We start from the raw sequence: 45,290 nt of genomic DNA on the forward strand, positions 1-45,290 counted from the left end.
GTTCGAAGCGCTGCTTGCCGGGCATGAAAAGTTCCTCGCCGGCCGGGGAGTGGAGCGCACGACTTTGCAGGCGGTCGATCCCGATTCGGTCCGTGTGTGCGTCGAGCGCGACATGGAATCCCAGATGCAGCACAACCTCCGCGAGGGGCTTCTCCAGCGGGAAGGGGAAGAGCACGGACGCTATTCCTGGCGCGGAATGCTTTTCTTGTGGTTCCAAGTGCTGCGCGATATCTTCCGGTTCTCGTGAGCGCCCTGTTCCCCATGACGCGCCAATCACCGTCCTTCGGGCGGGTCGACCAGATTATGGTCGAAGAACGCGCGGCCACTTTCACCAAACGCAGCATCAAGACCGAATCGAAGCTGCAAGGTCTGCGCATGGTTTTCTCCATGCTCGACCTCACCACGCTGGAGGGGCGCGACACGCCGGGGAAGGTGATGACCATTTGCCACAAAGCCATGCATCCCGCGCCCGACCGCTACAAAGTCGGCCCCGTCGCCGCGGTCTGCGTTTATCCGAACCTCGTTCCGGCGGCCAAAGCTTTCCTCCGCGGCTCGAATGTCAAAGTCGCCGCGGTGGCCACTTATTTTCCGAGCGGACAGTCCTCGATGAAAACCAAACTTGAGGATACGCGCGTCGCGCTCAATGCCGGCGCCGACGAAATCGACATGGTCATCGATCGCGCCGCTTTCCTCCGTGGCGAATATGCCAAGGTCCATGATGAGATCGCCGCAGTGAAACAGCTCTGCGGTGACGTCCACCTCAAGGTCATCCTCGAGACGGGCGAACTCGTCACCTACGACAATGTGCGCGCCGCGAGCATGATTGCCATGCAAGCGGGCGGGGATTTCATCAAGACGTCGACCGGCAAGGTCAGTCCGGCGGCCACGTTGCCTGTCACACTGGTCATGCTTGATGCCATCCGCGAATTTTTCTTCGCCACCGGCGTGCGCATCGGCATGAAGCCGGCCGGCGGAATCCGCACGGCCAAGCAGGCCCTGCAATATCTGGTCATGGTCAACGAAACCCTCGGTGACGACTGGCTCACGCCCGATCTCTTCCGCCTCGGCGCCAGCACGCTGGCCAATGACATCCTTCTCCAGATCGCCAAGTCCGTCGACGGACGCTACCAAAGCGGCGACTACTTCTCCCTGCCATGAGCAAAAAAACGAAGAAACTCGTCACCCGCACGGCGTCCATCACAGCGCCCGCCCACGCCGCACCCGTTCCGGTTCGCGACCGCCATCTGCGCTTCAACGAGCGCTGGAACTACTCGCCCGCGCCCGAAGTTCACACCGACATCACGATCAAGCCGCGTTACGAACTCTTCATTGGCGGCAAATTCGTCAAACCGTCCTCGGGCAAATATTTCCCGTCGATCAATCCGGCCACGGAAAAGCAGCATGCAGAGATCGCCCAAGGCACCGCGGCCGACGTGGACAAGGCGGTCAAGGCCGCGCGCCGGGCGTACGAAAAAACGTGGGGCAAGATGCCCGGACGCGAACGCGGCAAATATCTCTTTCGCATCGCGCGCCTCCTGCAGGAAAAAATCCGCGATCTCGCCGTCCTCGAATCGCTCGACGGCGGCAAAACCATCCGCGAGAGCCGCAACATCGACTTGCCGCTTGTCGCCGCGCACTTCTTCTACCATGCGGGCTGGGCCGACAAGCTCGACTATGCGTTCCCCGGTCGCAAGCCGCGCCCGCTCGGAGTGGCCGGCCAGATCATCCCGTGGAATTTCCCGCTGCTCATGGCCGCATGGAAGCTCGCGCCCGCTCTGGCTTGCGGCAACACCTGTGTGCTCAAACCGGCCGAAACGACATCGGTCACCGCCATGCATCTTGCGGAGATCCTCGCAGAAGCCGATTTGCCCGGGGGCGTGGTGAATATCGTCACCGGTTTCGGCGACACCGGCGCGGCCATCGTCAATCATCCGGACATCGACAAGCTCGCCTTCACAGGCTCGACCGAAGTCGGGAAAATCATCGCCAAGTCCGTGGCCGGAACGCGCAAGAAGCTGACGCTCGAGTTGGGCGGCAAGGCGGCGAACATCATTTGCGAGGACGCGCCCATCGACCAGGCCGTCGAGGGTGTCATTCAGGGGATCTATTTCAACCAAGGCCACGTTTGCTGCGCGGGTTCGCGCTTGTTCGTGCAGGAAAGCATCGTCGAGCCGGTCATCCGCCGCCTGCGCAACCGTCTCGCAACGTTGCGTGTCGGCGATCCGCTCGACAAAAACACCGACATCGGCGCGATCAACAGCCGCGAGCAACTCGGCAGGATCCGCGAGTTGGTCGAGAGCGGACAAAAGGAAGGTGCCGAACTTTACCAGCCGCCGTGCAAACTCCCGTCGAAAGGTTTTTTCTGCGCGCCGGGCTTTTTCACCGGCGTGACCGATTCTCATCGCATCGCGCAGGAAGAGATTTTCGGACCCGTCCTCAGCGTGATGACCTTCCGCACACCGGAAGAAGCGCTGGAGCGTGCGAACAACACATCTTACGGCTTGAGCGCGGGAGTTTGGACCGACAAGGGCAGCAAAGCTTTCAAACTCGCCACGCAGCTGCGTGCCGGGGTGGTTTGGGCCGAGACCTACAACAAGTTCGATCCAGCCAGCCCTTTCGGCGGCTACAAGGAAAGCGGTTTCGGGCGAGAAGGCGGGAAGCAGGGACTTCTTGCCTACCTCAGGACCTGACTCTGCGCCACCACGCGAGGTTTTGCGATAGGTTCTAATCCGTCCGGCGCTTGCGTTCCGGATCCTCCTTTTTGGGAAACAACTCGCGCAAACGGTCAATGAGACCCTTCGGAGCGGGGGCGGTGTTTGTTCCCGCGGCGATCCCGCCCACACACCGGTCCCCGCCGTTGTTGCGCGCAGCTTGGAGGGCGCTTTCCGCCCTGCGCATCAAGTCTGCCGCGGCGCGATGCTCGTCCGGAACAGCCACAGCCAAGCCGACCGAGACGCGGTGCGTGTGATTGTCGTCCGCCGCCCGCATGGCCTCCACGATCTGCTCCCCGACACGCCTTGCGCCGGGCGGGGGCGTATCGGGCAGAATGGCGACGAATTCATCGCTCGAACGGCGCAGCACGATGTCTCTGGACCGCGCGCAGTGGACTTGCAGCGCTCGCTGCAGGATCTGCACTCCGACCTGGGTTTCCGGCGTGTCAAAAGAAACGACGGCCACGGTCAAAGGGCTGCTTTCCGCCGACCCGCGCACCCATGCTTTTTCCAGCGCCTCCGTGATGCGTGCTTTCGCCTCAAGTGCGGATGCAGGCTGCGAGGCGTGATTCATTTGTCCGGTAAGATCGGCCCGATTCGGCGCCTCCGCAAGTTTCCGATTCGGTAATCACGTCTTTTGCAGTTTGCCGGGGCAAGGCACCGCGGCTAGCGTTCACGGATGAAGTCTGCCCCGTTGCCGTCCGATGAATTGGCCCGACAGCGTGCGCTCCAGGATCTGCACCTGCTTGATACGCCTGCGGAGCAGGAATTCGACGACATCACGCTGCTTGCTTCTTTCATCTGCGAGACGCCCATTGCGCTCATTTCGCTCGTGGACAAGGACCGCCAGTGGTTCAAGAGCCGGGTCGGCCTTGATATTCCGGAGACGCCCCGCGACATCGCCCTCTGCGCCCATGCCATTCTCGGCGACGAAATTTTCGAGGTGGTAGACGCCGCGGCCGACGAGCGCTTCAAAGACAATCCAGTTGTCACCGGCGATCTGCACCTGCGTTTCTACGCCGGGGTGCCGCTCAAGACCTTGGACAACCACAACGTGGGCACGCTCTGCGTGATCGACCGCAAGCCGCGCCAACTCACGGATGCGCAGCGCGCCGCCCTCAAGGCCTTGGGGCGGCAGATCATGAGGTTGGTCGAGCTGCGCAAATCGACGCGCTTGCAAGACGAACTCCGCCGCAAGCTCTCGGCCGAGACAGCCCTCACCCGGGCGATCATCGAGAACGCCGGCGCTGCCATCATTTCCACGGATCTCGATTCGACCATCCTCACTTTCAATCCGGCGGCGGAACAAATGCTCGGCTACAGCGCCGACGAGGTTATCGGGAAAGTTTCGCCCGTTTCGTTCCACGACCCTGGTGAAGTTGCTGAACGAGCCGCCGAGCTTTCCGCGCACTACGGCGAGAAGGTCAGCGGCCTCGATGTCTTTCTACGTCCGCTGCGCGACCAAGCGGCGGACACGGTGGAGTGGACGTATATTGCCAAGGACGGACGGCGCATCCCCATACTTCTGACCATGTCGGTGTTGCGGGACGAGGCCGGCCAGCCGTTCGGTTACCTCGGGATCATCCGAGATCTGGGCGAAGCGAAAGCGCGGACCCACAGGTTGGAAGCCGCCGCGCGGTTGGGAGACATTGTCCGTCGCAGCCAGGAATCTTTCATCACGGGCGGGCCCACCAATCAAATGTTCGACCGTCTGCTCACCGACATTCTCGAATACACGCGCAGCGAATACGGGTTCATCGGCGAAGTGCTCTACGACGAGAACGGTGCGCCTTTCCTGAAGACGCATGCCATCACAAACATTGCTTGGAACGAGGCTACGAGAAAGTTGTATGAGGAAAGCAAGGCGACAGGTTTCATTTTCCGCAACCTGCACACGCTTTTCGGCGCGGCCCTGACCACGGGCGAGCCGGTGATCGCGAACCGTCCCGCGACCGACCCGCGGCGCGGCGGCCTTCCCCAAGGCCACCCGGCAATGCACGCCTTTCTCGGTCTGCCCATCCACTACGGCGGCAACCTCGTCGGCTTGGTCGGTGTGGCGAACAGGCCCGGGGGTTACGACGACGAGTTTGTGCGCGAGCTGGCGCCTATGGCGGCTTCCTGCGCGGCGCTCATTCACGCGATGCGGCTCGATGTCGAACGCTCCGCGACGCGTCAGTCGCTGGTCCGCGAACAAGACCGCTTCCGCCTCATTGTCGACACGGCGACCGAGGCCTTCATCGAGGTTGCAGAGGATGGAACGGTCACCGAGTGGAATCAGCACGCGGCGGAAGCGTTTCGCGCCCCGGTCGCCGATGCGGTCGGGCGGCAAATCGACGACCTTGTCATGCTCCGCGGCGAGGACGGGCACGACTCCGGTTTGCGTGACCACGTTCCGACCGAACTCGAGCGGCCCGGCCAGCCGCGCGAGTTCACTTTCCGCTGCGCCGATGGCACGCAATTCCAGGGGGAGCTTGTCATGTGGGCCATGCCCGAGGGCTCGGAACGCCGCTATTGCGCATTCATCCGCGACGTGACCGAGCGCCGGGAACTCGAGAAGCAGCAGCGCTTGCGTTTCGAGTCCGAGACTCTCCTCAAGGAAATCCACCACCGCGTTAAGAACAACATGCAGGTCATTTCGAGTCTGCTCAGCATCCAATCCTCGCAGCTTAAAGATGACCAGCGCGACGTTTTCCTCGAGTGCCGCGAGCGCATAAGAGCCATGTCCCTCATCCATGACCGCCTTTACTCCACGGGCAAGTATGCCGGGATCGACTTCGCCGATTATTTGCGAGAAATGGTCGCGTTGATCACGTCCTCCAACCGTCCGGCCGGTGCCGAGGTGCATGTGGACCTTCAACTGCAGCCGGTGGAGGTTGAATTGGACAAAGCTGTGCCGCTGTCGCTCATCGCAAGCGAGCTTGTCCTCAACTCGTTGAAGCACGCCTTCCGCGACCGTAGCGAGGGCACGTTGACCGTGCGGCTCGGCAACAAGGACGGGACTTGCCGGCTGTTTGTCGGTGACGACGGCCCCGGAATGCAACCGGCGAGCACCGAACGTGCCGGCGTCGGGCTGCAGCTCATCGAGGGTTTGGCCAGGCAGATCAAGGCGCGCCGCGAGGTGTCCGCCGGTCCCGGTCTGGGCACGACGATTCTTTGGGAACAATGAGCACCGGATGCCAGCCCCCATGCCCGCGCATCCTCGTCGTGGAAGACGAGGCCATCACGGCCATGGATCTGGCTGCCGAGCTTCGCAACTTGGGTTACGAGGTGTGCGGCATTGTCGATACGGCGGATGCTGCGGTCGAAGTCGCGGCACGCGAGAAACCGCAGCTCGTGCTCATGGATATCCGCCTCGGGGACGGTGGTGATGGGGTGGACGCGGCACGCCGCATTTACGAAACCAACGACACGGCGCTCATTTTTCTCACCGCGCACTCGGACGATGCCACGCTCGCTCGCGCACTTTCCGTTTCCCCATACGGCTACATCGTCAAGCCTTTCCACGCTCGCGAACTTAAAGTCGCAGTCGAAGTCGCCCTTTCGAAACACGCCCAAGAGCGGGCCGAAACGGAGAAGATATCGGAGCTGGTCCTTACGGATCCGCTGACCGGACTGGCTAATCGCCGGCGTTTCGACCAGGCGCTGGCCTCCGAGTGGGACCGCGCAATGCGCGAGCAACATGCGCTCGCCGTTCTGATGATCGACATCGATCACTTCAAAAAATTCAACGACAGCCGCGGTCACGCTGCCGGCGACGAATGTCTCAAGTCCGTGGCGCGCGCTCTTCGCGAACGCTGCGTTCGTGCCGGGGATCTCGTTTGCCGGTGGGGAGGGGAGGAGTTTGCGGTCATTCTGCCCGGGACCGACCAGGCTGGCGCCATCCATGTTGCGCGCGAATTGGTTGCAGCCGTCCGGTCGCTTGGCATCGAACACGGCAGTCCCGGCGCTGCATCGCACGTCACCATCTCGGCGGGTGCGTGCTCCGCTTTGGCCTCGGGCGGCGATACCGCGGAGAGATTGGTGGAGCGGGCCGATGCCGCGCTTTATGCGGCCAAACAAGCCGGACGCGATCGCGCGCTCGAAGCGGCCTGATCCGCGCCGCTGTGCCTCTGCGCGGTTTGGGCCCTGCTCAAGGACTTGCGGGAGCGCCCGATACCGGTTCGATGCAAATCCAATCCACAAGCATCGTCTGGGAGTCGTCCCAATCCGCCTGTCCGGCCCACGGCATCTGGCGCATGCCGAAGATCACTTCCGCAGGGTGGTCGGGAACGACGTCGTCGATTGTCTGCTGCAGCACCCCGTCGACGTAGAAACGCACGGCCTCGGGCTTCCATTCGATGGTGTAAATATGGAAGCGCCCGTCGCGGTGGGAAACGCGGCGCCCGTCGGCGTCGGTGACCGGCATGCGTATGGTGTGCTTCGGGTTCAGGTCGGTCCCGCTCGCGTTGGCCCACGTGTTGAGGCGGATATCGGTCCATCCTCCCACGGTGCCGGTGGGATGCCCGGCTTCCGCGCCTTCGGTGTCATCGGCCACCATCTCGATGTCGATCTCGTCCACTTCGGGTTCTTCGCGGTAGGTGAAAAGAATGCACGCCACCCCGGGAATCGCCGTGTTTTTTGCGCGCATGCTGATGCGGTGGTTGCTGCGGACCGGTCCGAACGAAAGCGTCTGGAAGGGCCATGCGGTGAAGTTGCACGGGCGTTTTTTGAGAAATTCCCTCTCGGCGGTCAGGTAAGCGAAGCCGTCGCCGGGGATGAGATCATTCCATCCGGAAACCGGCGACAGGTCCGCTTGGTATCGCCATGTCATCGCCGGGGTTCCATCCGGCTTTCCGTGCTCGTCGAAGTCCTCGAAGTATTCCTCCGCGCGAGAATGTGCGGGCATGGAAAGGCATAGCGCGAATGCAGCGCGGACGACCAGCGTTTCAAGCCGCGACCACGCGCGCCTTCTTGTCCTTGGGCACGACATTGCATGCATCGACGATGAGGGGGACGGTTCCCGCAAGTTTGGCGTAATCGACATCGCGATGTGCGGTGCAGACGACGGCGGCGTCGAATCCGCGCAGTTCGTGTTCGCTCCATGGTATCGAATGGCGTCCCGCCCAATGGTTGTGACCGGGAGCGATGCGCGGCACATGGGGATCGTAATATTGCACATCGGCGCCTTTGCCGCGGAGGAGGTCCATGATCGCGTAGGCCGGCGATTCGCGGTCGTCGGAAACGCCCGGCTTGTAGGCCACCCCGAGCACCAGGACACGGGTGCCGCGGAGCGAGCGGCCCGCCGCGTTCATCGCTTCGAGCAGATGGTTGACGACGTAGTAGGGCATCGAGCGGTTGATTTGCCCCGCCAGTTCGATGAAGCGTGTGTCGGTGTTGTATTCGCGCACCTTCCACGTGAGGTAATAAGGGTCGATAGGGATGCAATGTCCGCCGACGCCCGGCCCGGGGTAGAAAGGCATGTAGCCGAAGGGTTTGGTCTTGGCGGCTTCAATCACCTCCCAAATGTCGATGCCCATGAGGCCGAAGATGCGCTTGAGTTCGTTGACAAGTGCGATGTTGGCGAAGCGGAAAATATTCTCCGTGAGCTTGACCGCCTCGGCCGTATCGCAGTTGCTCACCGGGATCATTTGCTTCACGACGCGACCGTAAAGCTCGAGACCGCGTTCGAGGCAGGCCGGGGTCAGGCCGCCGATCACTTTGGGCATGTCGCCCAGCACGCTTTTGCTGTTGCCCGGATCTTCCCGCTCGGGGGAAAACACGAGGGCAAAATCCCGTCCGGCTTCGAGGCCGGAGGCCTTCTCCAAAACGGCGCGGAGTTCCTCGCGCGTGGTGCCGGGGTAGGTGCTGGATTCGAGCGAAACGAGCATGCCTTTGCGCAAGTGCGGGCCGATCTCGCCGCCGGCGGCAAGGATATGCGAAAGGTCCGGGTCCTGATGTTTCCGCAGGGGCGTCGGGACGCAGATGATGACGGCCTGCGATTCGCTCAAGCGCGTGTTGTCTCCGGTGAACTCGAGGTGTCCGTCCGCCGCGGCCCTGGCGATTCTTTCCGAGGCGAGGTGCGTCAGGGGGGAGTGGCCCTGCTGAAGTTCAAGGACGCGCCCCGCATCCGAGTCGAGTCCCAGTGTGCGGCAACCCGCGCGGGCAAAAGCGAGCGCGAGGGGGATTCCCACGTAGCCGAGTCCCACCACGGCGACTTCGTAGCGGGCGTTTTCCGGCTTGGGGATCATGCGGGTCTCGTCTGCGGTGTGATGCGTTTCATCTGCGCGCCAAGGTCCCGGCGGCGCAGGAAAATGTATTCGATCGTTCCGAGCACGGAGTTCACCAGTCGGAATTGGTGGAAGCCGAGATTGTCGAGGAAGATCGCGGCGATCATCTTCCAGAAATCCTTCCACGAAGCCGCGCGCAGGCGCGTGGTTTCGGTGATGAGCACCGCGAGCAGCGTGAGGAAAATGCCGGTGATGTAGGCGAGGAAAAAGAAGATGGCGACTTCCTTCAACGTGGCCAGACCGGCGACAAGAAGAGTGATCGCCAGGATGTAAGCGGCGATTTCCACGACGGGGGCGAGCGCCTCGAAAACGATGAAGAAAGGCATGCCGAAGAGGCCGGTCATCCCGTAGCGGGGGTTCAGGATCATCCTCCAGTTGCGGAAGAGCGCCTGCAATGTGCCGCGCTGCCAGCGGTTGCGCTGCGACGCGTAGAGCAGATATTGCTCAGGCACCTCCGTGTAGGAAACCGCATCCGGGGCGTAGGCCAAACGTTGCTGCTGCTTGTTGCGCCGGTCGTAAATGTGGCGGTTTATCCGGATGGCAAACTCGATGTCATCGGTGATCGCCTTGGGCCAAGGGCCTCCGACCGCCTCGTAAACCTGCCTTTTGATGAGAAGCAGCGCACCGGAAATGCACAGCATGCTCTGCAGCCGGCTCAAGCCCGTGCGCGCCCACTGGAAGCTGCGCGCGTATTCGACTTCCTGGTTCAATCCGAGGAGCGTCTGCGGCAGCCCGCGCCCGACGATGACGCCGTTTTCCAGGGTGAGACCGTTGGACGGACGGACGACTCCGGCCGAAGCGGAAAGGCGCGAATCGACAAGGAACGGTCGCGCCATGTGCAGCAAGCCGTCCGGTTCTATGACGCAGTCCGCGTCGATGATGCACAGCAGCGGGTAGCGCGTCATGGGAACGGCCGCGTTGATGGCGTCGGCGCGCCGGCCGTTCTCCTTGGCGACCACAACCAGATTGGGATGTTCGGCCGACTCGTAAACGCCGAGAATCCGCTCGGTCGGGATCCGCTTCGATCCGTATTTGTCCACGCGGTGCATCGTAAAGCGGCGCACCAGCGCCTCCACCGTCCCGTCGGTCGATCCGTCGTCCACCACGACCACCTCGTGTTGCGGATAGTTGAGCTTGAGGGCGTTTTCCACCGTGTTGACGATGATCGACTCCTCGTTGTGCGCGGGTATGACAATGGAGACCGGCATCGACAGCTCCGATTTCGCGATGCGTTCGAATTCCGCGAAGGTGATCGCGCGTCCGTAGCGACGTATCTGCGCGGCCCCGAGCAGCACGAGCACTAGGTAGATCGCGTGCAGCGCGATGAAGTAGATGAAAATGATCCAGATCAGGGTATGGATGAAGCACATCATGGCCGGGCCTCCTTGGTTTCAAGAACGCGCTGCTCCTCGAGCATTTGACGGCTGATGTCGCGGGCGTAGCGGTCGGTTGATTTGTTCATGGCGTCGCGCAGGGCGTCGAGTCCGTGGTCGCCGAGCGAATGGAGGGCCGAGGCCGCGGAGTAACGGACCCACCACGCCCCGTCGGCCAGAGCCGCGGTGAGCGCGGGGATGCATTGCGAGGCCCGCAGTTTGCCGAGTGCCTGCACCACCATGTTGCGGACTTCCCAGGACGGGTCGTTGGCAAGGGCGGCGATGTCCGGGATGACTGTGCGGTCGCCGAGCAGTCCCAGTGTCCTCACCGCATTGAGGCGCACGCGGAATTCCGGACTCTTGAGTAGCGAGGCCACGGGGCCGACGGCCTCGCGGGCGCGCAGCATCCCGAGGACCCGCACCGCGGTATTGAGGACACTGTCGGAATATTTTTCCCCGTTGCCGCGCAAAATTTCGAGCAAGGCGCCCGCTGTCTCCGGACCGAAGTCGCGCACGATCTCGGCGACGCGCCGCTGGTTCATTTCGCCCGGCACATCGAAGGCCAGAAGCACCGGTTCGACGTGTGCGGGGTCACCGAGGCCGGCGAGGGAGCGCGCGGCGGCGAACCGCACGGCAAGAACATCGTCGTGCAGGGCGTCCAGCAGCGCGGGTGCCACGCTCTTGTCCCCGAAGTATCCGAGGCGTTCGGCGGCCCGCAGGCGGATCTCCCAGCGGCGGTGCGTGAGTGCGGCTTTCTCCGATTCCAGCTGCGGCAGTCCCGCGAACAACGGGTGAAGACGCGTGCGATCCCTGGGTTCGAGGCGGTCGGAGAGTTCCATCAGAAGCGCGAGAGCTTCCTCCGGATCCTTGCGCATTTGTGCCGCGGCCTCGTCCTTGGCCGTGCGGCCTGCGAGGTAACTGGTGACCACGGGTTCCGAAATGTGGCGGAAGCGGGACGCGTGTTTGATTTTTCTGCCCGCCCCGAGCCTGACGGCGACGATGGCAAGCAGGGCGGCAATGCTCAGTGCGGCGAGCACGAGCGCGACGCGCAGGGCGATTTCGAGGAATGTTGGACCTAGAATTTCCATACGGCTCCTATCGTCGGGACCCATTGCTGGTAGAGCTGGCCCGTGTTGTTTTCCTTCAGGCGGTAGATGTATTGCGTGCCGGCGATGATGCTGAAGTCCTTGGTGATCGGCTGCTGGTAAAAGAGCGTGCCTATGTAGGCGTTCGAAAGGCTCGGGTCGGCCGTTCCGAAATCGATGTCGGGGTCGGTGCCGTAGGCGAAGCCGACCGTGAGTTTTCCGCCGCCGGGCATGTTCGCGATATTCAGCGACCCGCCGTAGTAGTTGTATTGGTTTTCGCCGAACCCCCATCCGTGCGCGTAACGGAACGTGAGCCAGATATCGTCGTTGAAATAATAGGTCAGCCCCGGACGGATCTGCTCGAGGGACCCGGTCCCGAGAGGCGCGACGCTCGAGAAGTTGTATTGCGTGTAATCGAAGAGCGCGACGAGGCGCGGCGCGATCCAGTATTCGAAGCCGCCATTGTAAATCTGGTTGGGAGCGAACTGCGGGTCGGGGCAAAAAGACAGCTTGGTGTGCAGTTCGAGGTATTTCACGGGATACCAGGAAGCGAGGCCGCTGTAGAGGATGTCCGTGCCCGAAGGCGGGCGCTGCATGATGTCGATCTCCGCACCGACCATGAACTGCGGGTTGTGCTGGTAGAAGATCTGGATCAGTTCCTCCTGCCAGGCCGACCGGTCGTTGTTGAACGGCCCGTAGCTATACATCGGCACGATGGTCCAGTGCTTGAACGGTTCGGCGGGTTCTTCGACTTCCGTCCGCTGCTGACGGATGAGGTCCTGGTCTGTCGGGCGTTCGATCTCCGCGGCATGCAGCGCGTGCAGGAACAGCGCGGCGATCGGGATGATGGTGATATGGCGTGGGTTCATGAAAGTCGTTCCTCCGAAGCCGGCTGGTTGCGGTTGCGCGCGATCAAGTCGTCCACCGTCTTTTCCAAAGACCATTTCGGGTGGAATCCCGTGAGGCTTTCGAGTTTTTCCTCCACCGGGCGTCGCTGGGTGATGTGTTCGAAGTGCTCCCCGTAGGCACGGTCGAACGGAATGAATTCGATCTTGGAGCTGCTGCCCGCGCGTTCGATCACCATTTCTGCCAGATCGAGAATGCTGATCTCACGCGTGTTGCCCACGTTGACCGGCTCTCCCCAGTCGGCCGGATTTCCCGCGAGCATGTCGAGCGCGGCGACCGTGTCCCGCACGTCGCAGAACGACCGGGTTTGCGTCCCGTCGCCGAAAACCGTCAACGGTTTGCCGGCCAGCGCCTGCTTGACGAAGCGCGGGAGAACAAAGCCGTAGTTTCCCGTCTGGCGCGGGCCGACGGCGTTGAACAGGCGCGCTATGACAACCGGCAATTCGTGCTGCCGGCGGTAGGCGCGGGCCTGCACTTCGTTCATCAGTTTTCCCAGGGCATACCCGGTGAGTCCTCCCTTGTGCGGCACGAAGACAAGCTCCGCGTCTTCCCGAAGCTCCGTGGTTTGGCAATGGCCGTAAACCGACGAACTCGACGCGATGACAGTTTGCGGTTTGTGGCCGGCCCTTGCGGCGGCCCGCAGCAGGCGCTCCGTGCCGCAGACGTTCACTTCGGTGACGCGAACCGGCTCTTTGAGAACGCGGAACATGCCGACCACGGCGGCCATGTGGTAAATGCGGTCGGCCGCCGCGACTTCTTTGTCCAGGTCGGGCCAAGTCAGGATGTCGGCTTGCGCGAAGCGATAGCGCGCGTTGTCCCGGAAAATGGCGACATTTGCTTCGCTGCCCGTGGTCAAGTCATCGACGACCGAAACGCTGTCGCCGCGGCCGAGATGAAATTCCGCAACATGCGAACCGATGAATCCCGCACCTCCTGTGACGAGAATATTCATGGGTTGCCCCCGTTCCTTGGCGCCCGCTTCGTCGAAGTATCAAGCTCCGAATAGGCGGTTTGTTTGGCGCTGTTTGCTCTCATTTGTCCGGTGGTATTTGAGCAGCCCGGTGCCGCCGTGTGTATGGGGTCAATGCCCCAGGTGCGGCGTCTTCTGGGGTCTTTTGCCGGGAGGCTTACACCCGATATCGGCATGACGCGTGGCTCCGCACCGTGTGCCCGTGAAAAATCACGGACTTGCAGCATGTGTGGCTGCGGCTTGGGCGCTCGCTCTGTTCCTGACGCCGGCGCGATCGCAGACCGTTTACCTCTGGACCGGCGGCTCGGGAGGCAGCGGTGACGCTTGGAGAAACGGCAACCACTGGTCGCCAGCCGCGCCCGCCTCCGGACCCGGCGCGGCAGCTATCGCGGCCTTCGCTACAAACGGCTCAGCCTCCGTCATCGGCATCAACCTCAACGACGGGCGCGGCAACACCCAGGAAATAGGATGCATCGAGTTGCTCTCGGGGCCCGACCGCATCATCAACAACAGTTCGGTCAGTGCGGGCGGAATGCTCATGCTCAACGGCACCGGAGGAAAATTGCTCGTCAATGCCGGCGAGACCAGCACGTTGGCGTTGTCCGACGGTCCGAGCCGGACGATGAGTGTGCACTTTGCCACAGCTGGTGAGGTGAATGTTGTGCATGCCGGAGCGCGTGTTCTCCTCTCCACAAAGCTCGACGGGACGAACGGTTTTACCAAAACCGGGCGCGGCATGTTCGAATTGTCGGCGTCCAACGCGATCGGAGGGCCGGTTGTCGTCGCGGGAGGAGCGCTGCTTCTGGCATCAGCCAACGGTCCGGCACTTGGTTCCGCTTCGAGTGTGCGCATCGATGCAGGCGCGGAGCTTCGTCTCGGCGCTTCGGATCAACTCGGCAACGGCACCGGCCTTATCCTCAACGGCGGAACTTTTCTCGCGGGGACCGCCACGGCCGGCTTTGCGGAGACGCTGGGAACACTCACTCTCAGTGCAAGCTCCACGATCGATCTCGGTGCCGGCTTCGCGCAGCGTTCCTTGAGCTTCGCGGACAGCTCGGCCATCGCCTGGGAGGAGGGAGCGGTGCTGACAATCACAAATTGGCGCGGGGTTGCCGGCGACGAGGGAAGCGCGGCGCGATTGCTCTTCGGCGCGGGCGGGCTCAGCACCGCGCAGCTCGCGCAGATTCGTTTTGCCGACCAAGGGGTCACGGGGGCTGTGTTGACAGGGCCCGACGGCGCCCTGACTCCCATTCCCGAAGCGCCGGTGCGCTCCGGCGCCCTCGCGCTGCTGGCGTTCATCGCCTGGCGGGAGAGGAGGCGTATCGCCAACCTCCTGCGCTGGCGAACTTCTCCCCGTGCATCCGGCCGGAATTCCCGGTCAGGAGATTGCCGCTGGGGTCGCGTGCCGAGCGGTAGGATCCGAAATCCGGCCAGATGAAATGCCAGCCCCAAGTCCGCTCGAGACCGCTGGCGCGGTCGATGATGTTGTCCCAGTTGTTCAACACCCACCAATCATTGCCTTCGGGAACAGCGAGCACCGTGTGGCGCCATGTCTGCCCCTGCAGTCTGATCAGCGCGGTCGCACAGAAAAGCCGGGTCTGGTCGATGCCTCTTTTCACGAGGCGGTGTTTTTTGGTCAGCGCGTAATCTTCGCAGTCGCCGTATCGTTTGCGGGGCATTCCGAACACTGCGGGCTTGCGGACGTCGGGCTCGGTCACCTGACGGTCCCAGATGCCGTAGTTGTCCAGGTCGGTGAGATAAACAATGTCCTCGTTCACTTCGCGGTTCACCTTGCGCACGAGCGTGCGTTCTTCCGGCGTCAATCGCGGGAAGACCGTCCGCTGCAGGTGGGCCATTTGCCGGTGATTGACCCCGCCGCTGTATTGCACGTTGTGCGCGTCGCGCGGCGCGCGGTAAGGCGCAACGACTGCGTTGTCCGCGGGCGAGGCGCAACCCGCGACGAGCATCGCGGCCAGCGCCCATGGAAGCAGATGGCTTTTCATTGCCACCACGATTTCCGCAACACGCCGCGGATCCCATGGGGCGTAGTCCGCAAACGCGGTGTGCGAGCGTTCCGATCATGCGGCGTATGCAGGAGAGAAGGCTCATGCCCCGGGGAAACACCCCATGGTTCCGCATGGAACGCCGGATCAAAGTGGCGCCATCAAACCGAACCACTGCCATGAAACACTTCATCATCACCATCGTGTGCATCGTGTGCGCCGCCTTCGGAATTCTCGCCCTTGCGGAACTGACCACGGCACAGGGGGAAATGCCGCCCGCACCGCCGGCGGGACCGGACCTCGCGGAGCGCGTCAGGGCCGACCGCAACCTGACCACGTTTTCGTCCGCGTTGCGTGCCGCGGACCTCGAGCCGCTGCTGAAGTCCCGGGGCCCGTTCACCGTTTTCGCTCCGGACAATGCAGCCTTCGCAAAACTGCCGGCAGGTGCGCTGGAGGATCTGCTCAAGCCGGAGAACAAGAAGAAGTTGGCGCGCACGATAAAGCTTCACCTGCTCGGAGGAAAACATCCGGCTTCGAATTTCAAGGCCGGCAAATACCGGACCGAGGAGGGCGGCAAGGTCCGGATCTCCTCGGACAAAGGGGTTGTTTGCTACGGCGATGCGAAGGTCATCGCCGCGGATATCGATGCTTCCAACGGCGTGCTTCACGTCATCGACACCGTGATCGTGCCGGACTGATTGTGCATGGGCGCGCGGTTCCCTTGCATTCGCAATACGGAGCCGCGTTTGCACGGGGCCACCCTGCTTGTGGGGGCGGGGTGGCCCACCTTTTTTCTTCCGTGAAAAAGCTGCTGTTGCTCTTGCTGGCATCGGCGTTCTTGCCTGGCTGCCTGACGGTCGAGCCCGATGGCGGTGCCGTCGAATGCAGCGCCTGCGAGATGATCTGGCTCCGCCTCGATCCCTCGACCGGTATTCCCGGAACTTACCTTGTGGCCCACGGTAAAAAGCGTCGTCCCTGCCGCTCCTGCGCGAGAATCGCGGAAGCTTTCTTCGGCGGTGCAGAGCTGCAACCGCGCTGCCAACGCTGCGGGGGCGGCCTCGCCTACCGCGCTGTCAACATCCTCCGCTGAAAAAACAACGCCCCGCCGGTTTCATCCGGCAGGGCGTCCTCGGCGGTGACTTGCAATTAATCGATGTTGCCTTTCATCCAGCCGAAGTTTTTTTCGCTATGCATCCATGCTGCGGCCTATGCGTGCGGGTCGTTTGATCGACTTGCCGCTATGATGCGAGATCCGGCGCTCCTCCTGCGCGATCGCCTGTTTCATCACCGGATCGCGGATGCCACTGGTGCCACGCGGGACTTCCGCAGGCTTGGCCGGAACGGCCGTTTGCGAAAGGTTGGTTTTCATGACGCCATTCGACAATATGCGCGGGTCTGATGCCATGGGGGGAAAGCCCCAGCCGTTCGCGGGGGAGTCTACGGCGGCACCGCATGTCCACGCGCGGAATGCACGGCTGTTTCTCGCGCTTTGGCCCGATGCCGGGGCGCGTGACGCGCTCGTGGACTACGTTTCCTCGTGCCCCTGGCCGGAGACTGCACGGCTTGTGTCGCCGGAGAAATTTCACCTCACGCTCCACTTCATCGGCTTGTTTCCCGAGGATCGCATCGAGGAACTGGTTCGCACCATGCCCGGCGGATTTGAACCGTTCGAGCTGTGCTTGAACCGCATGGAGGTATTGCGCCGCGGCACTGTGGCCTTGGTGCCGGATCCGGTTCCGCGGGAGCTTCTGCGTTTGCACCGACTTGCCGCGCGCTGTCTTGCGGGCGTCGGTGTGCCGTCGTCCTCCGGGGAATTTTGTCCGCACCTCACGCTCGCCCGCAGGGCGCGGGGAATGCATCCCGTCCGTTCAGCGGCGGCACTGCAGCGCGTGCGTTGGAACGTGCGCAGCTACGACCTTGTGGAATCCGTCGCTGGCGGACATGCCTATCGCGTGATTTCGCACCACGAAGCTGCAAAGGGCGGTGGATAGTTTCTACACATGCGGCACGGTCGTTGGTGCGGACAGCGTGAGTCTCCGCGCGCGGCCGCGCAGGTAGGAGCGTCCGCGTCGAGCGCGCGCCATCACGGATGCCGCATCGCCGGCGCCGCTGATTTCCAGCATCAGCGCGCCGTGGAATCTCACCGCCGCAAGTTCCTTGAACAGCGCCGTCCAATCGATCCTGCCATCGCCGGGCGCGAGGTGATCGTCGGCATGGCCTTTGTTGTCGTGGACATGGAGCAAGCGCAGGTAGGGCGCCATTTTGTAAACGAGCGCGTAAAGGTCGCCCGAGAGGAAAGCGTGTCCGGTGTCGAGGCAGGCGCCGACCTCGTTTGTTTCGAGCGCCGCCAGGATCCAAAGCAAGTCGCTCGGGCTGCCGAAAAGCAGGTGCGGCAACTTGTTTTCGAGCGCGCAGCGGATGCCGAGTTCCGTGCAGCGGGCGGCGACGCGGTTCAAAACAGCAGCCACGTTTTCGATGCGAACCACGCGCTCGTCGCGCGACGGGATGTCGGTATGTTCGGGCCCCGGATGGATCACGACATAGTGGACACCGAGCACCGCAGCCGCCTCGACGGCCCGCAGGATCTCGTCTGTCGCGTATTCCCTCCGCGCGAGATCCGGCGAGGAAATGTCGATGTCGTCGGCGAACGGCGCATGGAACGAATATGCCTCCATCCCGAGCGCCTCGATGTGCAACGCGGCCTCGCGCACGTCCTTCATTTCGCGGTAATTCAGGTGCTCGGGTGCAAACACGACCTCGATCATGCTGAAGCCGCTCTCGCGGATGGTCTCGAGGCAATCGACCAGACGCGTCTGGTGGAAGCATCCCGTGGACAATCCGATCGGCCAGTTCATCGGGCGGCGGCTCCTTCCGCCAGTGAATGGATGCGGTGCGGTGCGGCGGCCGCGGACCGGTGTTTCCGTCCAGGTGCGCCGTGTTTTTCCGAGTCGAGAATTTCCTCCGCCTCGACGGACACCGTTGTGCCCAGCCCCGCGAAGATGCGCGTGTAGTAATCCGCCCGCATGGACGGCGAATAGTCCTTCCATTCTTCTCCCCAGCGGTAGTCGCGCTCGAACTTGGAACGGATCAATCCGGCGATGTGCCGGGGATGCCAGTTTTTTTGCAAGAGCGCCATCGTGACATTTTTCATGCCGATCGGGCGCAGCAGCAGATCGTTGGGGTGGCGCAGCGCTTCGCGGGCGGGCGCCGGCAGCTCGTGCAGCGGCGTGCGATCGTAGGTCTCCGGCCAGCGGCGCGGATCGTCATGCGCTGTGGAGTGGAAAAAATCGTGGAACTTCCTCAGTCCCGAACCCAAGTAGTGATGCAACAGATGCTCGGTTCCGGGGGTCTGGTCGGGGATCCTGCACTCCGAATCGCGCGCCATTTCGGCGGCGAGATCCGGATCGCGCATGGCGCCGATACTTTCGCGCAGGTCCGCACCGTCGGGCGTGACGAATATGATCGGGCCGATGCGCTGGAGGTTTGCGCGACCCACCGCCCACGGTTGCTGCCAAGGCTTGAGGTAGCCGCTGAAAGGAACACGGACCGTTCGCATGGGCAGCGGGTCGGCATATTCGGAAAGGTCGATGGATATCATCTCGCGTCCGCGCTGCGAGGGGGCCACCTCGACCGCCGTCATTTCCACGGGAATCACATTTTCCGTCGCGGAAAGCTCGGCTGCGAGCCGAGCGACGAATTCCATCAGCAGGCCCATCCCGGCGAAGGCGCAGGTGATCGACGGTGCATCGAGTCCGTCGCGCCTGCGCATCACGTAGCAATCCTGCAGCTGCGTGGCGCGTCCGATCTCCGCCAACCGGGCGAAAACCTTGGATGTGCGGCAGACACGCCACACGAAATGATGGCCGCGCCCGCTCAGAACGTGCAGCGCCTCGATTCCGTAGTGCGCGAGCACGCGCTTGACGGATGTCTCCAGCGGTTCCTGCAGTGCGAAGGCGCGCGCGGGGTCGAGATAGACGTCCGCCGGAAAATCAAAATTCACATATTCGATGTCCAAGTGGGCGAGCAGCGACTCGCAATCGGCCAAGGACCGGCAGATATCGCGTCCCGCATCCAGTTGGGCGGGAAGTTCCCAAGGCAGCAGCGGTGTGCGCAGGGCCGTGTCCGTCCCGTCGGCCGTGATGTATTCGCAGGTGAAATCGCCCGTTTCGTCCCCGCCGAGAAATTCCTGCATGCGCGCGCGCACCGCGGGGCGGCGGTAATATTCGCGCAGTGTTTCGACGATGTCCGGCATGGCAAAAATTCGGCGGCACCTTTTTCCGGCCGCCACGTCATAAGAGAACACGAACGCGCAACGCGGAAAAATGGGGAGATTCCCGCAGGTGCCTCGGCGACTTGTCTCAAGTCTCTCCGGTTGCAGGCTCCGTCACGTGGGCTTTCCTGCCCGGACGTTTTACCGGCAGGTGCAATGTGCTCGTCACGTGATTGCGAACCCTCGATCCCTTGTCACGGCGCTCGTAGTAGCGCAGGAACCGCTCCGTCTGCTCCGCGTGGAGGTAATAAGTGTCGAACACCTCGATGGCCGCGATCTTCGACAGGGGCATCAGGACGCGCTCCCCGTCCTCGTCGTCGAAGCCCACGAAATCCTGGTCTGTCTCCCGCAGCGTGAATTCGACCGATCGCCAATCAGCGTGGTCCACCTTGCGGTAAATCTTCGGCTTACCCTGCAGCGGCGTCCAGATGCGCAGGATCACCGGCTCGGAAGAAATTTCACGGTCTTCGGTCTGGCGTCCGTTTTCCTCGATCGGCCACGCGGGCGGCTGCGGGAAAAGAGTGCCGCCGAAATAGTCGAGGACATTGACGCAAAGGATGCATGCCAGGTTCACGTGGCATTCCAGTCCGTGCGGCAGGGCGAAGTTGTAGAAGGCGAGCGCCCCGTCACGCTCGCACTGCAGCGACGCCAGCAGGCGGCTGCGCTCTTCCGCGTCGATGTAGGTCACGAGGGGTTCGGTGAATCCCGCAAGCGCGGTGACCACCTCGAAGGAAGGTATGACTTTTGTTTTCATGGTGCAGCAGCCTGGCGCATGGCGCGGCCCCGCTGCCATGGGTGCTTTCCCCAATCTCAATCCTCGGCACGGTGGCCCTCCGGACACATCTTGACGATCCTCGGATCGAACCGCGCCACGACATCCACGAGGTCGGATTGCGCGGCCATCACTTTGTTGATGTCTTTGTAGACCATCGGCACCTCGTCGATTCCCGCGCTGAGGAGCCTGACTCCGTGCTCCGCGAGCACCTTGCGGGCGTCGGACCATGTGAAAGTTCTTCTCGCCTGGTGACGGCTCATCACGCGTCCTGCGCCGTGGGCCGCCGAATGCAGCGATTCCTCGTTGCCTCTGCCCCGCACAAGGAAAGCCGGCGATGCCATCGATCCGGGTATCACGCCGAGCACACCCTCCTGCGCCGGCGTCGCGCCTTTGCGGTGGACGATGACCTCGCGCTGCTCACCGTCGATCAGGTGGGTTTCTTTCCACGCGAAGTTGTGGTGGTTTTCCACATCGATGACCGGCGATTCGCCCAGAGCCCGCGACACGGCCCGGTGGATGAGGTCGTGGTTGGCCGACGCGTAGCGTCCCATGAGTTGCATGGCATCCCAGTATTCGCGGCCCGCGGGAGAATCGAGAGGGAGCCACGCGAGATGCTTCAATTCGGCCGGCAACGCGGGATGCATTTGCATGGCAAGCCGGCTGTAGTGCCGGCAAACCTGCGCGCCGGTGCCGCGGCTGCCGCTGTGGCTGAGAAGCGCGAGATATTCGCCCGCGGGAATCCCGAAACGCACGGCGTCCGCGGGCCCGATGCAAAACACGCCGAATTCGACGAAATGGTTCCCGCTGCCGCTCGTGCCGAGTTGTCCCCACGCCTTGTCGCGGCAGGCGGTTGTCACGGGGCTTACATTCCAGTTTTCGTCCAGCACGGCATGTCGCCTGCGTTCGCGGAACGCCGCCCCGACACCGAACAGCGTTTCGCGCTGCAGGATGTGCGCGAGACGGTCCGATTCCGCCGCGATCCGCTCGCCTTTGATGTCATAGACGGAAAGTTTCATGCGACAGGCGATGTCCACCCCGACCGCATAGGGGATCACCGCGTTCTCCACGGCCAGCACGCCCCCGATGGGAAGCCCGTAGCCGATGTGCGCGTCGGCCATCAGCGCGCCGCGCCGCGATACCGGAAGACTGCAGGCGTTTTTCATCTGCCGCACGGCTTGTTCCTCGAGGCCGGTGCCCCACTGCTTCCACGGAGCGTGCGGGGAGGGCGATGTCGTCAGTTGTTCCATCGCAGATGCCAATGTCCGTGCGGGTCAGTTTCCACCGTCGTCCCGGACGACAAGTTGTTGTTTCCCATCATTCGCAAAAGTTCGCGACGGTCGCTGTCGTCCGCGTGCTCGAGCCGGAATTTGCGCAAGCGCAACGGAATGATTTCCAGGTCCTCCAGCCGGCCGGTGCCGGTCTCAAGCGTCACGGCGTAAAGACAAACCGCGTCCGATCGCGTCGTCCTTGCCGTCGTGATTCCCTCGTAATCGTTGATGAGGTCGCCGCAGCCGTAAAGGACCAGCTTTCCCCGGTGGACTTCCGCCGGGAGCGGGTGGTGCGAGGAATGGCCGTGAATCACGTCGGCCGCGCCCGAATCGATGAAACGCCGTGCAATGCGACGGTGGCTCGGGGGAATTTCCTCCACCCAATTTTCGCCCCAGTGGATCGAAACCACGACGATGTCCTCCTTGCGCCGCGCCGCGAGCACGCGTCCGATCGTCCTTTCCAGCGCGCCATCATCCGGCGCAAGCATGTCCACGCCGGGAGATGCAGCCGCGACCCACGATGGCGGCACACCGCAATCGTCGGTTGCGAAGGAAAAAACCAGCAACCTTGATCCTTCCCCGAGGTCCAGCACGGCAGGAGCTGCCGCCCCGGCGGCATTGCGACCCGCCCCCGCCGTGGCGATGCCGGCACGGTGCAGCGCATCCAGCGTGTCACCGAGCCCGCGCGCGCCCCAATCGAGCACGTGGTTGTTGGCCAGCACGCAAACATCGACGCCGGCCGCGGTGAGGCATGCGGTGTTATCCGGATGCATGCGGTAATGGATGCCTTTCCCCGGCCAAGGCGTCCCGTCGGCAGTGATGGCTGTTTCCAGGTTGATGATCGTGCAGTCCGCCCCGATGCGATCGATATCTCCGAGCGCTTCGCCCCAGATGTAACCAGGCGCGATGGGCGCGGGGATGCGTCCGTTCGCCCGCTCGGCCAAGGCCACATATTCGCGCGCATCGCGCGCCCACGTCTCATGCAGCTCCGGCGTGCAATGCCTGTGCATGACCTGATCGATACCGCGTCCGGTCATCACGTCGCCAGCCAGAAGCAGAGTAATCATGCGCATCGTTTTCCGATCCGGGTTCGAGCATGGATCGCATCGCCGGGATTTCCACGGGCATTTCACCCACCGTGCAAGGGTCCGGGTAGCGCGCACAATTCGCCTCCGCCGTTGCATGGGGTGGATTGCCCGCGCTCTTCACCCCATGGAACGGCCGTGCCGACGCGTGCGATAGAAGATCCAGCAAAATGAACCCGACAAAACAAACCGATTGCGACGACGGCGTCTTTCACTTCGAAAATCTGAAGCTTCTGCTTCCGAGGGAAATCCTCAGACCGGACGACGCCGGTCGAGCGGCTTCCCCGGAAGAAGAGAACCGCTCCGACAGCGCGGAAGATCCGCCGTCCGAATCCGCGGGCTGACTCCGCATGGCCGCCATGACAAGACCACCAAGCGCACGCATCAAGCGCCGCAGGTTTTACGTGATCCGCGGACCCGAGAGCAAAAGACCTTTCGTCGATCCGGGATGGTGGACCGCGATGCAAAGGGAAATGCGCGCGCAGGACGCGCAGAAAGCCGCGGCGCGGCGCCGGCACGCGTGAGCCGCAAGGGGCAGGTGGTTCTTCACCCCATTGTTGTGCGCGCATTCCCCCGATCCAATGAATTCACGCCGGATGTCCCGGATTCCGGGAAGCATCAGGCGGCGCGGGCAGCGGTTCCGGCGGACGCCGCTCGCGCGGAAAACACCGCCGGGAAAACAAACCAAATCATCAAATGAACGAACTCAGTATCTGGAATCCCATGCGGGAAATGGAGAGAATGTCCAACCGGTTCAACCGGATCTTCGGACGTTCGCTCTGGCCGCTGTCGAGCGGCGAGACCTTCACGACGGAGTCCCAGTGGGCGCCCGACGTGGATGTCATAGAGAACGACAAGGAATTCATCATCAAGGCCGACCTGCCCGATGTGGAAAAGAAAGACGTCCACGTCTCGGTGCAGGACGGTTCGCTCTGCATCACCGGCGAGCGCAAGGGCGAAAAAGAGGAAAGGGGGCATCGTTTCCACCGTTTGGAGCGTTCCTACGGGAAATTCGAGCGTTCCTTCTATCTGCCCGACGCGGCCAAAGGTGTCACGCCCAAGGCCGAGTTCAAGAACGGCACATTGACGGTGCATCTTCCGAAAGCGGAAGAGGCACAGGCCAAGACGCTGGAAGTCCCGGTGTCTTGAGGCGCAAGCCGCCGTGTGCGCCGCGCGACGGCGCGCACGGTGCAAGCCTCGCCGTGGTTTTTCACCGCCACACCTCGCTGTTTATTGCGGCGCTGATGCTCGCGGTTTCCGCGCCCTTGCAAGCGGAAATCAGCCGCCACGGGTTTCTCACTCTCCATCCCGGCACCGATGCCGCGGTCTTCCGCAGCAATGTGGATGAAGCACGCCAACGAAGCGGGCCATTGCGCCTCGCTGTTCGTTTTGGCGCTGTGCAAAAGGGGATCCCCGAACTGGATGCCGGGGAATTTTTCAAATTGCTCGCCTATGCTCGGGCGTGCGGGGTGCGCGTGGTGCTCCGGCCGGGCTATGCGGATCTCACGGTGCGCTGCGGCTCTTCCGCGCCGCGCGAACTCGCGAGCATTCGGGGCCGTTTTAGCTCTTCGCCGTCTTCGATTTCGACGGTGCGATTCCCCCGGTAAGCACCGGGTGCATGGTGAGCTGGGAGGGATTTTCCACCAGACCGGCCGAGATCGCGTAGCGCGTAAGACCGGCGGTGTCATGGATGTGCAGCTTGTTCATCGCGCTCTGCCGGTGTTTCTCCACCGTCTTCATGCTGATGCCGAGCTTGTCGGCCATCTGCTTGTTGGCATTGCCTTCGGCCACCAGTTGCAGCACCTCGATCTCGCGCTCGGTGAGCGTGTCGGTCTTCCGCCGCATCAATTTGCGTCCACCCTCGGTCTTCTCGTATTGCTCGAGCCGCTTTTTCACGGCGGGCGAGAAGGCCTTCATTCCTGCGGCCACTTGGCGCACAGCCCCCGCCAGCACGTCGGCTGCCGACTTCTTCGAGACAAAGCCGTCAACCCCCGCTTCCAGCGCGTGTTGGATGAAGAGGTCGTCCTCATAGGCGCTGAGCAGGATGATGCGGGTCGAAGCCGAGCGCCTGCGGATGTGCCGTGCCGCATCCAGCCCGTTGAGATTGGGCATCGCGATGTCGAGCGTGACGACATCGGGTTTGAGCTTCGCCGCCTTCTCCGCGCCCTCGCGGCCGTCGGAGGCCTGGCCGACAACTTTCAGGTCTTTCTGCTGCGAGATGATGGTCGACAATGCGTCGCGCATCATTTGGTGGTCGTCGATGATGAGTATGGTCGTCTGTTTCATTCGTTTGTCTTGTTCATGGGGAAGAACGCCCTGACGGTCGTTCCCTGGTCGGGTTTGGCCTCGAGCATGAATGATCCGCCGAGCAGTTCGGCCCGCTCGCGCATGCCCAGCAGGCCCAGATGGCCGTTGGCCTGCGCTTGCAGGACGCGTTCCGGCGTGAAAGAGCAGCCGTTGTCGCTGATCTCGAGCCGCAGCATCCCGTCGGATGCTTGCAGATGCACCCGTGCTTTGGACGCACCCGAATGCTCCTCCACGTTCTGCAGAGCCTCCTGCACCAGGCGGAAAAGGTGGGTCAGGTCGCTCTTGTCGAAATGCGCGACGGAGTCCAAATCCACGCGAACGTCGATGCTGATGGGGGTTCGGCTGCGGAATCCCTCGACGTGCTTTTCCAGCGCCACGGCGAACCCTGCCGTGTCCAGAAGATGCGGACGCAAGTCGCGCGCGAGCGTGCGCACGTCTTCGAGCGCGGTGTCCAGTTGCTCGCGCAGATCGACCAGTTCCTGGCGCAGCCAAGCCGGGATTTTCTGGTCCTGGGCCAGCGTGATGCGATTGGTCACGGAGCAGAGGATCTGCGCGATGTTGTCGTGCAACTCGCGACTCACCATGCGCTTCTGGTCTTCCTGTTCGCGCAAAGATTGCTGGGCCAGCTTTCGCACCTCATCCAAATGCGCGCTGATCTCCGTATCGAGATCATGCGGATGCCGGCGATCCAAAGCGTAGGGATATTGCGGAGCAGGAATCTCCGAGCCGGCAGCTTCGCCCTTGCCGGTATCCGCGGAAGAGCCGTTCCCATTGGTCGATTTTTCTGGCTTGCCGGAGGGTCTCCGCAAGCCGGGGGAGCGGCGTTTCTTATTCATCGTCAACAACCCGATGCGATCGGTGGCTGAGAGCGAGTTCAGGATATTAATATCCTGATATCGCGAAGGTCGAGCAAGCCTTATTCTCTCTTTGGTGCCTTTCACAGGATCGGGAAGCATAGTGCTAGGGCCTGTTAACACTACCTCGTTCATCGCAGGGCTTCGACGATGAGCGCCAAAACGATGAAGCCGGCAAAGACGACATCAAGTTTGTCGAAGCGACAGAAGACGCGTCGGTAACCTTTGAGTCGCCGAAAGAGGCGTTCGATCTCGTTTCGCCGCCGATAAGCTGCGCGATCGTATGGCCAAGGCTTCAAGCGCTTGGGGTTGGGTGGAACCACCGGTTCGTAGCCCAACTCTCTGGCTAGTTCGCGTGTTTCATCGCCTTCGTAGGCGCAATCCATGAGGAGTTGGCAGCCCGGAGGGGCTGGGCCACCTGCTCGCAGCAGCTCGCGCCCGTGCGGCGCGTCTCCGGCTTGGCCCGGGGAAAGCTTGAGCATCAAGGCGCACCGAGCATTCGCGGCAACCAGATGAATCTTGGTGGTGCAGCCTCCACGGGAGCGTCCGATCGATTGCCGACCGTTTTTTTTAGCGCCCCGGTGCCGTCGGGGTGAACTTTGATCGTCGTGCTATCCAGGCTCACGCATTCGATGCGGATGGCCAGGATTTGCTCGGCCTGCAACCGGGAAAAGACCCGGTCCAAGACCCCCGCTTTGCTCCAGCGGTTCATGCGGGTGTAGATCGTGTGCCAGTTGCCGAAGTGCTTGGGTAGTCCGCGCCACTTGCAGCCATGCTCTACCACATAGAGCAGGGCGTTGATCAGTTGCAGGTTGGTCAGGCTCACGTTGCCGCGCTGACGCGGCAAGCAATCGGCGATGCGATCGAACTGCTGCTGGGAGAGTTCCATGCCCAACGAGCATACCGCATAGTAGCCGTAGGTCAATTAGTGTTAACAGGCCCTAGATGACCAAAAGCGGTGCCGCTCAATGCCGGTGGGGGCTCATGACGCAAAAATCACTTTTGCCAGACGGTGTAGCCTTTAGCGCGGAGTTCGGCGGCAAGTTGTGCTTCCTTGCACTCGGCTTCGGCGCGGACCATGAGCGGAATATCGCGATAGAGCGCCGGGACAAGTCGGACTCCGTAGCGCCGAACGATCGAGGAGCTTTGCTTTCCGCCAGCTTTGTGGATTTCGAATCTTTGCTCCGGAGTTCTGGCCGTGGATCCGACGTAAACACACTTCATCTTCGGATTGGCGTTGGGATTGGCTTCCTGGACTCTCCTGACGCTCCGCGCCTCGTCAGCCAGCTCGATTACGTAGAGGCAGCAGCACCTCGCCCTGTCGGCCGAGGTGAGGAGTCGTTCAGACCAGAATCCCACGTGCTGACGCTCCCCGGTGCTGCAGCTCACGACATCAAGTTTTCCACCTTCGATCCAGTAAATGGCATTCTGCGCGAACTCACGACCGAGATTGAGCGCATCCTGCAACCCGCACCCCCAAACGGCAAAGCCGGGTTCGCGGTGCTTGCCGTCCGCCGACACACCGGTAACCCCGTGGCGTTTCAGGCCAAGCCGGCTGATGGTTTTCCTTAACCGAGTCGTTGCCAATTTATCAGCTTCCTCATTGGTGCCCTGCCCAAGCGGGTTGCAAGCAGTCGCGATCGCGAAGGCGTCGGGCCAGAGTGATGGCGCCGGTTCCTTGGGGACAAACCGCGTGTTGATATATTCCGGAAGGATCATGATGCGGAACTGGTCCGACAAGCCACTGAGAACTGCTGATCAGCTAATTACCAGCACTTCACGCCGAGCGATAAGACCTTCGAAGTAAGTGCGCAGGCGTTTCACTTGGTGGCGATCCCGAAAGAGCACACCCGCCTCAATATTCCGCCGCTGAGCGGCAGCAGTGAAATTGGCTGACGTCACCAGTGCTGCGGCCTCGTCGATGATGATGACTTTGGCATGCATGACTCCCCGTGTTTCCGGCTTCTCGGAGAATCCCCGCGGGTCGTGGTAGAGTTCGGGCACCCTCTCTCCGACCCAGCACATTTCGATAAACCTTTGGCGGAAGCGGTTGGCCGCGAGTGCCATTGGTTCGGTTTCGTCATGGCGTCCGTGGGTAACATCCACAATCAGACGAACTCGCAAAGTTAGATCGCTATCGTGTCGCTGAGCAAGCTCCGCGAAAAACTCCTCATCGAGGAAAATCACGTAACTACACACGATGACGTCACTCCGTGCTTCGCGGAACAGGCTCCGGGCAACGGTTGCCGTATCGACAACGTGCACCCCGGGAACATCGGGTCCGCTTAGCACGAGATCCGTGCTGTCACGCTGCAATGCTTTGCTCTTTAGAACCCGGGCAAAAGCTTCACACATGTCGGCCAACACCCCCGTCGGACATCCGGCTGAGAAAGCGGCGGCCAGTGGCGGATAAATACGAGAGACTTCGGCTCCGACGACATTTTCAACCAGTCCGCGGGTGACCGATTGGCGTAATGGGCCTTCACGCAGGGCCACGGCTAGCGTGTCCAACACGCGGGGCGTGGATGTGAGCAGGACTTCTAGGCTGGAGTCGTGCGACTCGGTGCTCACGGTTTGAAGAAAGCCGCGTTACCGCGATCGATCGTCGGCACGACCAAAGAACGATCGAGAAACTGGTTAAACCTCTCGCAGGAAGTCTCGGAGATAAATACGCACCCGTGGCAAGCGCTGCCGGAGAGCGAGCCGGCATCCTCATCTGCGTGAATCGAGCTGGAGCAAACCGGATCGTTGGAGCAAAGCGCCCCGAGTTCGAAGGCGCGAAGGGTATGCTTCCTGATGCTGCGTGACGCCTGCACCAGACTGCCAAGTGTTCCTTCCGCCCCGCTGGATGAGGTGTAGATCAGGATACCGTAGGAGTTGGCCATCTCCGCGAGGCCAAGCATTGGCGCGTAGATTCGCTCCCTGAGCGAGGAAAGAGGATAGCCGCATTCCAGGGATATAGCGCTGATGAGGAGGTGCGAAAAGGTGTGCAACATGATGTAAGCCGCTCCCGGGAACACCTGCTTGCTGTTGGGATGATTTGAGCGCCACAGCTGGAAAGACCGCTCCAACTCTTCGGCCCTTTGGATAACGGGGTCCGTGATCGCCCAAGCTGCGACCGCGTCTGCGCTGATCTTAAGAAACACGCCCTCACCGCGGTTTTCGACCGCTGGAATCCAATTGTTGTGCTTCGAGATCGCCGCCCTCTGCACATTAAGTTCCAACTCGCCCAGCAAATCGCTGGTAACCGGCTCAAATCTCGTGAAACCAATCAGAGCCGCCACCTCGCGCATCTTCTGCACCAGCACGACCTTCTCCAGTGCGGCGAGTCGTGGATCGTCCCACTTTGAGCGACTTAGTTCTCTGGCGAAGAAATCCCCCTCAGCCTTGTCACCAGCTGCTTCGCTGGACGATCCGCACAGGCGATCGAACTCCAGTTCCTTGACTGGCTTTGCCACCGCGGAGACCGACTTGCCTTCGCGAATTGTCTGAATGACGGCGTAGACATCGCCATCGGACAGCTCGCCGAGCGCATTAGCCACGTCGGGCACGATGTCACGAGCCGTCCGCAGTTTTTCCAAGGAATCGATCTTACAAAAGTGGCTTTCCCACAAAGGCAGCACTTTCTCTTCGGCCTTGCTCATTGTGTCGGGGATCGAGATCACCGACATGACTTGAGCGAAATATGCGTTGCTCGCTGTGCGGATGAGCAGGCGGTTGTCCTCTCCGCAATTTTCGGAATCGAAATCAGCTAGCCATGGACGACTTCCATTGCATTTGCCCAAAGCGCCTTGATGCGTCGCCTCACGCACGCAGCGGTTCGCACCGCACTGGCAGACGATCCAGATGTCCGACAAATCTCCGGTTGTCCCACGCTCCTCCATCCACATGGGGAGAAAACACATGTCTTCCCCACGGTGGACGAACGCTCGCCACTGGATGTCACCGACATGGCCCTTGCGACAGGCTCGCACGAAGCGCACAGGCACCACGGACCGGGCTTGGTCATCAACGAGGAATCTGGAACGGTCGTTGAGTTCGTCTTTGTAGACCAACCTCCGTCTCTTGTGCTTGTTGGGGGAAAGCTCGACGTATTGCACGATAAACCAGTGAGGAAACACGTATCCTCCCACACCGGAGGGACGCTGGCCCTGCACAAAGACATTCTCCGGCGAAGGGGGCGGGCATTTCATCGGGAGAGACTTCCGCCCGAAAATTTTGCCGATCTTGGCCGAAAGCCTCGGCTCGATTACGTCGCAGACTTTGGAGTTGTCGTAAGACCACCGCTCCAAGCCCGCAACGATGATCGAGCTGGCCGGAAGGTCCACCATCGAGCCGGGCCCGAAGGTGTGAATGAGTTGATTGGCGCGTAATTGCTGGCGGCTCATGGCGTTGGTTGCGTTCCGATCGGTGACTTCTCCGGCATGATGTCCACCGGCGTTTCAACCTCGCGCATCGAACGGTTGGCGCGGAAGCGAAGATAAATTTCTTCCTTCGAGGTTAGCTCGTGATCGAGGAAGTCGCGAAGTAGCACCGAGGAACTTACCCGGTCCTCATACTTTTGGTAATTCAGGTCGACGCCTTGGGCGGCTTGCTCTCTTGCGATTTGGCACCAATCCGCCAACAGGGCTTGGGCCTGATCGTCAACGCGGTCAGCAATCTCTTGAAGCTCGGCAGACGAGAGACTCGCGTCGTGGGCTGCGGCTCGAGCAGCAAAGACACGCACGATTTCCTGTAAATCGGCATAGTATTGCTCGACTGCTCCAGCTCCAAGGTAGGGCTCTAAACGCATAATGCTATGACGGCAAAGCCCGACCAGTGCACCCGCCAAAGCGCGATCGAGTGCTCCAGGCGAGAACGGCGTGACGCTGGTTGATTCGACACTGCGGTAAAAAGTTCCGTGGTAGTGGGAAAAGCGCTCATAATGCGAACGGTCCCGGGGCTTGTGCGGGTTAAGCAGCGTGGCAACCAGTCCAGGCTTGTCGCGCAAGCGCCCGACACGGCTGGTGGCCTGAATGTATTCCGAAGTGGTCTTTGGTTGACCGAAGACGACCATCAAGCCGAGGCGACCAATATCAAGACCCACGGAGATCATGTTGGTTGCCAGAGCCATGTCCGTATGGCTTGGGTTATCGAAAGCCAGCGCCAGTTCGCGCCGCGCCCTGGCAATCTCGTCCGTTTCGACGCGAGAGGTCAGTTCAAGCGGCGTGCGTTTGATAGTCCGCGAGCAGAAGAGTTTGTCTTCGGGTTCGCGCCGCCGTCTCTTCCAATAGATCTGCAACCGCGAAGTGATTTCGTCCTCGGCAATACGGCGACTGCCACCCAATTCACGCAAGCTGTTGAAGTAAGACAGCAGCGACATGTAGGGGTCCGCGGGATTATCGGCAGACTTTCCGCCCGCGGCGCGATAGAGAACCTCGCACCCAGAGAGGAGAGCCAGACAGGTTTTGAGGTAAGCCACCTTCATGCTGCGGCCTTGTGCTGCGATACCAAGATAGAGACGACCGGGATCCTTCTCGGTGACCGGCACCGTGCGGGCGAAGAACGAATCGTTGCGATCCGGTCCCTGCGGGGGAAAGATCGAGGTGCTTTCGCGGCCGAACAGGGCACGTATCTGCCGCGCCGCCTGACGAACCGTCGCCGTGGAAGCCACGATCTTGGGCACCTGTGTCTTGCCTTCTCCCAGATCCCGCTGGCAAAGCTGCTCGATGACCGTCTCGTAGATCCCGGCCACGGTGCCGAGTGGTCCGGAAATTAGGTGCAACTCGTCCTGGATGATGAGGTCCGGGGGCAACAAGGAACGATTCGGCAGGGGCTTACCTTGGTTGGGGTCGCATGGTCCGAAGAATCCCTTCTTGTCGTCGTAGCGCTCGACCTTGCCAAACAATGCACCGGAGCGCCCTGTCCACGGGAGCGCGGCAAATTTGTCCACCGTCGCGATCAGAAAGCACGGCAACCGGCGATAGATCGGCTCATCTACGCCGACAATTGGCAAGCGAGCGCCACGGGCCGCGGAAAACTCACACCGCATATTGTGGCAGGCGACCAAAAGATTATCTGGATTCCGTGACCCCGGAGGATCGAGCTGAAAGGAATCGGGCACAAACGGTGTTCCGCACCATGGGCACTCCTCCAGCGGGATCGGCGAAGAGTATTTCGCGGCGTTGTTGTGAAATTGCGTCAGCTTGGAATACGCCGAATTAGCCGCCCCCGGTGAAGTGTCATTGGCTCTCCCCATGCGATTGGGTGTGGCCGCCGACCCGACCCAAAGCCCGATTTCGAAGGGCCAAGTCCCCAGTTGCTTGTTCTTCTCGCGCTCCATTTCCAGCGCGCACATGAGGGCTGCGGCGCGGCCGAGCTGGTCGAGGGTCAGCAGGCGCAGTGTGTAGCGCATGATGATCGACACGCCGGCCGAAGCGATGCCCGGATTTTTCAGACGCCGGAGGACGAGGGTGAAGGCTGCGAGTCCAAGGTAGGCCTCGGTCTTGCCGCCGCCGGTCGGGAAAAAGAGAAGGTCGACCGTCCTCCGATCCCAGTTCGCCGGATCGTCCATGCCGCGGAGATTCATGAGCAGAAAGGCCAACTGAAAGACGCGCCACTTTGGTCGGTCCACGTCCTTCGGATCCTTACTTTGTTGCACCGCAAAGCGCTGCCGCGCTGCCCGAGCCATGGCCCGGTTGGCGATGCGGAATGCTTGAAGACAAGACGGATTGTTTGGGTCCTTGAGCGTCTCGATACCGGCCTCGATCCGCTCGGATGCCGTGTTGGCAAGCTGAAGCAAATCGTTGGCCGTCTCCCGCTGGGAATCCGTGAGCGATTCGTGCGCGAGGCTGTTCCTCTGCTGCTCAATCCAGCCTCGGTAGCTTGCCACCAAGCCACCGAGCTTGACCTGCACTTCATCCGGAGTGGCCATCTCAGCCAGAGCTTCCATACCAAGTTCCACGTCACCTATCGTTTCCGATCCGGCGTGATCCATGCGCGGAACCTGTTCCATCGGGATAAAAGTCGTGCGCGCTAAGCGACAGACACCATCCAGGCCGAGTTCAGTTTCGACCGAGACGCCGTGCCCAACCGCATATTCCAGCGCATCGCGATAGTGGAGGTCAGCGATACGGTCGTCCGCGTCAGCCTCCAGTCCGCGGGCTGCACCGCGCAGATCGGGCCGACCGAAGAAACCCTTGGCCGTCTTGAGTTCGAGTTCAGCTTGGAAAACGGTTTCCTTGTAGGTCACGCGGCCTGACGTAGGGCGATCATTCACCAGAAACACCGAAACGGTGCGGGTGCCGTCGGGAATACCGTTTGCGGCCAGTCCGTGGAGCGCTTGCCAGCTACCCACAACCTTGAGCCCTACGCTGTTGGGCAGGTCCAAGTCAACACGTCCGCTGTCACCCTCGAGGATCAATGTCGTTTGTTCCTCGCGCGACTCGCGCCGGAAACCCTTCCACTGGCCTTGGTCGCCCTTCGTTTCCTCGGCTTTACTGACCTCGTGCTCTACCAACGCCAAGTCTTTCGCCAATTCCTCCTCGTAAGCCTTATCGATGACTTCCTCATCGACCTCCTTCTCGGAGGCTTTCCCGCCGGATTTCTCCACGTAGTAATCGCCCCAGCGGCAGGTCACTTCGATTTCGTTCTGCCCAGGAGGTAACATGACACTCATCCCCATCGAACACGCCAACAGGCTTGTCTCCGCCACTTTGTCCGTAGCATCGCCTTGATCGTCGCCTTCCTTCTTGAAGCCTTGCTCTTCTTCAAGTTCCTCGTCCTTGGAAGCGCGGTGCTCGCTCGATCCCTTGCGCGGAACGAGGAAGCCCGTGAGATACCAACGTCGCGGCGACTGCGGGAGCAGCTCGTGCGCGAAGGCGTGAGTATTTGATGGCCCGACCAGATCGAGGAGCAAAGCTTCAACAAGCTTCTTGCGAATATCCGTCGCGCTGGCCCCGGCCAGAGGCGGCGCTTCGGGCGGCGCGGCCTGATATTCGGGGGGTTTGCGTTTGGCCATGAGGTAAACGGTTATTCGGCCGGCCAATGCTTCCGCAAAGCTGCGGCCAGATTCTCCAGTGTTGCGACAGATCGGGTGAAATCAAAAGCCGCAAATGTGTCGGGACGCAGCACCGGGCGCAGTTCGCCCTCGATCAGCCGCTGAAAGGTCTCGAGGCGTTCCGCCGCGAGCCAATCCATGTCCTTTTCCATCGCGACCTTGCGGGCGGCCAGACGAAGGAACTCCGCGTCCTCCCAATCAAGCACGCCCTCCTGCACGGCATAATCGAGATCGAACAAATCCCGCGGCGCCGGCTCGTCGCGCGTCAGCGCCGCCCGCACCTTTTCTGCATACGCTTCCTCGCGGGACAGGCTCGCCGCCATCACGGGCTGCACACCCTCTTCGTCGAAGAGCGGATCCCGCAACAAGGTGGCCAGCGGCACCGCAGCAATCTCACGCATCGGTTCCTCGCGCTGTCCGACCTCCAACTTGATCGAACCCTCGCCGCCGAACACCGAGGGATACCAGAGCGTGATGCGATGCTGGGTCGAGCTGTTGAAGCTCTGCCATCCTTTCTCATCGGTCCGCAGCAATCCGACCGTTGCTGTTTCCACCAACGCACCGACTTCCCGCGCCCGCTTGCTGCGCACTCCGCGGGTGATGCCCGGCGCGGTCGGCAAGGTGAAATCCAAATCCTCGCTCATGCGATTGAAGGCCACGTAAGCCTTGCTCAGCAAGGTGCCGCCTTTGAACACCAGCGGACATTCCTCCGTCGCGTAGAGCCGTCCAAGCACGACCGAGCACCAGAAATCTTTCTCGACCAATGCCGGTTGGAATCCGGTTTTCGCCGCGGTGAACTCCACCGCCGCCTGCAATTCGCCGCGGCTGCCGAGCCAGCGCTCGAGCGATGGCATCCACTCACTCATCGAGCCACCTCCGGTCGTTCACGATGATGCCCCAGTTGCGCAATGTTGATCCCTTCGTGCCGCGCCCCGGCACGAGCGGAATGAAAGTCCGCACCGGCGACACCGCGCGTTGCAGCTTGCGCCGCGCCACGGCACCCGCATCCAGCAATTCCATCACCGCACCAATGCGCCGGCAGGTGCCCGCATCCCCATGTGCCACGGCGCACGCCGCCAAGTTGTCGAGAAAGCGAGGTTCGTCTTTGCGCTCGCGAATCCAACGGTAAGCCGCGGGCAAAGTCCCGAAACGCGCCGCATCGTAAACCGCATCCATGATCACCCGCGGCAAAGATCCCACGCGCCGTTGCGGCAGCGCTTTTTTGTCCAGCGCGCCCAAGCGCTCCGGCGCCACCTCGATGAATTGAAAAGGCAGCCCGCCGATCGTGCGGCGCCCGGTGAAGAGCGTGTTGTAAACCGTCATCACATTGGCGACCTGGTCGGTCAGCCCCTGGTATTGCAATGCCCCGAGTCCGGTCTCCTGATAGTCACCGCCTTTCGCGTCGAAAAGATGACGCAGGATCACGTCCGGCGGCACCGACCAACGTCCGCCCGGCGGAAGTTTCGGCGGCAGCAACCACAGGCCGCGTTGCAGCAGAATCGCCAAGCCCTTGCGGTTCAACCGCGTCATGAGCTGGCGCACTTGATCCGTAGTCAGACGCAAAGCGGCACGAATTTCCTCATTCGTGGCCCGCTCGATGCCTCGCATTTGGACCCAAGCCAAAAGCCGGCTGATCGACGGGCCGAACTTGATCGATTGGGATTTCATACCACTCTTCTTAAAGATTTTTTTGGAATCTTTCAATGGAATGTTATAAAATGCTTTGCGTTTCCTTGAACACTGTTATTCGGGCGGAGTGGATCCCGCCAACCGAAACAGAGCCTTTAGCGCCTCCTGTGCCGGGGACGCTGGGTTGGCGCAGACTCTTCAAATCTTTGCAAATGATACTCAAACTGTTGATCAACGAAATCCTTGTCCGTGGTCATGTAACTGATCTCTTCTCTGAACTGTCTTTTCTTGTCGCCCTTGAATGACATCCAATTGAAGCTCCCGGCCACCGCAAACGTGGAGTCCATCAGGAGCAGTTTGGCGTGGGTGTTGCCCAGCCTTACCAAATGAAGGGTCGGATATTTGCGGCTGAGTTCCTTAAGCTCTTTATAGGCTCTTGTGTCTTCGGGATCCTTGTCCTTGCCCGCCCTCCTATCGTTTGTATCGTCGATTCCGTAGCCGATGTAGACTTCAACGTTTCGGGAAGCGAGGACGTGAATGGCCTCTATCCGGCGGTCGTTCATGACATCGTCGGAAATCCACGGCGAAACCAGCATCATTCTCTTGGAGGTGTCTCTCAAGGCTCGATCGAGCACCGCGGGATGCTCGTATACAGTCAGCCTGCGCAGATCGGTCTTGGATTGCTGCTTTTGCACCACGGCTAGCTGCTCTCTCAGTTGCTCGACTTCTTTTTTCAATGACTGAGCTTCCGTTTCAGTCTCGGGATCCTTCAGCTTTTGCTCCGCCTCGCCAATCTTGGAGGCAAGCAGCGTGTTGTCCCTCGCTGCCTCTTCGGCTTTCCGCTTGGCAGCCGGAGTGATCCGTTGTTCGGCCGCAATACCGGCGCTGACAAGGGGATCTTTGGCCAGATGAGCCAGCGCTTCGCGAGAATCGTTGATTTGCCTCGGCAAGTTGAGCCTCTGGACGCCTCCCTTCTTGGTGAACGCCGCATCGATTTCAGGCAGCGGCCTGCCATGAACCGAGAAAAAGGAAACTTTCAGGTCCTCGCCACTGGAGCCTTTGTAAACAAGCATTCGTGCCTCGCGAAAATACTTCTGCCGCTGGCCAATACGTTCGAGCGACAACACTTGGTGAATGCGCGACCTCTTTCGTATTTGCGAGGGAATGCATGAATTGAAATCCTGGGCTCGCAACGTCTCGTCGGTAGGCGGCGTTCCAGGCAGAGGGGGAACCTCGACCAAGCCCCACGCCTGAATTTCTTTCGGCCTCCTCAAGACCTCTCCGCCCCTCGGTAGAGTTATGAGATGACGCGAAATTCCGTCATAGAGGTAAGCGAGAACCTCGCGCCGCGCCGTCTCTTCTCTAAGGGTGGAGAGAGATTTGACCCCCTTTGCTGTTAAAGACAAGGAAGCTCCGCCCGCCCCTGCCACACGCCCGTAGAGCACACAATCGGAAGACATCAGGCCGCTCAATCTACGACGCAGAAACTTCTCGTTGAGCCCAAGGAATCCACTTAACTGAGATACGGACGAGAGACCTGCGCCGATGCTGCGCAAAATAAACTCATCAACGAGCGCGACTTCCTTTTTGGCAATGACAAGTGCTTCGACCTCAATGCGCCAAATAGGCAAAGCCACTTCGGCTACATCGATCAAGGTGTAGCCCGGCACGCTTGAATGTCGCGCGGCAATTTCTTCGGTTGTCATTGGATTCCCTCCTTGATCGCACAGGTCTCGGGATTGGCTGCAATGTGGGTCAGCACCTTTCCGAAAGATGGCGCCGCAGTGAGATTGGCGCAGAATGCAGAGTCGCCGACGATGAGCAAGTAGTCCCGCGCACGCGAAAGCGCGACGTTGATACGCCGTTTGTCAGTGAGAAACCCTGGTTTGCCAGAGTTGTTCGAACGTGTGACCGAGAAGATAACAATGTCGGCTTCCCGACCTTGATAGTTGTCCACTGTGTGGCACTCGAGATGAAGATTGTTTAGACGCAAACTGTTGAGTTTGCCGAGAATGTGGTCCCGCTGTGCCGCGTAGCCCGAGAGGACGGCAACGTGCGGCTTACTGCGCACCCCCTTCGAGTTTCCGCAGACAAAATCGATCCTCTCGAGGAGTTTGGCTATCCAACGCGCCTCGAGAACATTCAGGACGCTCGTTCCGGACTGCTGCTCGCGACGACCGTCCTCACCGGAGGTGGAGAACCATGTCACGGGCTTTGGTATCGCGATGGAAAGATCGACACTGCTCTCCGTCCTCACGCTCTCCAATTTGCCCTCGTAAAAGACTTTGCTCACCAAATCGCCGATCGCTGGCATCATCCGGTGCTGCCGCGTAAGGATCGACTGGCAATCCTCAGGAATGTTGTGCTCGAGCAATCTCTCGAGAAGGGTCTGCTCGAAGACATCCATGCTGACTTCGTTTTCTTCGAGGAATCTGCGATTTCTGAACTGCGCGTCGATGAAGGGTGAAAGCTGCAGGCGGTCTCCCACCAGGATCCATTTGGAGCAGCGTTTCAGCGGGACGAGCGCCTCCGTCACGGTCGCTTTCGAAGCTTCGTCCAAAATACACAAACCAAACTCGTCCTCATCGGCCAAAGACGACTCCACACCGATGCAGGTCCCGGCAACGACATCCGAATCAGCCAAGATCGCACCTTGACAGTCCTCTTTGAGGAAGAAGCGCTGGATCCATTCGGAACTCAACTCGAACAGTCTGCGGAACTTGGCAGTTCTTTCATCCTCTCCGGAAAGATCTTTCTGCCATACCGCCAGTTCAGCGTCCGGCAATTCGGCCAGCTCAGCCCAATCCGGATGCATCTTGATAAATTTTTCTTTGTTGGACCGCATGATTTTCGAGCGCTCCTGACGCATTTTGCGGCGCTCCTCCAAGTCCATCTCCACCTGTTGCAGCTCGGCTCGTTTCTCATCAGCAGCTTCTCCTTGGCACCGCGGCACACCGTTTTCATCGGCGTCGTCCAGCTCGTAACGAAGAACACCGGCATGCTCCGTGAGCGCGTCCTCGGCCTCCTGAACTTGCTTGAGACTCTTGCGGTCAGCTAGCAGCAGTGAGAGACCAAGCCATAATTGTATTTTTGCTATGTCTACGCCCTCTGACTTCGCTGTTTCTTTCAGGAAAGAGGCAGCCTGCTCCCTCACCCGCTTACTCCACTCCTCCACCCGCTTCTGCAGCAGATAGCCTTGCGCCGTCTCCGACACCTTCTTTTCCGCATATCCGATGCGCACGATTTTCAGATCCGGGCGAAGTTGCGCCACGCGCTCGATGGCATTATCGACGGCAAGGTGCGTCTGTGATGTGACCAGAATCCTTTTTTCCGGCCACTTCTTGAGGTGTTGCAGGATCAACTCCGCGATGAAGGTTGTTTTGCCCGTGCCGGGGGGACCTTCCACGACGAAGAGATCGTTAGCCGCGAGAGCCTTTGAGATTGTCTCTCTCTTGTTCTCGTCGATCTGCGGGTTGAACCATTTGGGCGCCTGGGTCGGCACGGCCGCGGCTGTGCAGCCGGCGGGATTGAGAATGAGCGCCCGGAGCCGGGATGCGTTCTCGGCCTTGGGATCACGGATTGCCTCAAGAGCTTGCTGTTGCTTTCTGATCTGCCGCTCGGTCGCACCCGCGTCGATTGTCAATCGTCCCTTTTTATTCTTCGGAGCGGTGTAATCCTCGCCCAGCGGCAGAAGGGTGAGAGACCTTTCTCCCACAGACTCGACGAGGCCGGAAACTTTAGACCCGACGACTTTCCAGATCTCCTCGATTTCGTTTCCGTCCGGATTCTCTTCCAACTGAAAGGTGATCCGATCGCCGTCCAGCTCGTAGCCGGAGTAGTGGTAAGTGCGCCCTTTCCGACTGTGATCGAGGCGCAAGTCCAAAACTTTCTTCCAGGTCCAAAAGAACTCCTCGGCTTTCTTGCCTAGCCGGTCGCTGGCGATTCGCCGCTCGTGGTCATCAAGCGCTTCCTCGAGAGCTTCGATGAACGACTTTCCTGCAGATCGGTTGGCCCATTCACCGGCTTGCAGCTGAAAAGGCGCTGACCACGCCTTGTTTCTCGATTGCTCGAGTTGGTCAAAGGAAGAGTCGCGATAGCACGCGAGAACAAGGAGCTTGGCCCGGGTCTCGTCATCCGCAACGACCATGAGAGTGAGCGTCTCACCGTAGAATCTGTATCTATGGGGCGTCCTCCCGCGCGGTGCACCATCCCTACGCGCGTCCTCTTTCATCTTTTCTATGCAAGTGATCTCGGTGAAATCCCTCTCCAGACGCTCGCATACTTGAGCGGCGCTGAGGCGTTCTCCGAAAATGGCGCGCAAGTCGGCTTCAGCTTTCTTGGTCAGGATGAAATGGCATGTTTTCTTCGGCTGTTGTTTTTGTGCATCGGCCAAGGCATTGCGCAGCTTCGACTGCAGCACCAAGGCGCTCCCCGGCCGTTCATTGGCATGCTTGGCCAGGCACTCCTCGATAACATCCCGCACATTTGCGGGGGCTGTGCAAAGCTTCAGGGCGGAGTAGAGCTGGTCCCAAGTTTCAACCTTCAGGCCGTCCATGAAGGCGATGGCAATCGCGCCGAACGCAAACACATCCGTCGCGTATGAAAAGTTGGCATCGTAGCCATCAATCGGCGCGAAAGGCTGCTTGTCCTTGAGAAAGGCATCGATATCCAGCTCGGTGTCGAAGAACTCGGGAAACTTGGCGATGCCGAAATCCGCCAGACGGATGCGCCCGTTGTCATCGCGCAAAATGTCCGACGGCTTCAACTCGCGGTGGACTGTTTCCCGCGAGTGGGCAAACGCCAATGCTTCGAGCAGCGGCCTTCCGATCTCCGCGTAGAAATCGTCCCATTTTACCCGTCCGGGCCTGTTCTTTTTCCACCAATCCCCGATAGGGTCTCCCGCCCACTCGAGGACCAAAAACGGCCGGCCGCTCTCTTTGTCGATCCCGTAGTCGAGCATCTTGACGATGTTCTCGTGCATCAGCTCGACAAGACGCCGACTCTCCCGATCGAAGCTCTCACGGATCAGGGCATCGTCCGGCATGCCGTTGCGGAAAAACTTAACTGCCACCACTCTGCCGTCTCCCTGCAGGTCGGATGCACGATGGATGTCGGCAAACCTTCCGGCTCGCGGGTTGGCCATCAGTGCATAGCGGTCGTTGATGATCGTAGGCATGGGTTGTGTCGTCTAAATAAGTTCAAGATCCTGTTGGCCGGACGACGCCTTGGCTTTTGGCTTTGCTTTCTTTTGCTTTGTCGCTTTCGGCTTCTCCATTCCCGGGGCGAGGCCGGCGGCGACTTCTTCGGCGTGGCGTTGGGCGTTGAGGGCGAGGAGGCGGGCGAGGACTTCGTCGCGCACTTCGTCGGGCCAGCGGTAGCGCCACGGTTTTTTCTTTTGCCGGCCGTGGCCGGTGTCGTTGCTGTTCTCTTCTTCCTCTTCGTAGTCGAGCAGGAATTGGCAATCGGTCGGGATGTCGCTCCATCCGTAGGCATCGAGCACGGCGCGGTCCATCGCGGCATGAAGTTCGCGGAGTTTTGTGATGTCGGGCGATTGCTCGTCGGGGTCGTGGAAGCGGTTGTAGGTCTTGGTAAGGCCTTCGTTGTTGCGCACCATCAAGTCGGCGCGGAACTCGTAGTAGCGCTTGCCGGTTTGCTCTAAGGAATCGCTGGCATCCCAATCTGCGGGGAAAGCGAAAGTTTCGAAGCAATCGGACGGGGTGTAGCGTTGGCGATCTTCTAATGATGAAGCAAAAAACCTTGTCCACGTTTCGTGACTACGACATTGAAGAATCGCAAAAGCAGCCCATTTGCTTGTTGTGAAGCCAATCAGCGACTGAGAAAGAATTCTGCCCGCTTTCACCTTGGAAAGTGCAAATGTGCTACTGGTCTTCGCGATACAAAAAATAGATCCGTTTTGCTCGAGGAATTCGTGCAGTTGTGATGATGGATAGTTGAACTGCCACCACTTCGTGCTTGCTTGTCCTTCCGCAGATTTGGCTGTCAGCGAATGCCGATACGGCAGAACTTTGTCTTCGAGAATTCTAAATGCTGCCGGCCACTTCTCCGCATCTGGCTTCTCCCAATTAGAAAAGTAGATTGCGTATTTGGGAGCCGGCTGCTGGTCATCGTAAAAATAATCAACTGATATGATTTGGGGTATCACGCGTTCGTAGCTCGGGTCTTCCTCTAGGATTTTTTCGCGTAGAGAAACCGGCGACGCATCGTCGTTCGCGTCGTCAAATAAGAAGCCATTGCCTCGTAATACACAGCCCTGGAAAGATGTGAACGAGCGATAGCCCGCAATGTGTTTTGGGTCTTCGTCGATCGGAAAGTCTTTTAAAAATGCACTTATTCGTCTCACGACGACTCCGTCGAGGATTGGTTGAATTTGCAGGATGCCCTTGGACACACAGACGGTAGAAACCTGAACCGCAGCATCCCCAGGCCAAGGCACGCGCGATCTGGCTGCATAGATTTCTCCGCGCATAAGAGAAATCTGCGTGAGTCCTGAATAGCGTGTGTCACCTTGCGCAATGGTATTGGTAGCAATTAATCCAAAGCATCCATTGTCTCTCAAGAGAGCAAACGCAGCTCGAAAAAAGAATGCTACGAGATCACACTTGCCAGAAGTGGCCGGGATAATTGCTCGGAGGTAGTTAGGATAATTTGTGTGGTTTCCTAAAGACAAAGAGTAATGCCCTGCAAACGGTGGATTTCCCACGATTGCATCAAACCCAGGGTTCGCTCGTGAGAAGACCTCTGGAAACTCGATCTCCCAGTGAAACGGCCGAACCGGATGTTGCCCGCCATAAAGCACGTTGAGCGTCTCGACTTTCCACTTGAGCTGCTGCGCATCTCCTTTAAGCAGCTCGAGGTAGTTCTGCAAATATTCATCGCGCAGTTGCTGTCGTTCCCGCGGTTTGCTGCCAGCAAAGAACGCGGCAATAACAAGATCGCCGATATGGCGCAACTGTTCCGCAGCACCATCCGCCGCTACGAGGAAGTCCCGTTTCTTCAGCACCGCAGCCTCTGTGTCCTCGGGAAAATCCAAGATGCGTTTGCGCTCTTCAGACACCTTGGAGATCTGTGCCTCGAGTTTGTCCTGCCCGAGCACGCGGTCTTTGGCTGCATCGAGATCCCAGTGGAACGCAGCAATCTGCTTGTTGGTCAGTCCGACGAGCGAATCTCCGCACTTGATCGCATGATCGAGAAAAGTGAACGGATGGTCCTTGGCCATAGTGGCGAGCCAAAGCGAGAGCTTGGCCAGATCGACTGCCATCGGATTGCGATCTACCCCATACAAACAGCGCTGTGCGATGAGCCGCCGCGCATAGAGCAGTTCATCCTCATCCGGCGGAATCCTCGGAACGCATTTGTGGAAATGCCACGAGGCGACCAGTTCGTCGGCCAGCTGACGCGCTGTTTCAACGAGAAACGCTGCGGAACCTACTGCAATGTCGGCTACTTTGAGATCAAGGATATCCTCGGGCTTGGGATGACGCCCCAACCGATCGAGCACCGGCTCGAGCGTCTTGCGCACGATGGGTTCGGTGAACGACCGCGGCGTGTAATGTGAACCAGAACGTCGGCGTTCATCGGTCGGTTGCAGAATGATCGATCCCGCGGCCACAGGATGAGGTGTGGCGCGCACGTCAATGCGCTTGCCCAATGCCGCCAACAATTCCTCGGCGGTGCCTGCATCCTTCAATGCCGTAGCGGCTTTGTCCGCGATCTTGGCATCGGCCACCTCGGCCAGAAACTTGGCGCGGTCGGCTGGTTTGCTTTCGAGCAAAGCCTCGAGGGACACATGCACCGGCGCGCCGTGGGCCTTGGCCGGCTTGAGTGCAATCATGCGAGCCGGCGCCTTCTGCACCTCAAAGCCCATGATCGTCTCGTAAACAGAGCCAATCTGTTCCACATCGAGCGTGCGGTAACTCAGGCGCTCGCCATCTAGATACAGCAGCAAATTGAGGATGCGATAGATGGCCCCGTCGGAGAGCCGCGGCAATTGCTCGGGCAAGGCATCTGTCCTCGATGCACGCCCTTCGAGGTATGGATAACGGTCGTAATCGAAAAGATGCCCGCGGCGGGCAGGCAATCGCATGGAGGGATGCCGCGAGCCTTTGTGCACAGCACGAAAAAGCGTGAGCAAACGCGGCCAAGCAACGAAGCGATTATCCATCGTGTCCGGGTGCTGTTGATGGTCCGCCCGTAGTTGGTCGAAGAGTCCACCGACAGAATAGTTGCGCTGGTAAAGTTCACCGGAAGGCATGAGACCGCGGTCCTCGGCGTAGAGCAGGAAGACGAGACGCAGCAGTGTCGAGACGAGGCCGCCGTAGATTTCCTGCGGATCACGCTCCCAGACAGCGGAGAGCAGCTGCCCGTTGGATTTCTCATCGGCGGCTTGGAAACCGCGGGCCAATTCGTAGAGCGCCTCGAGCACTTGGCCGGATAGCTCGGTTGAGACATTGGCTTGGTAGTCGCGGCTGCGCTTGAGCAAATCGGGAAGACGCACGCCCGCGGGCACAGTGATCAAGCGACGATGCGAAAGCAGCATCTCGAGCGCCACCGCAGCCACGCGCCCGGGCAAGTCGGCAAGAAAGCCGATCGGAAAAGTGATCGAACCGGCGTTCTCGCCCTTGGGCACATAGACGAGACGGAGTTGGTCGCCATTGCAAAGAATCCCGATGGGCACACCCGTCTCGCGCAACAAACGCTCGAACTTCTGCTGCGGCGTGGCCGACCATCCGCGGGTGCTCTCCGGCACCGCATCGAGGTCGGTGCCCGGCGGAAGTTGTTTCGCCAGAAGGAGCCACGGGCTCTGGTCCTCGGCAGGCTGAAAGAAACGGTAGGCCGCAGTAGGAGCGAGCAACTCTCCCTCCTCGCCCGTGCTGACCTTGAGCGCATCAGGCACTTCATCGGAAACCGAGAAAATCGAGAGCAGTTCGTCCTCCCATCCCAAGAACTCACGAGCGAATTTGACGAAGTCCGCAATGACCGGCCGCCCATCAATTTCATCGAGACTCTCCAGCAAGCGCGCATGGATTGCATTGAGCTGGCCCTGATCGATCTGCACCTGCGAATCCACCAAAGCCACCGGCGAAACCACCAATCCCTCTGGCTGCAAATACCCCAGCCAGCGCTGATGCTCGGAGATGGCGATTTTGCGGGGATCGGCGCTCATGATTTCTCCGGCCAGAGGTAAACGAGTCCCACGGGTTCGATGCGGTGGGATTTGACGGTGTAGAAATCGCGGATGCGTGCCGGCTCGCGGGCCAAGTCTCCATCGACATTGTCGAGCCACTCCTGCCAGTAGCGGATGTCAGCTTCCTTCTGACGCTGTTCGTCGTCATTGAGGCCAAGCTCTTGCTGGCGCCAGTTCTTGTTGCGGTCCAATTCCTTGAGCACGCGCTTGCGCTGGTCTTCGAGCAGCTTGATCAGTTCTTTGGCCTCGCCCTCACCGCGGGCGCCGAGCTTTTCCACCACTTCCTTCATGATTTCCTCGGCACGCGGCTGCAGGTGGGATTGCAGTTCCTCGATATCCTGCGCGATCGAGGACGAGATGCGTTTGAGCACATCGGCCGGAGGTTCTTTCTGTTGACCCGGGGCCAAGTGCTCGCGCAGGAGCTGCATGGTGCGCGCCTCGTCATCACGACCGTGCGGCGTTAAAGGACCGTTGCGCTTGTCGGGCGGAGTCCAGCGAGCCGTGACCGTCAGGATCTCCTCGTGCAGGCGTGATGCACCCGGTCC

General features: G+C 60.6%; 32 protein-coding genes. 9 read left to right on the forward strand and 23 right to left on the reverse strand.

What is annotated here, in order from left to right:
• Positions 1–261: 261 nt before the first annotated feature.
• Together deoC and FGM15_08850 are read left to right on the forward strand one after the other, a co-directional pair.
• Complete coding sequence (deoC, locus tag FGM15_08845; protein MBU3665963.1) at positions 262–1,158, forward strand: deoxyribose-phosphate aldolase; 897 nt, start codon at positions 262–264, stop codon at positions 1,156–1,158.
• A complete protein-coding gene (locus FGM15_08850) occupies positions 1,155–2,690 on the forward strand; it encodes an aldehyde dehydrogenase family protein (protein MBU3665964.1) in 1,536 nt (511 codons plus the stop codon). Before deoC ends, FGM15_08850 begins: the two co-directional genes overlap by 4 nt.
• 34 nt (positions 2,691–2,724) lie before the next feature.
• Here FGM15_08850 and FGM15_08855 read toward each other — a convergent pair whose 3' ends face one another.
• Positions 2,725–3,285 carry a diguanylate cyclase gene (locus tag FGM15_08855; protein MBU3665965.1) on the reverse strand — a complete coding sequence of 187 codons (561 nt, stop codon included), beginning with the start codon at positions 3,283–3,285 and terminating at the stop codon, positions 2,725–2,727.
• Between the two features lie 105 nt (positions 3,286–3,390).
• Here FGM15_08855 and FGM15_08860 point away from each other — a divergent pair, with 105 nt between their 5' ends.
• Both FGM15_08860 and FGM15_08865 read left to right on the forward strand, forming a co-directional pair.
• A complete protein-coding gene (locus FGM15_08860) occupies positions 3,391–5,877 on the forward strand; it encodes a PAS domain S-box protein (protein ID MBU3665966.1) in 2,487 nt (828 codons plus the stop codon).
• The gene (locus FGM15_08865) at positions 5,874–6,803 is read left to right on the forward strand and encodes a diguanylate cyclase (protein MBU3665967.1); all 930 of its coding nucleotides are present in this window, start codon (positions 5,874–5,876) and stop codon (positions 6,801–6,803) included. The genes FGM15_08860 and FGM15_08865 overlap by 4 nt, the downstream gene beginning before the upstream one ends.
• A gap of 37 nt (positions 6,804–6,840) precedes the next feature.
• On the opposite strand, the gene FGM15_08870 is transcribed toward FGM15_08865, so the two are convergent.
• The 6 genes from FGM15_08870 to FGM15_08895 form a co-directional block, all read right to left on the reverse strand.
• Positions 6,841–7,734: a glycoside hydrolase family 16 protein gene (locus FGM15_08870; GenBank protein ID MBU3665968.1), complete on the reverse strand. Its 894-nt coding sequence runs from the start codon at positions 7,732–7,734 to the stop codon at positions 6,841–6,843.
• Entirely contained in the window at positions 7,637–8,938 is a 1,302-nt protein-coding gene (locus FGM15_08875; GenBank protein MBU3665969.1) for a nucleotide sugar dehydrogenase, read from the reverse strand. Before FGM15_08875 ends, FGM15_08870 begins: the two co-directional genes overlap by 98 nt.
• On the reverse strand, positions 8,935–10,350 hold the full coding sequence (locus FGM15_08880; protein MBU3665970.1) for a glycosyltransferase family 2 protein: 1,416 nt from the start codon (positions 10,348–10,350) through the stop codon (positions 8,935–8,937). Before FGM15_08880 ends, FGM15_08875 begins: the two co-directional genes overlap by 4 nt.
• Positions 10,347–11,726 carry a HEAT repeat domain-containing protein gene (locus FGM15_08885; protein ID MBU3665971.1) on the reverse strand — a complete coding sequence of 460 codons (1,380 nt, stop codon included), beginning with the start codon at positions 11,724–11,726 and terminating at the stop codon, positions 10,347–10,349. Before FGM15_08885 ends, FGM15_08880 begins: the two co-directional genes overlap by 4 nt.
• 574 nt (positions 11,727–12,300) lie before the next feature.
• The gene (locus tag FGM15_08890) at positions 12,301–13,293 is read right to left on the reverse strand and encodes an NAD-dependent epimerase/dehydratase family protein (protein ID MBU3665972.1); all 993 of its coding nucleotides are present in this window, start codon (positions 13,291–13,293) and stop codon (positions 12,301–12,303) included.
• 1,313 nt (positions 13,294–14,606) lie between these two features.
• Positions 14,607–15,314: a hypothetical protein gene (locus FGM15_08895; GenBank protein MBU3665973.1), complete on the reverse strand. Its 708-nt coding sequence runs from the start codon at positions 15,312–15,314 to the stop codon at positions 14,607–14,609.
• On the opposite strand from FGM15_08895, the gene FGM15_08900 reads away from it, so the two are divergent.
• The 3 genes from FGM15_08900 (at position 15,293) to thpR (ending at position 17,305) form a co-directional block, all read left to right on the forward strand.
• The gene (locus FGM15_08900) at positions 15,293–16,012 is read left to right on the forward strand and encodes a fasciclin domain-containing protein (GenBank protein MBU3665974.1); all 720 of its coding nucleotides are present in this window, start codon (positions 15,293–15,295) and stop codon (positions 16,010–16,012) included. The genes FGM15_08895 and FGM15_08900 overlap by 22 nt on opposite strands.
• Before the next feature lie 101 nt (positions 16,013–16,113).
• Positions 16,114–16,404: a hypothetical protein gene (locus tag FGM15_08905; GenBank protein ID MBU3665975.1), complete on the forward strand. Its 291-nt coding sequence runs from the start codon at positions 16,114–16,116 to the stop codon at positions 16,402–16,404.
• 208 nt (positions 16,405–16,612) lie between these two features.
• Positions 16,613–17,305, forward strand: coding sequence for an RNA 2',3'-cyclic phosphodiesterase (gene thpR / locus FGM15_08910; GenBank protein ID MBU3665976.1), 693 nt, complete (start codon positions 16,613–16,615; stop codon positions 17,303–17,305).
• 3 nt (positions 17,306–17,308) lie between these two features.
• Here the strand turns inward: thpR and FGM15_08915 are convergent, their stop codons facing one another.
• From FGM15_08915 to FGM15_08930, 4 genes are all read right to left on the reverse strand, one after another.
• Positions 17,309–18,361, reverse strand: a complete 1,053-nt coding sequence (locus FGM15_08915; protein MBU3665977.1) for a sugar phosphate isomerase/epimerase — start codon at positions 18,359–18,361, stop codon at positions 17,309–17,311.
• Positions 18,362–19,672: 1,311 nt separating this feature from the next.
• Entirely contained in the window at positions 19,673–20,338 is a 666-nt protein-coding gene (locus FGM15_08920; protein MBU3665978.1) for a hypothetical protein, read from the reverse strand.
• Positions 20,339–20,394: 56 nt separating this feature from the next.
• A complete protein-coding gene (locus FGM15_08925) occupies positions 20,395–21,606 on the reverse strand; it encodes an RtcB family protein (GenBank protein ID MBU3665979.1) in 1,212 nt (403 codons plus the stop codon).
• On the reverse strand, positions 21,594–22,811 hold the full coding sequence (locus FGM15_08930) for a CapA family protein (protein ID MBU3665980.1): 1,218 nt from the start codon (positions 22,809–22,811) through the stop codon (positions 21,594–21,596). The genes FGM15_08925 and FGM15_08930 overlap by 13 nt, the downstream gene beginning before the upstream one ends.
• A 597-nt stretch (positions 22,812–23,408) precedes the next feature.
• Here FGM15_08930 and FGM15_08935 point away from each other — a divergent pair.
• Together FGM15_08935 and FGM15_08940 are read left to right on the forward strand one after the other, a co-directional pair.
• On the forward strand, positions 23,409–23,861 hold the full coding sequence (locus tag FGM15_08935) for an Hsp20/alpha crystallin family protein (protein ID MBU3665981.1): 453 nt from the start codon (positions 23,409–23,411) through the stop codon (positions 23,859–23,861).
• Positions 23,858–24,319, forward strand: coding sequence for a hypothetical protein (locus FGM15_08940; GenBank protein MBU3665982.1), 462 nt, complete (start codon positions 23,858–23,860; stop codon positions 24,317–24,319). The genes FGM15_08935 and FGM15_08940 overlap by 4 nt, the downstream gene beginning before the upstream one ends.
• Here the strand turns inward: FGM15_08940 and FGM15_08945 are convergent.
• From FGM15_08945 to FGM15_09000, 12 genes are all read right to left on the reverse strand, one after another.
• Entirely contained in the window at positions 24,273–24,998 is a 726-nt protein-coding gene (locus tag FGM15_08945) for a response regulator transcription factor (GenBank protein MBU3665983.1), read from the reverse strand. The genes FGM15_08940 and FGM15_08945 overlap by 47 nt on opposite strands.
• On the reverse strand, positions 24,995–26,008 hold the full coding sequence (locus tag FGM15_08950) for a sensor histidine kinase (protein MBU3665984.1): 1,014 nt from the start codon (positions 26,006–26,008) through the stop codon (positions 24,995–24,997). The genes FGM15_08945 and FGM15_08950 overlap by 4 nt, the downstream gene beginning before the upstream one ends.
• Positions 26,005–26,762 (reverse strand): IS5 family transposase gene (locus tag FGM15_08955; protein ID MBU3665985.1). Its coding sequence is split into 2 segments (ribosomal slippage): positions 26,005–26,447 and positions 26,447–26,762, totalling 759 coding nucleotides; the frame shifts between segments, so codons are not numbered across the junction. The genes FGM15_08950 and FGM15_08955 overlap by 4 nt, the downstream gene beginning before the upstream one ends.
• 107 nt (positions 26,763–26,869) lie before the next feature.
• Positions 26,870–27,592: a DUF3293 domain-containing protein gene (locus FGM15_08960; protein ID MBU3665986.1), complete on the reverse strand. Its 723-nt coding sequence runs from the start codon at positions 27,590–27,592 to the stop codon at positions 26,870–26,872.
• A 39-nt stretch (positions 27,593–27,631) separates the two neighbouring features.
• Entirely contained in the window at positions 27,632–28,444 is an 813-nt protein-coding gene (locus FGM15_08965; GenBank protein ID MBU3665987.1) for a hypothetical protein, read from the reverse strand.
• Positions 28,441–30,261, reverse strand: a complete 1,821-nt coding sequence (locus FGM15_08970; GenBank protein MBU3665988.1) for a DUF1998 domain-containing protein — start codon at positions 30,259–30,261, stop codon at positions 28,441–28,443. The genes FGM15_08965 and FGM15_08970 overlap by 4 nt, the downstream gene beginning before the upstream one ends.
• Entirely contained in the window at positions 30,258–33,872 is a 3,615-nt protein-coding gene (locus FGM15_08975) for a helicase (GenBank protein MBU3665989.1), read from the reverse strand. The genes FGM15_08970 and FGM15_08975 overlap by 4 nt, the downstream gene beginning before the upstream one ends.
• 11 nt (positions 33,873–33,883) lie before the next feature.
• Positions 33,884–34,777, reverse strand: a complete 894-nt coding sequence (locus tag FGM15_08980) for a nucleotidyl transferase AbiEii/AbiGii toxin family protein (GenBank protein ID MBU3665990.1) — start codon at positions 34,775–34,777, stop codon at positions 33,884–33,886.
• Positions 34,770–35,579, reverse strand: a complete 810-nt coding sequence (locus FGM15_08985) for a hypothetical protein (GenBank protein ID MBU3665991.1) — start codon at positions 35,577–35,579, stop codon at positions 34,770–34,772. Before FGM15_08985 ends, FGM15_08980 begins: the two co-directional genes overlap by 8 nt.
• A 116-nt stretch (positions 35,580–35,695) precedes the next feature.
• Positions 35,696–37,246, reverse strand: a complete 1,551-nt coding sequence (locus FGM15_08990) for a hypothetical protein (GenBank protein ID MBU3665992.1) — start codon at positions 37,244–37,246, stop codon at positions 35,696–35,698.
• Positions 37,243–40,716 (reverse strand): hypothetical protein, encoded by a 3,474-nt coding sequence (locus FGM15_08995; GenBank protein ID MBU3665993.1) that lies wholly within the window; start codon positions 40,714–40,716, stop codon positions 37,243–37,245. The genes FGM15_08990 and FGM15_08995 overlap by 4 nt, the downstream gene beginning before the upstream one ends.
• Positions 40,717–40,728: 12 nt before the next feature.
• Positions 40,729–44,724, reverse strand: a complete 3,996-nt coding sequence (locus tag FGM15_09000) for a class I SAM-dependent DNA methyltransferase (protein MBU3665994.1) — start codon at positions 44,722–44,724, stop codon at positions 40,729–40,731.
• Positions 44,725–45,290: the final 566 nt, after the last annotated feature.

Source organism: Chthoniobacterales bacterium, from assembly GCA_018883245.1.
GTDB lineage: Bacteria > Verrucomicrobiota > Verrucomicrobiia > Chthoniobacterales > JACTMZ01 > JACTMZ01.

Coding starts and splice junctions, on each gene's coding strand:
- FGM15_08930 (MBU3665980.1), bottom strand. CDS start 22,811: ATGCAACGGCGGAGGCGAATTGTGCGCGCTACCCGGACCCTTGCACGG.
- FGM15_08945 (MBU3665983.1), bottom strand. CDS start 24,998: ATGAAACAGACGACCATACTCATCATCGACGACCACCAAATGATGCGC.
- FGM15_08985 (MBU3665991.1), bottom strand. CDS start 35,579: ATGAAATCCCAATCGATCAAGTTCGGCCCGTCGATCAGCCGGCTTTTG.
- FGM15_08890 (MBU3665972.1), bottom strand. CDS start 13,293: ATGAATATTCTCGTCACAGGAGGTGCGGGATTCATCGGTTCGCATGTT.
- FGM15_08895 (MBU3665973.1), bottom strand. CDS start 15,314: ATGAAAAGCCATCTGCTTCCATGGGCGCTGGCCGCGATGCTCGTCGCG.
- FGM15_08875 (MBU3665969.1), bottom strand. CDS start 8,938: ATGATCCCCAAGCCGGAAAACGCCCGCTACGAAGTCGCCGTGGTGGGA.
- FGM15_08850 (MBU3665964.1), top strand. CDS start 1,155: ATGAGCAAAAAAACGAAGAAACTCGTCACCCGCACGGCGTCCATCACA.
- FGM15_08915 (MBU3665977.1), bottom strand. CDS start 18,361: ATGGAAGGACTATTCGCCGTCCATGCGGGCGGATTACTACACGCGCAT.
- FGM15_08885 (MBU3665971.1), bottom strand. CDS start 11,726: ATGGGGGTTCGGCGAAAACCAATACAACTACTACGGCGGGTCGCTGAA.
- FGM15_08995 (MBU3665993.1), bottom strand. CDS start 40,716: ATGCCTACGATCATCAACGACCGCTATGCACTGATGGCCAACCCGCGA.
- FGM15_08900 (MBU3665974.1), top strand. CDS start 15,293: ATGGAAGCAGATGGCTTTTCATTGCCACCACGATTTCCGCAACACGCC.
- FGM15_08950 (MBU3665984.1), bottom strand. CDS start 26,008: ATGAACGAGGTAGTGTTAACAGGCCCTAGCACTATGCTTCCCGATCCT.
- FGM15_08870 (MBU3665968.1), bottom strand. CDS start 7,734: ATGTCGATTACGCCAAACTTGCGGGAACCGTCCCCCTCATCGTCGATG.
- thpR (MBU3665976.1), top strand. CDS start 16,613: ATGCCACTGGTGCCACGCGGGACTTCCGCAGGCTTGGCCGGAACGGCC.
- deoC (MBU3665963.1), top strand. CDS start 262: ATGACGCGCCAATCACCGTCCTTCGGGCGGGTCGACCAGATTATGGTC.
- FGM15_08935 (MBU3665981.1), top strand. CDS start 23,409: ATGAACGAACTCAGTATCTGGAATCCCATGCGGGAAATGGAGAGAATG.
- FGM15_08925 (MBU3665979.1), bottom strand. CDS start 21,606: ATGGAACAACTGACGACATCGCCCTCCCCGCACGCTCCGTGGAAGCAG.
- FGM15_08990 (MBU3665992.1), bottom strand. CDS start 37,246: ATGACAACCGAAGAAATTGCCGCGCGACATTCAAGCGTGCCGGGCTAC.
- FGM15_08880 (MBU3665970.1), bottom strand. CDS start 10,350: ATGATGTGCTTCATCCATACCCTGATCTGGATCATTTTCATCTACTTC.
- FGM15_08960 (MBU3665986.1), bottom strand. CDS start 27,592: ATGATCCTTCCGGAATATATCAACACGCGGTTTGTCCCCAAGGAACCG.
- FGM15_08975 (MBU3665989.1), bottom strand. CDS start 33,872: ATGGCCAAACGCAAACCCCCCGAATATCAGGCCGCGCCGCCCGAAGCG.
- FGM15_08865 (MBU3665967.1), top strand. CDS start 5,874: ATGAGCACCGGATGCCAGCCCCCATGCCCGCGCATCCTCGTCGTGGAA.
- FGM15_08860 (MBU3665966.1), top strand. CDS start 3,391: ATGAAGTCTGCCCCGTTGCCGTCCGATGAATTGGCCCGACAGCGTGCG.
- FGM15_08970 (MBU3665988.1), bottom strand. CDS start 30,261: ATGAGCCGCCAGCAATTACGCGCCAATCAACTCATTCACACCTTCGGG.
- FGM15_09000 (MBU3665994.1), bottom strand. CDS start 44,724: ATGAGCGCCGATCCCCGCAAAATCGCCATCTCCGAGCATCAGCGCTGG.
- FGM15_08920 (MBU3665978.1), bottom strand. CDS start 20,338: ATGAAAACAAAAGTCATACCTTCCTTCGAGGTGGTCACCGCGCTTGCG.
- FGM15_08980 (MBU3665990.1), bottom strand. CDS start 34,777: ATGAGTGAGTGGATGCCATCGCTCGAGCGCTGGCTCGGCAGCCGCGGC.
- FGM15_08855 (MBU3665965.1), bottom strand. CDS start 3,285: ATGAATCACGCCTCGCAGCCTGCATCCGCACTTGAGGCGAAAGCACGC.